Source organism: Mycobacterium sp. shizuoka-1, assembly GCF_002723835.1.
Taxonomy (GTDB): Bacteria; Actinomycetota; Actinomycetes; order Mycobacteriales; family Mycobacteriaceae; genus Mycobacterium.
The window spans coordinates 1-56,682 of the sequence record NZ_BEWG01000109.1; the positions used below are offsets into that span (position 1 = coordinate 1).

55 protein-coding genes (1 of these 55 only partly in view) are annotated in these 56,682 nt (G+C 66.4%); 17 read left to right on the top strand and 38 right to left on the bottom strand.

Going from position 1 to position 56,682, the window contains the following annotated elements; all coding sequences use genetic code 11:
* Positions 1–704 (bottom strand): ABC transporter permease (locus tag MSZK_RS27105; protein ID WP_233211536.1); only part of this gene is annotated, 704 nt, incomplete at its 3' end.
* A gap of 53 nt (positions 705–757) precedes the next feature.
* Positions 758–1,780, bottom strand: coding sequence for an MlaE family ABC transporter permease (locus tag MSZK_RS27110; protein ID WP_371411395.1), 1,023 nt, complete (start codon positions 1,778–1,780; stop codon positions 758–760).
* 420 nt (positions 1,781–2,200) lie between these two features.
* Here MSZK_RS27110 and MSZK_RS27115 point away from each other — a divergent pair, with 420 nt between their 5' ends.
* The 4 genes from MSZK_RS27115 to MSZK_RS27130 all read left to right on the top strand — a co-directional run bounded on the left by MSZK_RS27115 (position 2,201) and on the right by MSZK_RS27130 (position 5,989).
* A complete protein-coding gene (locus tag MSZK_RS27115) occupies positions 2,201–2,872 on the top strand; it encodes a TetR/AcrR family transcriptional regulator (RefSeq protein WP_099251626.1) in 672 nt (223 codons plus the stop codon).
* Between the two features lie 3 nt (positions 2,873–2,875).
* A complete protein-coding gene (locus tag MSZK_RS27120; RefSeq protein WP_099251627.1) occupies positions 2,876–3,547 on the top strand; it encodes a TetR/AcrR family transcriptional regulator in 672 nt (223 codons plus the stop codon).
* 137 nt (positions 3,548–3,684) lie between these two features.
* Positions 3,685–4,836 carry an acetyl-CoA C-acetyltransferase gene (locus MSZK_RS27125; protein WP_099251628.1) on the top strand — a complete coding sequence of 384 codons (1,152 nt, stop codon included), beginning with the start codon at positions 3,685–3,687 and terminating at the stop codon, positions 4,834–4,836.
* A gap of 1 nt (position 4,837) precedes the next feature.
* A complete protein-coding gene (locus MSZK_RS27130; RefSeq protein ID WP_099251629.1) occupies positions 4,838–5,989 on the top strand; it encodes an acyl-CoA dehydrogenase family protein in 1,152 nt (383 codons plus the stop codon).
* A 172-nt stretch (positions 5,990–6,161) separates the two neighbouring features.
* On the opposite strand, the gene MSZK_RS27135 is transcribed toward MSZK_RS27130, so the two are convergent.
* From MSZK_RS27135 to MSZK_RS27255, 25 genes are all read right to left on the bottom strand, one after another.
* Complete coding sequence (locus MSZK_RS27135; protein WP_099251630.1) at positions 6,162–7,769, bottom strand: FAD-dependent oxidoreductase; 1,608 nt, start codon at positions 7,767–7,769, stop codon at positions 6,162–6,164.
* Between the two features lie 39 nt (positions 7,770–7,808).
* The gene (locus MSZK_RS27140; protein ID WP_099251631.1) at positions 7,809–8,000 is read right to left on the bottom strand and encodes a ferredoxin; all 192 of its coding nucleotides are present in this window, start codon (positions 7,998–8,000) and stop codon (positions 7,809–7,811) included.
* Positions 8,000–9,373, bottom strand: coding sequence for an aldehyde dehydrogenase family protein (locus tag MSZK_RS27145; protein ID WP_371411396.1), 1,374 nt, complete (start codon positions 9,371–9,373; stop codon positions 8,000–8,002). The genes MSZK_RS27140 and MSZK_RS27145 overlap by 1 nt, the downstream gene beginning before the upstream one ends.
* Positions 9,374–9,387: 14 nt before the next feature.
* Positions 9,388–10,179: a coniferyl-alcohol dehydrogenase gene (locus MSZK_RS27150; protein ID WP_099251633.1), complete on the bottom strand. Its 792-nt coding sequence runs from the start codon at positions 10,177–10,179 to the stop codon at positions 9,388–9,390.
* A 12-nt stretch (positions 10,180–10,191) separates the two neighbouring features.
* Positions 10,192–11,469: a cytochrome P450 gene (locus MSZK_RS27155; protein ID WP_099251634.1), complete on the bottom strand. Its 1,278-nt coding sequence runs from the start codon at positions 11,467–11,469 to the stop codon at positions 10,192–10,194.
* A complete protein-coding gene (locus MSZK_RS27160; protein WP_099251635.1) occupies positions 11,466–13,010 on the bottom strand; it encodes an acyl-CoA synthetase in 1,545 nt (514 codons plus the stop codon). Before MSZK_RS27160 ends, MSZK_RS27155 begins: the two co-directional genes overlap by 4 nt.
* 4 nt (positions 13,011–13,014) lie before the next feature.
* The gene (locus MSZK_RS27165; RefSeq protein ID WP_099251636.1) at positions 13,015–13,419 is read right to left on the bottom strand and encodes an SCP2 sterol-binding domain-containing protein; all 405 of its coding nucleotides are present in this window, start codon (positions 13,417–13,419) and stop codon (positions 13,015–13,017) included.
* 555 nt (positions 13,420–13,974) lie between these two features.
* A complete protein-coding gene (locus MSZK_RS27170; protein ID WP_099251637.1) occupies positions 13,975–14,427 on the bottom strand; it encodes a MaoC family dehydratase in 453 nt (150 codons plus the stop codon).
* 10 nt (positions 14,428–14,437) lie between these two features.
* Complete coding sequence (locus MSZK_RS27175; RefSeq protein WP_233211537.1) at positions 14,438–15,508, bottom strand: LLM class F420-dependent oxidoreductase; 1,071 nt, start codon at positions 15,506–15,508, stop codon at positions 14,438–14,440.
* 8 nt (positions 15,509–15,516) lie between these two features.
* Positions 15,517–16,230, bottom strand: coding sequence for a hypothetical protein (locus tag MSZK_RS27180; protein WP_099251639.1), 714 nt, complete (start codon positions 16,228–16,230; stop codon positions 15,517–15,519).
* A 2-nt stretch (positions 16,231–16,232) separates the two neighbouring features.
* The gene (locus MSZK_RS27185) at positions 16,233–17,552 is read right to left on the bottom strand and encodes an NAD(P)/FAD-dependent oxidoreductase (RefSeq protein WP_099251640.1); all 1,320 of its coding nucleotides are present in this window, start codon (positions 17,550–17,552) and stop codon (positions 16,233–16,235) included.
* A 22-nt stretch (positions 17,553–17,574) separates the two neighbouring features.
* Positions 17,575–18,735 carry an acyl-CoA dehydrogenase family protein gene (locus tag MSZK_RS27190; protein WP_099251641.1) on the bottom strand — a complete coding sequence of 387 codons (1,161 nt, stop codon included), beginning with the start codon at positions 18,733–18,735 and terminating at the stop codon, positions 17,575–17,577.
* A 4-nt stretch (positions 18,736–18,739) separates the two neighbouring features.
* Positions 18,740–19,948, bottom strand: a complete 1,209-nt coding sequence (locus MSZK_RS27195; protein ID WP_233211538.1) for an enoyl-CoA hydratase-related protein — start codon at positions 19,946–19,948, stop codon at positions 18,740–18,742.
* A gap of 158 nt (positions 19,949–20,106) precedes the next feature.
* Positions 20,107–21,690 (bottom strand): class I adenylate-forming enzyme family protein, encoded by a 1,584-nt coding sequence (locus tag MSZK_RS27200; protein ID WP_099251680.1) that lies wholly within the window; start codon positions 21,688–21,690, stop codon positions 20,107–20,109.
* 14 nt (positions 21,691–21,704) lie between these two features.
* Positions 21,705–23,318 (bottom strand): class I adenylate-forming enzyme family protein, encoded by a 1,614-nt coding sequence (locus tag MSZK_RS27205; RefSeq protein WP_099251643.1) that lies wholly within the window; start codon positions 23,316–23,318, stop codon positions 21,705–21,707.
* Positions 23,315–24,175: an SDR family oxidoreductase gene (locus MSZK_RS27210; protein WP_099251644.1), complete on the bottom strand. Its 861-nt coding sequence runs from the start codon at positions 24,173–24,175 to the stop codon at positions 23,315–23,317. The genes MSZK_RS27205 and MSZK_RS27210 overlap by 4 nt, the downstream gene beginning before the upstream one ends.
* Positions 24,176–24,203: 28 nt before the next feature.
* Positions 24,204–25,406 carry an acetyl-CoA acetyltransferase gene (locus tag MSZK_RS27215; protein WP_099251645.1) on the bottom strand — a complete coding sequence of 401 codons (1,203 nt, stop codon included), beginning with the start codon at positions 25,404–25,406 and terminating at the stop codon, positions 24,204–24,206.
* A complete protein-coding gene (locus MSZK_RS27220) occupies positions 25,396–26,748 on the bottom strand; it encodes a zinc ribbon domain-containing protein (protein WP_099251646.1) in 1,353 nt (450 codons plus the stop codon). Before MSZK_RS27220 ends, MSZK_RS27215 begins: the two co-directional genes overlap by 11 nt.
* The gene (locus MSZK_RS27225) at positions 26,745–27,956 is read right to left on the bottom strand and encodes an acetyl-CoA C-acetyltransferase (RefSeq protein ID WP_099251647.1); all 1,212 of its coding nucleotides are present in this window, start codon (positions 27,954–27,956) and stop codon (positions 26,745–26,747) included. The genes MSZK_RS27220 and MSZK_RS27225 overlap by 4 nt, the downstream gene beginning before the upstream one ends.
* A gap of 23 nt (positions 27,957–27,979) precedes the next feature.
* Positions 27,980–28,207 (bottom strand): hypothetical protein, encoded by a 228-nt coding sequence (locus tag MSZK_RS27230; protein ID WP_099251648.1) that lies wholly within the window; start codon positions 28,205–28,207, stop codon positions 27,980–27,982.
* Positions 28,208–28,214: 7 nt separating this feature from the next.
* The gene (locus MSZK_RS27235; RefSeq protein WP_099251649.1) at positions 28,215–28,748 is read right to left on the bottom strand and encodes an aromatic-ring-hydroxylating dioxygenase subunit beta; all 534 of its coding nucleotides are present in this window, start codon (positions 28,746–28,748) and stop codon (positions 28,215–28,217) included.
* Positions 28,749–28,750: 2 nt separating this feature from the next.
* Positions 28,751–30,019: a Rieske 2Fe-2S domain-containing protein gene (locus MSZK_RS27240; RefSeq protein ID WP_099251650.1), complete on the bottom strand. Its 1,269-nt coding sequence runs from the start codon at positions 30,017–30,019 to the stop codon at positions 28,751–28,753.
* Complete coding sequence (locus MSZK_RS27245) at positions 30,016–30,801, bottom strand: enoyl-CoA hydratase/isomerase family protein (RefSeq protein ID WP_099251651.1); 786 nt, start codon at positions 30,799–30,801, stop codon at positions 30,016–30,018. Before MSZK_RS27245 ends, MSZK_RS27240 begins: the two co-directional genes overlap by 4 nt.
* Positions 30,798–31,592 carry an enoyl-CoA hydratase/isomerase family protein gene (locus tag MSZK_RS27250; RefSeq protein WP_099251652.1) on the bottom strand — a complete coding sequence of 265 codons (795 nt, stop codon included), beginning with the start codon at positions 31,590–31,592 and terminating at the stop codon, positions 30,798–30,800. Before MSZK_RS27250 ends, MSZK_RS27245 begins: the two co-directional genes overlap by 4 nt.
* Positions 31,589–32,356: an enoyl-CoA hydratase/isomerase family protein gene (locus MSZK_RS27255; RefSeq protein WP_099251653.1), complete on the bottom strand. Its 768-nt coding sequence runs from the start codon at positions 32,354–32,356 to the stop codon at positions 31,589–31,591. The genes MSZK_RS27250 and MSZK_RS27255 overlap by 4 nt, the downstream gene beginning before the upstream one ends.
* A 109-nt stretch (positions 32,357–32,465) precedes the next feature.
* On the opposite strand from MSZK_RS27255, the gene MSZK_RS27260 reads away from it, so the two are divergent.
* Positions 32,466–33,263: an SDR family NAD(P)-dependent oxidoreductase gene (locus MSZK_RS27260; RefSeq protein WP_099251654.1), complete on the top strand. Its 798-nt coding sequence runs from the start codon at positions 32,466–32,468 to the stop codon at positions 33,261–33,263.
* A gap of 51 nt (positions 33,264–33,314) precedes the next feature.
* Here MSZK_RS27260 and MSZK_RS27265 read toward each other — a convergent pair whose 3' ends face one another.
* Both MSZK_RS27265 and MSZK_RS27270 read right to left on the bottom strand, forming a co-directional pair.
* A complete protein-coding gene (locus MSZK_RS27265; RefSeq protein ID WP_099251655.1) occupies positions 33,315–34,118 on the bottom strand; it encodes a hypothetical protein in 804 nt (267 codons plus the stop codon).
* Between the two features lie 12 nt (positions 34,119–34,130).
* Positions 34,131–35,132, bottom strand: a complete 1,002-nt coding sequence (locus tag MSZK_RS27270; protein WP_099251656.1) for a spirocyclase AveC family protein — start codon at positions 35,130–35,132, stop codon at positions 34,131–34,133.
* 110 nt (positions 35,133–35,242) lie between these two features.
* Here MSZK_RS27270 and MSZK_RS27275 point away from each other — a divergent pair, with 110 nt between their 5' ends.
* The gene (locus MSZK_RS27275) at positions 35,243–35,842 is read left to right on the top strand and encodes a TetR/AcrR family transcriptional regulator (protein ID WP_099251657.1); all 600 of its coding nucleotides are present in this window, start codon (positions 35,243–35,245) and stop codon (positions 35,840–35,842) included.
* Here MSZK_RS27275 and MSZK_RS27280 read toward each other — a convergent pair.
* Entirely contained in the window at positions 35,830–36,456 is a 627-nt protein-coding gene (locus MSZK_RS27280) for a TetR/AcrR family transcriptional regulator (RefSeq protein WP_099251658.1), read from the bottom strand. The genes MSZK_RS27275 and MSZK_RS27280 overlap by 13 nt on opposite strands.
* A gap of 207 nt (positions 36,457–36,663) precedes the next feature.
* On the opposite strand from MSZK_RS27280, the gene MSZK_RS27285 reads away from it, so the two are divergent.
* The 5 genes from MSZK_RS27285 to MSZK_RS27305 all read left to right on the top strand — a co-directional run bounded on the left by MSZK_RS27285 (position 36,664) and on the right by MSZK_RS27305 (position 41,066).
* The gene (locus MSZK_RS27285) at positions 36,664–37,698 is read left to right on the top strand and encodes a hypothetical protein (RefSeq protein ID WP_099251659.1); all 1,035 of its coding nucleotides are present in this window, start codon (positions 36,664–36,666) and stop codon (positions 37,696–37,698) included.
* 89 nt (positions 37,699–37,787) lie between these two features.
* A complete protein-coding gene (locus tag MSZK_RS27290) occupies positions 37,788–39,500 on the top strand; it encodes an NAD(P)/FAD-dependent oxidoreductase (protein ID WP_099251660.1) in 1,713 nt (570 codons plus the stop codon).
* On the top strand, positions 39,497–40,204 hold the full coding sequence (locus MSZK_RS27295) for a hypothetical protein (RefSeq protein WP_099251661.1): 708 nt from the start codon (positions 39,497–39,499) through the stop codon (positions 40,202–40,204). Before MSZK_RS27290 ends, MSZK_RS27295 begins: the two co-directional genes overlap by 4 nt.
* A complete protein-coding gene (locus MSZK_RS27300; RefSeq protein ID WP_099251662.1) occupies positions 40,201–40,794 on the top strand; it encodes a cytochrome c oxidase subunit 3 in 594 nt (197 codons plus the stop codon). Before MSZK_RS27295 ends, MSZK_RS27300 begins: the two co-directional genes overlap by 4 nt.
* A 2-nt stretch (positions 40,795–40,796) precedes the next feature.
* Positions 40,797–41,066: a cytochrome C oxidase subunit IV family protein gene (locus tag MSZK_RS27305; RefSeq protein ID WP_099251663.1), complete on the top strand. Its 270-nt coding sequence runs from the start codon at positions 40,797–40,799 to the stop codon at positions 41,064–41,066.
* A gap of 93 nt (positions 41,067–41,159) precedes the next feature.
* On the opposite strand, the gene MSZK_RS27310 is transcribed toward MSZK_RS27305, so the two are convergent.
* Genes MSZK_RS27310 through MSZK_RS27325 form a run of 4 tightly spaced genes read right to left on the bottom strand, consistent with a single transcriptional unit; the run spans position 41,160 to position 46,008 of the window.
* Positions 41,160–42,755, bottom strand: a complete 1,596-nt coding sequence (locus MSZK_RS27310) for an NAD(P)/FAD-dependent oxidoreductase (protein WP_099251664.1) — start codon at positions 42,753–42,755, stop codon at positions 41,160–41,162.
* Between the two features lie 13 nt (positions 42,756–42,768).
* On the bottom strand, positions 42,769–43,737 hold the full coding sequence (locus MSZK_RS27315; protein WP_158230649.1) for a spirocyclase AveC family protein: 969 nt from the start codon (positions 43,735–43,737) through the stop codon (positions 42,769–42,771).
* A gap of 14 nt (positions 43,738–43,751) precedes the next feature.
* On the bottom strand, positions 43,752–44,861 hold the full coding sequence (locus MSZK_RS27320) for a phosphotransferase family protein (protein WP_099251666.1): 1,110 nt from the start codon (positions 44,859–44,861) through the stop codon (positions 43,752–43,754).
* A gap of 22 nt (positions 44,862–44,883) precedes the next feature.
* Positions 44,884–46,008, bottom strand: coding sequence for a tyrosine protein kinase (locus MSZK_RS27325; protein WP_371411397.1), 1,125 nt, complete (start codon positions 46,006–46,008; stop codon positions 44,884–44,886).
* 30 nt (positions 46,009–46,038) lie between these two features.
* Between MSZK_RS27325 and MSZK_RS27330 the strand changes: the two genes are divergently transcribed.
* Positions 46,039–46,689, top strand: coding sequence for a TetR/AcrR family transcriptional regulator (locus tag MSZK_RS27330; protein ID WP_099251668.1), 651 nt, complete (start codon positions 46,039–46,041; stop codon positions 46,687–46,689).
* A 3-nt stretch (positions 46,690–46,692) separates the two neighbouring features.
* Here the strand turns inward: MSZK_RS27330 and MSZK_RS27335 are convergent, their stop codons facing one another.
* A complete protein-coding gene (locus tag MSZK_RS27335; RefSeq protein ID WP_099251669.1) occupies positions 46,693–47,562 on the bottom strand; it encodes a hypothetical protein in 870 nt (289 codons plus the stop codon).
* Between the two features lie 304 nt (positions 47,563–47,866).
* Between MSZK_RS27335 and MSZK_RS27340 the strand changes: the two genes are divergently transcribed.
* On the top strand, positions 47,867–49,351 hold the full coding sequence (locus MSZK_RS27340; RefSeq protein ID WP_099251670.1) for an NAD(P)/FAD-dependent oxidoreductase: 1,485 nt from the start codon (positions 47,867–47,869) through the stop codon (positions 49,349–49,351).
* Positions 49,352–49,647: 296 nt separating this feature from the next.
* Here the strand turns inward: MSZK_RS27340 and MSZK_RS27345 are convergent, their stop codons facing one another.
* Positions 49,648–50,640: a zinc-binding alcohol dehydrogenase family protein gene (locus tag MSZK_RS27345; RefSeq protein WP_099251671.1), complete on the bottom strand. Its 993-nt coding sequence runs from the start codon at positions 50,638–50,640 to the stop codon at positions 49,648–49,650.
* Positions 50,641–50,755: 115 nt separating this feature from the next.
* Here MSZK_RS27345 and MSZK_RS27350 point away from each other — a divergent pair, with 115 nt between their 5' ends.
* The 4 genes from MSZK_RS27350 to MSZK_RS27365 are packed head-to-tail and all read left to right on the top strand — an operon-like array spanning position 50,756 to position 55,205.
* Positions 50,756–51,517 carry a FadR/GntR family transcriptional regulator gene (locus tag MSZK_RS27350; RefSeq protein WP_099251681.1) on the top strand — a complete coding sequence of 254 codons (762 nt, stop codon included), beginning with the start codon at positions 50,756–50,758 and terminating at the stop codon, positions 51,515–51,517.
* 30 nt (positions 51,518–51,547) lie between these two features.
* On the top strand, positions 51,548–53,152 hold the full coding sequence (locus MSZK_RS27355) for a class I adenylate-forming enzyme family protein (RefSeq protein WP_099251672.1): 1,605 nt from the start codon (positions 51,548–51,550) through the stop codon (positions 53,150–53,152).
* On the top strand, positions 53,149–53,922 hold the full coding sequence (locus tag MSZK_RS27360; RefSeq protein WP_099251673.1) for a class II aldolase/adducin family protein: 774 nt from the start codon (positions 53,149–53,151) through the stop codon (positions 53,920–53,922). Before MSZK_RS27355 ends, MSZK_RS27360 begins: the two co-directional genes overlap by 4 nt.
* Before the next feature lie 14 nt (positions 53,923–53,936).
* Positions 53,937–55,205 carry an amidohydrolase family protein gene (locus tag MSZK_RS27365; protein WP_099251674.1) on the top strand — a complete coding sequence of 423 codons (1,269 nt, stop codon included), beginning with the start codon at positions 53,937–53,939 and terminating at the stop codon, positions 55,203–55,205.
* Here the strand turns inward: MSZK_RS27365 and MSZK_RS27370 are convergent.
* Both MSZK_RS27370 and MSZK_RS27375 read right to left on the bottom strand, forming a co-directional pair.
* A complete protein-coding gene (locus tag MSZK_RS27370; protein ID WP_099251682.1) occupies positions 55,199–56,080 on the bottom strand; it encodes a D-2-hydroxyacid dehydrogenase family protein in 882 nt (293 codons plus the stop codon). The two genes, MSZK_RS27365 and MSZK_RS27370, sit on opposite strands and share 7 nt — an antisense overlap.
* A 50-nt stretch (positions 56,081–56,130) precedes the next feature.
* On the bottom strand, positions 56,131–56,682 hold the 3' portion of the coding sequence (locus MSZK_RS27375; RefSeq protein WP_099251675.1) for a cysteine hydrolase. Its footprint extends 54 nt past the window's final position; only the last 552 of its 606 coding nucleotides appear in the window; its start codon lies off the right edge, out of view; the stop codon is at positions 56,131–56,133.

Here is a 56,682-nt window from a genome sequence, read left to right on the forward strand (position 1 = left end):
TCGCCAACCCCCACCGGCCCACCCGAGGCGAAATAGCCGTAATAGCAGTGGATCAGGGTCACGGCCGTGCAGTAGACGACCGCCTTCAGCAACGAGTAGGCGATGTCGGACGGTGTCAGGAATTGCACGAAGTAGTGGTTGTAGGTTCCCCCCGGCTGGTCGTAGAGCACTCGGATCACGGTGTCGGAGGTGATGAAGCTGACGACCAGGGTCAGCAGGAATCCAGGGACGACGCAGACCAACCCACCGACCACTCGGGTCCCGACGACGAACGGAATCGACCTCAGACCCATGGCTTCGGCGGCGTCGATCTCGTCGGCGATGCGCATCGATCCGATCTCGGCGGTCATGCGACAGCCGGCTTGGGAGGCGAAGGCGACGCCGGCCACCAGCGGAGCCATCTCGCGCACGTTTCCCCAGCCGCCGATGACACCGGCAAGCGGGCCCAGCCCGATCAGGTTCAGTGTCGCGAATGCCTCGATCGCGACGATGGCGCCCACCGTGATCCCGAGGATGGCGAGCACACTGATCACGCCACCGTCGACGATGATCGAGCCCCGTCCCCAGGCGAGGTTGTTCACCACCTGGAGGGTCTCGCGCCGGTAGCGGCGAACGGTGATGGGCAGCAACCAGATCGTCTGGGCGATGAACACCACCCACTGGCCGGCGGTTCGGAATGCCTCGGCCAGGGCAGTTGCCGGCACTTGCAGTAGTCGAGTGAAAGTCGTTGCCGCCGAAGACGCGACCGAGGACGCCATCACGCGACCGCCATCGGGAAGAACATCGTCTGGATCTGAGTGATCGCCAGGTTGACGACCACGATCAGCAGCACGTTGAGGACCACCGACGCGTTGACCGCATCAGCGACGCCGCGGGGGCCGCCCTTGGCCTCCATACCCCGTTGGGACGAGATCACGGCGACGATGGTGGCGAAGGCGAACCCCTTGCCCAGGGTGAACCAGACGTCGATCATCTTGGCGAACGAACCGAATGACAACCAGAAGCTGCCCGGAGTGACGTCATTGACCAGCGTCGCGATCAGGAACGCCGCGCCCACCCCCATGGCGATGACGATGACGACCAGGATCGGGGTGATCGCCAGCAGCGCCAGGAATCGCGGGACCACCAACCGCCTGACCGGGTCGATGCCGAGGGTCCGCAGCGCGTCGAGTTCTTCACGGATCGCCCTGGCCCCGAAGTCCGAGGCGATCGCCGAGGCGGCCGCCCCGCCCATCAGCAGACCCGCCGTGACCGGCGCGCCCTGGCGCAGCACGGCCACCCCGGTCGCCGAACCGACCAGGGAATTGGCTCCGACCTCGTTGACCAGACCCGAGAGCTGGACCGCCACCATCGCCCCGAACGGGATAGCCATCAGGACCGCAGGCAACGCTGTCACCTTCAGCAGCGACCAGGCCTGGATGATGAGCTCACCGAACGGCAGCCGTAGCGTAAGGGTGTCGGTCACGGAATAGCGGATCACTCTGGCGCCCAGCATCACGCAGCGTCCGGTGGTCGCGGCACTGCGCACCGGGATCGTGGCGATCTTCGCCATGAACTTGCCCCCGGCCGTGCGCGCCGCCGCCCGACCCGAGCGTCGCGGGCGTCCGACCGATGGCGCGACGGCACTGGTCGGCTGCGACGAACGATTCATCACCGCGACTGCACCGGGGTGGGATTTGCCGTTGCCCTCGGCGAGCCCCAGGGTTCCTTCGGATTGTCCGGTCACGGGCACGCCGCCACCGCAGTCGGCCACCGCCGGCACCGCCGCCACCCGTCGCACCCGTTCAGGTTTGCTCCCCGGTCAGGAGGCTCGCTAGCACGCGACCACTCTGATTACTTCTAATTAAAATTAAATTTACTGAACAAAAAAATTTTGGCCTGCCGGAATGAGCAGATTGAATCCCGGTGCCGGTCCCTTCATGGCTGACCACCGCTGGTCTCCCGTCATCGAATTCGTCATTGTGTCTGCTTAACGCGCCAGCACCGCACGCTGTTCTAGCGTCAGCCAACACGCTCCGCAGCGCCCGACCGGGCGTACATCTCGGCGTCAAGGGACCCTATCGTATGGCGTAGGTCATAGTGCGTCAACCTTCCAAAGCGGTTATGCGGGCGGCCTTGCGGCGATCCGGACACCACGGCAACGTTTGCCGGCGCGCTTGTACCGACCCTTGGGAACCATGCCGCGACCTATGATGTTGCGATGGCCAGGCGGACCCTTCCCTCGCGGCATACCGCCGATGGCGCGACCGATGACGTGGCCGCCGAATCCAAGTCGGCGCTCACCCGAGCCCGCATCCTGGATGCTGCCGCACATGTGCTGTCCACCAAGGGATACGCGGGCCTTCGCCTCACCGATGTGGCCGCCAGCGCGGAATTGCAGGCACCGGCGATCTACTACTATTACGCCTCCCGGGACGAACTCATCGAAGAGGTGATGTGGGCCGGCATCGCGAACATGCGCAAGCACGTGATGGCCGCACTGGAGTCCCTGCCCGACGGCACCGCTCCCCTGGATCGTCTGCTCGCCGCGGCCGAGGCGCACCTGCGCCACGAACTCGAGATCTCGGACTACACGACCGCGGCCATCCGCAATGCGGGTCAGGTCCCGACGGCGATCCGCAAGCGGCAGATCCGCGAGGAAGAACGCTACGGCGAGGTATGGCGGGGTCTGCTCAACGATCTTTCCCGGGAGGGCGGGTTGCGGCGCGAATTCGATCCCTACGTGGCGCAGATGTTGGTTCTCGGTGCGCTGAACTGGGCGGTGGAGTGGTGGGATCCGCGCCGCGGCTCGATCGAAGCCGTCGTCGACAACGCTCAATGCCTGATCCGGCATGGTCTTTCCACAGCGGCGGGAACCGACCAATATCATTGAACGATGGCTAGAAAATCCGCGGCAGGTGCCTCCCCCGACTCCGAGTCGAAGTCACAACGCACACGTCAGCGCATTCTCGACGCTGCGGCACACGTGTTGAGCGTGAAAGGGTTCGCCGGGACAAGGCTGTCGGATGTCGCGGAATACGCCCAGTTGCAGGCTCCGGCCATCTATTACTACTTCTCCTCGCGCGAGGACCTCATCGAAGAAGTGATGTTCTGCGGCATCAGCGATATGCGGCAGCATCTGCAAGAGACCCTCGACACGCTACCCGACGGCACACCGCCGTTGGACCGCATCATGGTCGCCGTGGAAGCGCACCTGCGACATGAACTGGAGCTCTCCGACTACGCGACGGCCTCCATCCGCAACTCGGGTCAGATCCCCGATCACCTGCGCAGTCGAGAGCGCAAGGAGAGCGCGGCCTACGGCCGAATCTGGCAGCGACTGTTCGACGACGCGGCCGCGGACGGTGAGATGCGCGCCGACCTCGACCCGAGGGTGGTGCAGGGCCTGGTGCTGGGCGCACTCAATTGGGCTGCGGAATGGTGGGATCCGCGGCGCGGCTCCCTCGACAGCATCGTCGCCAACGCCCAAGGTCTGGTGCGTAGCGGGATCAGCTCGCCCCCCAAGACCAGCGCCGCTCGCAAGCGATCCTCGCGCACGACCGGTTAGCTGTCAGCCCGCGGGAGCCCACGTCGAGCGTGGGCGTAATCGGTGAAGCCACTGATGATCCTCGACGGGATGCCACACGCTCGGCGATCAAGGCCGCCCGGTTCGGATCGTTTTTGATTCTATGTTAAATTAATCTGGTGACCGAGGCATTCATCATCGACGCTGTACGAACTCCGGTGGGCAAGCGCAAGGGCGGCCTCGCCGATGTGCATCCCGCCGACCTGGCCGCCCATGTCATCAAGACAGTGGTGCAGCGCCACGACATCGATCCGGCGGCAATCGACGACGTCATTCTCGGCTGCCTGGACAACATCGGCGCCCAGGCGGGTGACATCGCCCGCACCGCGGCGCTGGCGGCCGGACTGCCCGAATCCGTCCCCGGCGTCACGATCGACCGCCAGTGCGGATCTGCCCAACAGGCAGTGCATTTCGCGGCTCAGGGCGTGATGAGCGGCACCGCGGATCTGATCATCGCGGGCGGCGTGCAGAAGATGAGCCAGTTCCCGATCCTCAGCGCTTTCGGTGCCGGCGAACCGTTCGGGTCGGTCGACCCGTGGACAGGCTGCCAGGGTTGGCTGGATCGCTACGGCGCCCAGGAGATCTCACAGTTCCGCGGCGCCGAGCTCATCGCGGAGCACTGGAAACTGTCGCGCGAGGACAACGAGCGTTTCGCGTTCGCCAGCCATCAGCGTGCCCTCGCCGCCATCGCCGAGGGCCGGTTCGAACGGGAAATCACCCCGATCGCCGGCATCAGCATCGACGAGGGTCCCCGAGCCGACACGTCATTGGAGAAGATGGCCGGCCTGCCCACTCTGGTCGAAGGAGGGGTGCTGACCGCGGCGGTGGCCAGCCAGATCTCCGACGGCGCGGCCGCGCTGATGATCGCCTCCGCGGCCGCCGTCGACCGCTTCGATCTCACACCGCGGGCCCGGATCCACCACATGTCGGTGCGCGGTGCCGATCCGGTGATGATGCTGACCGCCCCCATCCCCGCGACCCAGCATGCGCTCAAGCGCACCGGCCTGTCCATCGCCGACATCGATGCGGTCGAGATCAACGAGGCCTTCGCCCCGGTCGTGCTGGCTTGGCTGGCCGAGATCGAAGCCGACCCCGACACGGTCAACCCCAACGGCGGCGCCATCGCGCTGGGCCACCCCATCGGCTGCACGGGGGCACGCCTGATGACCTCGCTGCTGCACGAGCTGGAGCGCACCGGGGGTCGCTACGGCCTGCAGACGATGTGTGAGGGCGGCGGGCAGGCCAACGTCACCATCATCGAACGGCTCTGAGATGCAACGCACGCTGTACCACGCCGACCACGAGGCCTACCGCGAGACGGTGCGAGAGTTTCTCGCCCGCGAAGTCGTTCCCCATCAGGATGATTGGGATCAGCACCGGTGGATTGACCGCTCCGTCTTCGCCCGTGCGGCCAAGGCGGGAATCTATGCGCTGCAGATCGGCGAGGAGTACGGCGGTGCCGCGGAGCCCGACTACCGCTATCGCATGGTGGTGTGCGAAGAGGTGGCCAGGATCAACGCGCTGTCCTTCGGCGTGACCGTCAGCTTGCAGGACGATCTCGTGCTGCATTACCTGCTCGACCTGACCAACGAGGACCAGAAGCAGCGCTGGCTGCCCGGTTTCGCCGCCGGCGAGATCATCGGCGCGCTGGCGATGACCGAGCCTGGCGCCGGTAGTGACCTGCGCGGGATACGCACGACGGCTCGGCGCGACGGCGATCGATGGATCCTCAACGGCCAGAAGACGTTCATCTCGAGCGGAATCATGGCTGACGTCGTGGTGGTGGCCGCGCGCACCGATTCCACTGGCGGATCAGGCGATTTCAGCCTGTTCGTGGTGGAGCGTGACTCCCCCGGCTTCGAACGCGGGCGCAAGCTCGACAAAATCGGGCTTCCCGGTCAGGACACCGCGGAGTTGTTCTTCCACGATGCGGTGGTTCCAGCCGCCAACCTGCTCGGCGAGCCGGGACGCGGACTGCAGTATCTGATGAGTCACCTGCCGCGCGAGCGCCTCGGGGTGACCGCGGAGGCGATCGCCACCACCCGGGCGATCTTCGAGCTCACCGTCGATTACTGTCAGTCCCGCCAGGCGTTCGGCGGCCCGTTGACCGACAAGCAGCATGTGCGCTTCGAATTGGCCGAGATGGGCACCGAGATCGACATCGCCCAGAGCTACGTCGACTCCTCTGTGCTGGCCTACAACGCGGGCGAACTGACTCCGGTGGACGCCGCGAAGGGCAAGTGGTACGTCAGCGAGCTGCAGAAGCGCGTCATCGACCGCTGCCTGCAACTGCACGGCGGATACGGGTACATGACCGAATACCCGGTTGCGCGCGCCTATCTGGACACCCGGATCAAGACGATCTACGGCGGCACCACCGAGATCATGAAAGAGATCATCGGCCGCGATATCGCCGCTTCCTGAGCGCCGGCGCACCGACGTGCGCCCACTGTCCGCCGTAATGTAGACGATCCCGCCAGGTCAGCTGGGGTATGCGCAGCAGCGTCCGCGGCTGGCCGAACTGCACCCCATGTTTACTTCCGCGGGAATCGCGCGCTCCGGAGCGGACCCGGTCAGCGCACGCGGTGGCCCGGCGTCACCGCGTGATACCGGACGTCGCCGCGGCCACCAATTCGGTTGTGTCAACGAGCTTCACCCGTGGGCGGTCCGTGCCTGCTGCGCGGTCCCGCTCGGCGGCATCGATCGATCGCCAGCCTCGCCAGTCGACGACCGCCACCCCGCGTGAGAGCAGCAGCGCGTCGATGTCGCTGTTGGAGCCGACACGTCGCGTCAGCCGGCCCGCCGCAAAGTCGTCGAACAGCGCGCCGACAGTCTCCTGAGCGCATCCACGATTGGTGCCGATGACACCACGTGGGCCCCGTTTGATCCAGCCGGCGACGTACACACCGCTCAGTAACCCCCCGTCGGACACCACCCGGCCCTCGTCATTGGGCACCACGGAGCGCGCAGAGTCGAAGGGAAGACCCGCAATCGGTACGCCGCGGTAGCCGATCGACCGCAGTACCAGGCTGGTGTCGATCGTCTCGTGCTCCCCTGCCGGCGCCGACGTATCGCGCACTCGCAGACCCTCCACACGGCTCGCACCGACGATCTCGACGGGTGTGATCGAGAACCGGAACACCAGCCGCTTGTGTCCGGCGACGGCCGGTCTGGCCTGGTATCCGGCGGCGATGTCGTACTTGAGCGCACCTTCGAAGTCGTCCTCCGGACGCCGGCCGAGATCGCCGTCGACGACGACGTCGACCCCGTCGAGTTCGCCCACCGCGAGGAACTCGCCGACCGAGAACGCCGCGTCCGCGGCGCCGCGCCGGGCCAGGATCACGACCTCCTCGACGCCCGCGGTCGTCAGCTGCTGCAGCGCATGATCGGCGATATCGGTGCGCGCGAGGACATCCGGTGCCATGAGGAAGACCCGCGCGACATCGAGAGCCACATTGCCGTTGCCGATGATCACCATGCGCGGTGAGCCGAGGTCGAGGGTGTCGCCGGCGCGGTCGGGATGGCCGTTGTACCATGCCACGATGTCGGCGGCGGCGTGATGGCCGGGCAGGTCCTCACCGGGGATGCCCAAATCCGCACTGGCAGTGGCGCCGACGGCATAGATGACCGCATGATGGTGGGCCAGCAGCTCGTCGTGGCTGATATCGGAACCGACCGCGACGTTGAAGTAGCACCCGGCTCCCGGGCCGCACAACGCCGGCTCGAACACGCTGACGACGTCCTTGGTGCGTTGGTGGTCCGGCGCCACGCCGGACCGGATCAATCCGAACGGCGTGGGCAGCCGCTCGAAGACGTTCACCTCGACACCGTCAGTGGCCAGGAGTTCGGCCGCGGCGTAGCCGGCTGCCGGGCCGGATCCGACGATCGCGACACGCAGCGCGCCGGGCTCGACCGCCGGACGCACCGGCGGCGGTGGCACCGCCCGCGTCGCGAGCGGCCGGCGGGCGAAGAAGTCGGCGTTGATCTCCCGGAACCGCTGCTGTGCCTGCGGCAGGTCGTCCTCGTAGTAGATCGCGCCGACCGGGCATACCTGCAGGCACGCCCCACAGTCCACACAGGCTGTCGGGTCGATGTAGAGCATCGGGCTGCCGGCACCGTCGGGGACGGGCCGGATGCAGTCGACCGGACAGGCCGGCACACAGCTGGCGTCGGTGCAGCAGTTCTGGGTGATCACGAAAGCCAAGACAGTCTCCTGGGTGGTAATGCATGAAATCCGGGTCGATCAGTTCTCGATCGACAGTGCCCCGGTCGGACAGCTCGACACCGCGTCCTGCGCCGCTGCCCGCTCGGATTCGGGAGGTTCGGGGTCGATCACCCGCGACTGACCGTCGTCACCGATCTCGAACACCGCCGGGGCGGTCATCTCGCACAGCCCGATTCCCGAGCATTTGGTGCGGTCGACATGCACACGCATCAGAACAACTTCCTCATCAGCTTGAGCGCGCGATCACTGTACGGCGGATAGACGATCGACGGATCGGGCCGGCTCGGCTTGGCCAGCACCGCGCGCCGGTGTGAGAGCGCCTCGAACCCCCATTGGCCGTGGTAGGCGCCCATCCCGCTGGCTCCGACCCCGCCGAAGGGCAGCTGGGGCACCAGGCAGTGCATCATCGCGTGATTGACGACCGCGCCGCCCGAGGGCGTGTGATCGATGATGTCCCGCGCCTGCCGAATGTTCTTGGTGAACACATACAGCGCCAACGGTTTCGGTCGGGAGTTGACGAACTCGACTGCGGCTGCAGTCGATTCAACCCGCATGATCGGCAGGATCGGGCCGAATATCTCGTCGGCCATTACGGCGTCGCCCGGTGAGGGATCGACGATCACCGTCGGCTCGATCCGAAGATCGGCGCGCCGCGAGCCCCCGCCCGCGACGACGGTGCCACTGGTGGACGCGATGAGCGCCGTCAGACGATCGAACTGGCGCTCGTTGACGATGGGCAGGGTCGGAGCGCTGCGGAATTCCGCGATGTTGGCGACCACCTTGGCCGCCAGTTCGTCGGCAACGCCGGCGTCGGCGAGCACGTAGTCGGGAGCAATGCACGTCTGCCCGGAGTTGATCAGCTTGGTGTAGGCCAGCCGGCGGGCCGTGACGTCGATATCCGCGTCGGCGGCGACGATCGCCGGGCTCTTGCCGCCCAACTCCAGGGTGACCGGGGTCAGGGTGTCGGCGGCCGCGGCCATGATTTTGCGGCCGATCTCGGTGCCACCGGTGAACAACGCGTGGTCGAATCCGGACGCCAGCAGATCCTGGGTGGTCTGGGCATCGCCCTCGACCACCCGGATCGCGTCCGGATCCAGGTAGTGCGGCACCAGTCGCGCGACCAGAGCCGATGTCGCCGGCGCGAGTTCCGACGGCTTGATGACGACACCGTTGCCTGCCGCCACGGCCGCCACCACCGGCCCCATCAGCAGGTAGAACGGATAGTTCCATGGTCCGATCACCAGGACGACCCCCAACGGGTCGTACTGGATCCAGGCCCGGCCGGGACGCTGAGCCATCGGGAGTGAAACCCGTCTGCGACCAACCCACTTACGCAGATGCTTGCGCGCGAACGCCGCTTCGGCCTTGGTCGACGCGACGTCTCCCAACCACGCTTCCACCGGGGTACGGCCCAGATCGGCGGCCAGGGCCTCGGCGATGTCGGCCTCGCGTTCGTCACACAGCCTCTCGATGCCCTGCAATTGCGCCAGCCGCCAGTCGAGTGAGCGGGTCCGGCCGGTGGCGACGGCGCGGCGGATCTCGCTGACCACCTCACCGGCAGTACGGGGTGCAACGTCGTGAATCGTCACGGCAACAGTCAGATTTCGGGTGCCGGGACGACGCCGGAGGCAACTGCTCCGCTGATTCCGCCGTCGACTGCGATCGCCTGGCCGTTGACCCAGCGCGCGGCGTCGGAGGCCAGGAACAGCACCAACTCGGCGATGTCCTCGGGCTCGGCGTGGCGGCCCAGCAGTTCCTTGAGGCCGTCGAGGGTGTCCTTGCCCATGGTGTCCTCGAAGTCGACCAGGATCGGCGTCTGCACCGGGCCGGGCAGAACCGCGTTGATCCGGAAGCCCATCTGCGCCATCGCCAAACCCATCGACAACGCGTAGACGGTGGTGACCTCCTTGGAGAAGTTGTAGGCATTGCCCTGCTGCGGATTGGCCTTGTACCAGGCGGCTCCCTCCTCGAAGGTGTCGGTAGCCAGCAGGTCGCGGATCACCCCGAGGCGCTCCGGCCAGCCGAACCCGGCCGTCGACGACACGATCGTCACCGACCCGCCGGGCACCAGCCGGTCGAAGAACGCTTCGGTGAGATGGCGCACCGCAAGGGAATTGACCGCGAATACCAGCTCGCTGGCGGCCGTGCCCGGGATACCCGCGACGTTCAGCAGGCCGTCGTAGTCACCGTTCAGCTGTTCGAGCGCCGCGTCGATGCTGCGTGGATTGGCCAGGTCGACCTCGATGTGTGCCTGCACGGGCGCAGTCGGGGTGTTGCGGTCCAGGCTCGTCACCTCGGCGCCGAGCGCCAGCAGTTGCTCGGCGACGGCGTGGCCGATCCCGGAGGCAGCGCCGGTGACGACGTATCGCCGGCCGGAAAAGGAAGCCATGTGGGTTGTCTCCTAGTCGAGGGTGTAGGGCAGGTGCTTGACCGCGGTGATGAAATTGCCGGTCAGATATTCCGGCTCGCCGACACGCAGATTCGGTGCGCGGAAGATCAATTCGCGGAAGATCGACTCCAACTGCATCTTGCCCATGAAGGCACCCATGCAGAAGTGCGGACCGCCGCCCCCGAACCCAACATGAGGGTTGGGTGTGCGGGTGATGTCGAACTCGTAGGGGTTGGTGAACACCCGCTCGTCGCGGTTGGCCGACGAATACACCATCGTCACCCAGTCGCCCTTGCGGATGTGCTGACCGTGCAGCTCGGTGTCCTGGGTCGCCGTGCGCCGGAACGTCATCACGGGAGTCGTCCACCGGACGAACTCCTCCATGGCCGGCTTGATATGACCGTCGAAATCCCTCTGCAACAACGCCTTCTGCTCGGGGAACCGGTCCAGCGCGATGGTGGTGAAGGTAGTCGTCGTCTTGGTGGTGTCGTTACCGGCCACCGACAACAGGACGAAGTAGGGACCGAGTTCGTCGTCGGTGAGCTTCCTGCCGTCCACCTCGGCCTGGACCAGGGAGGTCATCAGGTCGTTCTCCGGTTTCTCGCGGCGGGCCTGGGCCAGTCCGATGCCGATCTCCAGCAGCCCGACCATGGAATCGGTGAGCACCTCGGCGGGTTCGCGTCCGGCAGCGACATCGGGGTCGGCCCAGGCCACCATGCCTTCGGCCAGCCGGGCCGCTTCGTCACGTTGCTCTTCGGGAAGGCCGAGCATGTCGTAGATCGTCCACATCGGCAGCCGCTTGGAGACCTGCTCGACGAAGTCACCCTCTTTCGTGCTGAGCAGATCGTCGACGATCGAACGGGCCTGATGCTCGATCTGGTCTTTGATCTTGGCAACCTGACGCGGCGTGAACACCGAGCTGACGAGCCTGCGCAAGCTCGAGTGCTTCGCACCGTCCATGCCCAGGAACGACTGAATGGCGTCGAGCATCTCTTCGGGGACGGCTTCGAAGGTGATGCCCTGGCCCGAGCAGAAGAGTTCGGGGTTCTTGCTGACGTAACAGACATCCTCATGGCGGGTGACCACCCAGACACCGTCGATCTCCGGTTCCATCATCGAACCTTGGATCGGCCGGTGCCAGCTGACCGGTCGTTCATCGCGGAGGATCTTGAACGCCTTCTCCCGCTCGTCGAAGCTCTGCGCCCAGAATTCCAACGACGAGATGCTCACCGGGTCATAGGGTGGCCGTTCGGCGGCTGTCGACGACGCGATGTCGGGCTGGACGCTCATGCCGATGCCTCCACATACCGTGCCTTCAGAATTCGTTTCACGAGTTTTCCTGTCTCCGATCGGGGCAATTCGTCGACGAAGTCGACCGAACGTGGTGCCTTGAAGTGGGCAACGCGCTCACGCACATAGCCGATGATCTCGGCGGCGAGTTCGTCAGACGGCGCGACGCCGTCTCTCAGTTGCACCACTGCCTTGACCTGTTCGCCCATCTCGGCGTCCGGCACACCGATGACTGCGGCGTCGAAGACCATGGGGTGCAACGCCAGAACGTTCTCGACCTCTTGCGGATAGATGTTGACGCCGCCCGAGATGATCATGAAGGACTTGCGGTCGGTCAGGAACAGGTAGCCGTCCTCGTCGAGATAGCCCATGTCGCCGACGGTGGCCCAGTTGTCATGGGCAGGATGGCGCGAGCCCGCGGTCTTCTCCGGGTCGTTGTGGTAACTGAACGAGGGTTGGTCGCGCTCGAAGTAGACCAGTCCGACCTGCCCGGTGGGCAGCTCGTGGCCGTCGTCGTCGCAGATGTGGGCCACCCCGAGCACGGCCCGGCCCACCGAACCACGCTTGTTCTCCCATTCGGCGCTGGACATCACGGTCGTACCGTGGCTCTCGGTCGCACCGTAGTACTCGGTGAGAATAGGTCCCCACCAACGGATCATCGCGTCTTTGACCTCGGGCGGGCAGGGCGCACCGGCATGGACGGCCAGCCGCAGCGACGAGACGTCGGCCTGGGCCCGCAGCTGATCGGGCAGCTGCAGGAGCCGGACGAACATCGTCGGCACCATCTGGGTGATGGTGACCCGGTAACGCTCGATGGCGGCCAGGGCCGCGGCGGCGTCGAACTTCTCCATGACGACCACGGTGCCGCCGAGGGCGTGCACGGCAGCCGACCACTTCAGTGGTGCCGCATGGTAGATCGGCGCCGGCGAGAGGTAAACGTCGGCGCTGGTGACGCCGAATACGTGCTGGAGCATCATGGCGATCAGGTCGACACCTGGCTCGTCGACCGAGACCGCAGGCATGGCCAGCTTGATTCCCTTGGGATGGCCGGTGGTGCCCGACGAGTACAGCATCTCCGCCCCGCGCGGCTGAGTGTCCGGCTGCCTCGGGTCACCGGAGTCACGCAAGTCCTGATATGAAGCGAAACCGTCTACAGAGCCACCGAATGCGTAGCGGTGGTGCACCTGCGGCACCTCGGGGGCGACGCCACCGGCCAGCGGCGCCAGCGCCGCCGAGACGAACAGCACCTGGGTGCCGCTGTCGAGGAGGATGTGCGCGATCTCTGCGGCCGCAAGGTGCCGGTTCACCGGCGTGATGTAGAGACCCGAGCGCAATGCCGCCCAATAGATCTCGAACACCTCAGGAGTGTTGTCGCTCAGCACGGCGATCACGTCACCGGGCTGCAGTCCCAATCCGCGCAGCGCCGACGCCAGCTGGGTCGAACGCTGGTCGAGTTCGCCGTAGCTCAGCGTCCGGCCGGTGCCGGCCATGATCACCGCGGGCCGCTGGGGGTCGATGGCCGCATGGGTTCCCGGATACATGGCGCTAGACGATCAAGTCGGTGCGGCCGTCGTCCTGAAGCCGGGCGAGGTACGTCGGGTAGAGCTTCTTGCCCAGCGGTGCGAGCTTGAGCAGGCTCGCCACGTTGCCTTGTACAGTGATCTTCTTCTTCGCCATGGCCAGCGGCAGGTTCACTTTGCCCTGCCAATAGGCGTTGCCGGTGTCGGCAGTCATCGACATCGTGGCAGTCGGTGCGCTCCCCCCGGCCACGCCCTCCCGGGTCGACTTGTTGGCCATGTCGATGACGACGACGGCGTTGGGATCGGTGAAGTCGAATGCCACCACCAAGCCGGTCGCCACGAGCTTCGGACCGATCTCCGGGTCCTCGAAGGCCGCCTCGAAGATGCCACCGATGTACTTCGCCACCTCGGCAGAGTCGGTGAACCCCATCGTTCTCCTTAATTTATTTTCAATTCAAAACTGTAGGTGTGAGACTACCGTGTCGCGACAGTCCGTGATGGCCATCGTCACATCCGGGTCTGCACAAGTCAACCTTCGGGTCGCCCCGAGAAGCCCTTTGCGATATGCCTTCCCGCCCTCTCCCCCGCCCCAGGCAACGGCCGACCCGGATTGCGCGCCGTCGCGCCGAATCCAGGTTCTCTGCACCTGGCGCGGTCCCGCCTTCGCGCTGTGCCTGTTCGGCGGCTGGGCGCCATCGGCATGGCATCGCTCACCGATCGTCGTCCCAGACCGGTCTTCCCGCGTCGGGTCGGGTCGGTTATTACAGTCTCTGGGGCGCCTTGCTGTTGCTGCTGCGTGCCATCGAGCAGGAAGCCGACGAAACCCTGGGCGATCCCACTTCGCCCAGGCTGTAGCCACCGTCACCGATACTCGAACTTCTGCGCGACAGCAGCAGTTTCGGCGCTGGCGTCAGGACCCCGACAAGAACGACGACATCACGAACACGACCCAGACGTTGAGCGGGCCGAGCCGCCATCGGATCGTTCACCCGATATAGCGGACGATCGATTCGATCACCGCCGCCGGCTTGACACCACCTTCGATCTCGACGGTGGTGACCATGGTTGCTTGTACGGCGGTGTCGACGCTGGTGACCTCGGCGATGGTGCAGCGGGCGCGTACCTTCGCACCGACCGGGACCGGATGCACGAAGCGCACTTTGTTGAAGCCGTAGTTGATGGCCATCGTCACGGCCTCCACGGTGTAGAGCTCGTGCATGAATCTAGGCAGCAGCGACAACGTCAACAGACCGTGGGCGATGGTGCTGCCGAAGGGACCGCAGGCGGCGCGCTCGGGGTCGACGTGAATCCATTGATGATCGTCGGTGGCACCGGCGAACATGTCGATACGGTCCTGAGTGATCTCCACCCACTCGGTGGGCCCAAGCTCCTGTCCGGCGGCGGCCGCAAGTGCGTCTAGGCCGGTAAACACGTACATCTGTCTCCTCTCACGCGACAGCGTTGCCGCTGGCGACATCGGCCACAATGCCTTTGACGGTGGCCATCTGGGCTACCCGATCCTCGTGAGTCGCGGCCAGCGGTTCGGCCAGCACGCAGGTGACACCGGCCCCCGCCAGCGCTGTGACACGTTCGCCGATGTGCTCAGCAGGTCCGATCAGCGAGATACCGCGAACAAGGTCGTCCGGCACCGACGCGGCGGCAGCCGCTCGATCGCCGGACAGGTACAGGTCCTGAATGACTCTGGCCTCCTGCGCAAAGCCGTAACGCGCGGCCAGCATGTTGTAGAAGTTGTGCCCGCGTGCCCCCATCCCGCCGATATAGAGTGCGGCGTGTTCGCGCACCGAGCGCCGGGCCTGCTCCGCCTCCGCTTCGGTCTCCGTGATCAGCAGCGGCATTTGCACGACTATGCCCAACGGGCCGAGTGCCGGATCTCGGCGAGCGGTGCCGGCCTTCACCGCTTCTCCGAAGGCCTCATCGAGCCGTTCAGGGTAGAACAGGAATGGCTGCCACTCCTCGAACAGTTCCGCCGCCAGTTGCACGTTGTTGGGCCCGATCGCCGCCAGCCCCATGGGGATACGGTCACGCACCGGATACCCGATAATCCTGAGCGCCTTGCCCAGGCCCGATCCACCATCGTCGGGCGCCAGCGGCAGGGTGTAGTACTTGCCGCGATAGTCGGTGGGCTCTCGCCGCCAGATCTTTCGGCAGATCTCGACGTGCTCCCGGGCGCGGGCGACGGGAGCGTCGTATTTGACACCGTGGAATCCTTCAACAACTTGTGGCCCCGACGCACCGATGCCCAGGACACACCGTCCGCCGCTGACGAGGTCGACTCCCGCCGCCGTCATGGCCAAGTTGGTGGGGGTACGTGAGAACATCGGCAATATGCCGAAAGCCAACTCCGCGCTGGTTGTGCGGGCGGCGACGTAGCCCATCAGGCTTACGGCGTCGAAACTGTACGCTTCGGCGATCATCACCCGGTCGACGCCGGCCGCTTCGAAATCGGCGAGTCGATCGACGGTTTCGAGGAAATCCGCTCCGAAGTACTTCAGCGGCATGCCTAGTTTCATCGAAATTCCTCGGCGGTTGACGACGATGGTTGTCCGACGGGGCGATCCAGATCGGCGTTGCGCAGCACCATGCCCATGACGACAAGGAATGCCGCGTAGGCGAACAGGGCCAGCCAGAAGACGAAGACACCCCGCCACGAGAAGGCGCCGTCGTGGAAGAAGAATGCCAACACGTCGGGGATGAATGCGGCCGCCACCCAGAAGTTGAAATAGCCGACCCACCTCGGCAGCAGGGCCTTCTTGTCCCCCAGTATCGCCGCGCCGATCGCGATGTTCTGGATCATGAACGGCGCGATCGGCGTCAGGAACAGCAGCCAGGCGATGTCGTTGAGGGTGAGCGTCAGTTCCGGCGTCCGGTCGGGCCGGAAGGCGATCACCGCCATCAGCAGCATCGGCATCAGCAGCAGGACTCCGGTCGCCGCACCGGTGACCGTCTGGATGATGGTCAGCAGCGGCGAGCGGCCCTCGATACGCAGCAGGGTCAGTGAGATCAACGCGATCAGCGGGAACACCAGGCAGACACCGAGTTGCGCGATCACCAAGCCGATCAGCACCCGGGTGTCGTGGCCGTAGAAGGCCACTACCTCCTCGGTCGTGCTGGACGAACCGAGTGGCAGCGGCAGGACACCGGCGATGAGCCAGCCGGTCAGCGCGACCACGACCGTCGCAGGCCCTGACCATGCGCACAGCCGCTTCAGTGTTTCCGACATGATCAGCGCCGAACGGCCGGGCGGTAACTGGCGACGATCTTGTCGGCCACCAGCTTCGCGGTCTCCGCACAGGCCGTCGTGCCGCCGTTGGCGTACTCCTTGACGGCGTCGCCGACGTTCCACAAGCCCTCGACCGGGGTCTCGTGGGGCAGGTCGAATCCGGCGACCGCACGCTGCGGCGGCCAGTCGTCCCGGGTGACGGCGATATTGAGAATCCTTGCCCGGCTGTCGAAGTCGTCGATGGTGTCACGAAGGTCCGCGAACAGGAAATCCGTCTCGGCGGCTTCGTCGAAGTCTCCGATCGACGGTCGGGGCACCGAGGTGCCGACGTAGAGATGCCAGCCCGGCGGCGCCATCTCAGGGCACAAGTCGGTGAAGTTGGCGATGTAGGCCAGCCGGCGGGTTTTCGCGAAGCTCAGCATGCCGGGTGCCGCGATCAGCGGCTCGGCGCTGGCGAAGTTGACCGAGATCATCGCCGTCGGCCGGTCACCGCGCGCCACCAGATCGCGGTAGTCGGGGGGCACCGCATCCTCGCCGAGCAGCCTCAGGGTCGCCGCGGGTCCGACATCGCTGATCACGATCGGTGCGTTCACCGTGACCGCGGCGCCGTCGCGAACCGCCTCGACGCCGGTCACCCTGCCGCCTGCGGACGCGATGCCGGTCACCGGTGTCGACAGCCACACCTGGCCGCCATCGCGTTCGACGGCGGCGGCCAGGCCCTTCCAGATGCCGATGGTGCCTTCGGGATGGAAGCCGAACCGCTTGAAGGCGCTCTTGCGGGTGAAGTAGGTCAGGAACACCCGCGCGGGCAGGTCTTCGGAGCTGACCGCGAAGATCGACGCACACATGTTGCGGAAGATCCCGTGCACACCTTCGTTCTTGGTGTATTTCGACACCCACTGTGCGGTGGAGATCTCGTCCTCGGGCAGTCCGGCGTCACTGCGGGCGGCGCCGATCCCCTTCACCAGCTTGGCACCCTGCCGGGTCAGCTTGCCCAGCAACAGGCCCCATCCACCGCCGGTGACGTCGACGTCCTTGCCACCGATGCGGTAGAGCAGCGGCGGCTTGGGCTCCCGGATGTCGAACGGTGCGCCGACCTCCGCGCAGGTCTGCTCGGTGATACCGCCGACCTCGATCACGATCGCACCGTTGTTCACCTTGAACCCGTCGATATCGTCGGTGGACGCTCGTCCCCCGACCTTGTCGAGTCGCTCCACGACCATCGTGCGAAAGCCGCTGTGCGCCAGCCGCGCCGCCGTGAACAGCCCGCCGGCTCCGGCGCCGATCACGATGACGTCGAAATCGAGGTCGGTTGTTGTCATGGACATTTCTCCCATCGGACAATCAGTACGAGCGCGGCAGGCCCAGTGAGGTCTGCGCGATGAAGTTGAGGACCATTTCCCGGCTGACCGGAGCGGTTCGCATCAGCCGGGTGACGAACCACAGCTCCGACAGCCCGTACTCGTGGGCCAGCCCGTTGCCGCCGTGGGTCTGGATGGCTTGGTCCAGGGCGGCGAGCGCGGCTTCGGATGCCGCGAATTTGGCCATGTTGGCCGCCTCGCCGGCCGGTGCGCCGGCGTCGAACAGCTCAGCGCTGCGCATCGTGGCCAGCCGGCCCACTTCGACATTGATATGGCATTCGGCCAGCGGGTGGGCGATGCCCTGGTGGGCTCCGATCGGCGTCGACCATACGGTGCGTTCTCTGGCGTAGTCCGCAGCCTTGCCGACCGCGTAGCGGCCCAGCCCACCGCAGAGTGCCCCCACCAGGATCCGTTCCGGGTTCAGGCCGTCGAACACCTGCCGCAGGCCGTTGCCCACACTGCCGATGAGGGCGTCCTCGCCCACCTCGACCTCGTCGAGGAACACGGTGAACTGCTGATCGGGCGAGACAATGGACGTGTCGATCTGCTGGAAACTCAGCCCGGGCGAATCGGTCGGGACGACGAACAACGACAATCGGGACTGCTCGGGAGTCGATTCGTCGGCATCACGGGTCACCAGCAGGATCGCGTCGGCCTGGTCGACGGCCGAGATGTAGTACTTCGCACCGGAGATCGACCACCCCGAATTGGTCCGCCGTGCTGTTGTTTTGACGTTGTGGCTGTTGGATCCGGCGTCAGGCTCAGTGAGCCCGAACGCCATCTTCTGTGATCCGTCGGCGATCCCGGGTAGCCAGCGTCGCTTCATTTCCTCCGACCCGTGATGGGCCAGGATGCTTCCGCAGATCGCCGGGGAGATCACCCAGATCAGCAGGGGCATACCGTGTGCGGCGAGTTCCTCGACCACCAGGACGGCCTCGGCCATCCCGCCGCCCCCGCCGCCGTACTCCTCGGGCAGGTGCACACCCAGCAGGCCCGCCGCACCGAGGTCCTTCCACAGCTCCTCGATGTCGCCACCGGTGCGGGCGCGCTCCAGGAAGTACTGTGCGCCATAGCGATCGGCAATGGCCGCGACGGTGTCGCGAATGGCGCGGTGTTCGGCGGAATCGTGGACGAGTCCGGGCATCGGTTTACCTTCCGGTGAATTCGGGGCTGGTCTTGGCGGCAAAGGCTGCGATGGCTGCCGCCGCGTCGGCGGTGTCACCGGTGACCCGCAGCCCCTGGGTCTCGGCGACGAGCTGGGTCGGCAGATCGCGATGCCACGACTCACGCAGCAGCCGTCGCATGGTGGCGTACGCCATCGTCGGACCGTTGGCGAGTTCCACGGCGACGGCGGTGGCTCGTCGACGCAGCTGATCGCCCGGGGCGATCTCGTTGATCAGTCCCCACTCCAGGGCTTCCCGGGCGCTGATCGGGGTGTTGCGCAGATAGGCCGCGGCCGCCCGGCGGGCACCGATGATGCGAGGCAGATGCCACGTACCACCACCGTCCCCGGACACCGCCAAGCCGGCGAACGCGGTGACGAAACGCGTTCCCTCGGCGGCGATGACGAGATCGGCGGCATACACGTAGCCCAGTCCGCCGCCGGCCACCGCACCGTGCGCGGCGGTGACGATCGGTACGTCGATACCGCTCAGGATTGCGAACGCCTCATGAAACGGTGTCGTCATCTCGACGAAGAGATCACCGAATCGCTCCCGGCCACCGTCGAGAAAGAACCCGATGTCACCGCCGACCGACAGCGAGGGCCCGTCCCCGCAGATGAGCACACACCGCACGGAGGTGTCCGCGGCGATGCGCCGGGCGACCACGAGGGTCTCGTTCGCCACCCTCACGTCGATGGCATTGCGCTCGGCGGGCCGTTGCAGACACAGTGTGGCCACCCCGGCATCGACGCGGTAGTCGATCGTCTCGAGCCGGGCCGGTTCGTCAAGCGCCGCATGCCAGGCAGCGGTGTCGGTGAGCTGGTGCAGAGTCGTGATCCGCCCGTCGGGGCCGAACTCGACCAGATGGATGAACTCGGCGTCCAGCAGCTGTCCGCTGCGGCGCGCTGCGCCGCGGTAGCGGCCGATCACCATCAGCCGTCCGTCGTCGAAGAGCTGGAAGTCGCCGGCCACCGCGCGCGCGGTGAAGTGCTGACCGATTCGCCACCACAGGTTGGTACGCATGGCCTCAGGTCCGACGTGGCGACCTCCCATGCCCAATGGCAGGCCCTCAGCCGCGTGACCGACGAAATCGGGGTGCAGCAGCGCGTCGACGGCCTCGCGGTCACCGGCGGCCAGCGCGTCATAGAGCTGCTGCACGGCCACAACCCGTGCTTCGCCAGAGAGGTCAGACACCGCCAACGCATCCTGTCTAATCTGGAGTCAAAACTGATATCAGCAGTTCAACCAACCTGCCAGAACGGACAGTAGCATACTTTTTAGTTTCGATTAAATACTGATGGTGGGATGTGAAAGCCACGCAGCAAAGGCAGACTGGACGGCATCCAGCGCGGTCAGTCGCGTTGGAGCCGCTCGACCAGACGGAACTTCTGCACCTTGCCGGTGGCCGTCGTGGGCAACTCGTCGGCGGTACACAACACGATCCGCTTGGGGACCTTGAATCGGGCCAACCGGGCGCGGCACCGGGCCAGCACCTCGTCCTCGGTCAGCGCCGACCCGGGGACCGGCACCACCACCGCGCAGCCGATCTCGCCCCACCGGTCATCCGTCAGACCGATGGCATAAACCTGACTGATGTCGTCGTAGCCGGCGAGCAGATCCTCGATCTCCTTGGGCATCACCAACTCGCCGCCACTCTTGTACAGCTCCTTGCTGCGTCCGGTGATGCGCAGGTAGCCGTCGGCGCCGACCACGCCGATGTCACCGGAGTACAACCAGCCGTCGCGAATCGCCTCGGCGGTCTCGGCGGGCCGATTCCAGTACCCGATCATCGTGGTAGGCCCGCGAGAGACCAACTCGCCATCTTCGGTCCGATAGACCACCAGCGCGTCGGTGTCCTCGACTCCGGCGGCGCCGGCGAGCTTGGGACGCCCGACCGTCTGCGCACACCTGGTCAACGGGTCCTCGGGCAGCGTCAGCGTCATCGCGCCACCACACTCGGTCATGCCATAGCCGGTCACGATCTCCCTGGCTCCCAGCGCGTCCCGGATCTGCTGCCACAGCCGGATCGGCGCGGGCGCCGATCCGCACAGCACCGCTCGAAGCGAATCCAGATCGTAGTCGCCGCGCGCCGGGCTCTCGACCATCGCGAGCGCCATCGTGGGCACACACAGCATGTCGGTGGCGCCGTGCCGGGCGATGCCCGCGAAATACCCCTTCGCGCTGAATGTCGGTTGCAGGATCGCCGCACCGCCGACGAACATGACCGAGAGCAAGCCTTCGATGTAGGCGAACATGTGATAGCACGGCAGCGAAAACAGCACCCGCCGGCCGTCTTCGTAGGCACGCGTCAGCGCGGAGGCGTAGGCGGTCCGCAGCACAGCATCATGGGATGTCAACACGCCCTTGGGAAATCCGGTACTGCCCGAGGTGTAGAGCAGGTCGGCCGGTGCGTCGGCCGACACCGGCGCTGTCGCGTCGGCCGTCCCCACCAGATCGTCGAGGCACAACACACCCGGCCGGGTGCGCGCCGTCAGCACGACGGTGAACGCAGGGCCCTCCCAGCCGCGGGCGATGTCGTCCAGCATCGCCCCATAGTCGAGTTCGCCGAAACGGCTTGTCGCCACAACCACACGGCAGCCGGAATCGGCGAGCACGTAGCGCAGTTCGTCGTGCCGGTACAGATAGTTGACCGGGACGGCGATGGCGCCGAGCCGGGCGATGGCGAACTTGACCGTGACGAACTCCGCGCAGTTCGGCATCACCACGCCGACACGGTCGCCCGGCTGGACACCCAGTGCGGCCAACCCACCTGCGAGCCGGGCGGATTCGTCAGCTACCTGCTGATAGGTCAGGGTGACATCGTCGGTGATCACGAAGGACCGATCGGCGAATCGTGCCGCGCAGTCCGCGAGCGTATCGGCCAGGGTCCGCGGCTGCCATACCGGGACCAGCGCTCGAAGTGCGTCCCGGCGCATCCCGATGTCGGTGTTCACAGTTCGGTGAGCCCGCCCTGCAGAATCTCGTCGCGCAGCGCGAAGCGCCGAACTTTGCCGGTCGGGGTGGTGGGAAATCGGTCGGCGACATACCAGCGACTCGGGATCTGATAGCGGGCCAGCCTGCGGTGGGCGTGGTCCACCAGGCCCTGTTTGAGAGCATCATCTCGATGAGTGGTCTTCACGACTGCGGCGACGATCTCACCGAGACGGTCGTCGGGCAGGCCCACGACGACCGCCTCGAGTACCGACTCATGCTGGGACAGAACGCGTTCGACATGCGCCGGCGAGATGTTCTCACCGCCGCGGATGATCAGCTCCTTGAGCCGGCCGGTGATCGTCAGATAGCCACGATCGTCCATCATGCCCAGATCGCCGGTCCGCACGAATCCGTCCGGGTCGAGAGCGGCCGCGGTGGCGGCAGGATCGTGGAGGTACTGCACGAACTGCTGGTAGCCGCGCGCACACAGCTCCCCCACCTGCCCACACGCGACCACTCGTCCGGTCACCGGGTCGGTCACCTTGCAGTCCACCTGTGGCAGCGGGCGGCCGACGGTGCGGCGCCGATCCTCGGTAGCGTCCCCGGGGCGCGTCAGACTCAACACCGGCGCGAGTTCGGTTTGACCGTAGAGGTTGTAGACGCCGGCGCCGAACAATCCGCTGGCGTCATCGATGAGGCGGGGATCCACCGGCGCGGCACCACCCATGATCACCGTCAGCCGCGGCGCGGGCAGACTGCTCGATCGCTGGTGCTCCACCAGTGCCGACAACACCGCGGGCACGTAGAACAGCACCTGAACCGCCTCCTCGCGCATCGCGGCGAGCACCGGGCCGGGGGCGAACCGCTCGGTCAACACGACCGTCCCCGAGACCCACAGCGGTCCCAGGGTGGCGATCACGCAGCCGGCGGTGTGGAACATCGGCAGCGGGTTGAGGCATACCGCCCGATCCGGAACCCCCGCGGCCTCGACCGTGAGCTTGGCGACATTGACCAGTGCGCGATGGCGCAGCACCACCGCTTTGGGCCGGCCGGTGGTCCCCGACGTGTACTGCAGCATCGCGACGCTGTCGGCGTCGGACTCCGCTCCGTCAAGCACTGCCGGATCCAGCGCGTCGGCACACCACGTCGCACGAGCCGACAAGGAGATACACCGCAGCCCGGGTATCCGGGCGGCCGCCCGGGCGGCCACGTCGGCCATCGGCTGGTCACGATTGACGTCGGCATGCAGCAGTACCGTGGCGCCGGAATGCGCCAGGGCGTAGGACAAATCGTCCTCCGGCAGTGCCGGGTTGAGCGCCACCAACACCATGCCGGCCAGCGCGGCACCGTACTGGATCACCGGCCACTCGAGAACATTGGGCGCCCACAACGCGATGTGGCTGCCCCGGTCGGCCAGCCCGGCCAGCGCAGTGGCGACCCGGCCCGCCTCCGTCAGCAATTCCGCGTAGGTCAGTCTCGCCGCGGTCGCGCTGCCGTGGCGGGTCCCGATGAGGGCGAGGCGCTGGGGGTGACTGCGAGCCCGTTCGGCCACCAATTCGGCCACGGTGAAGCCGACCAGTTCGGTGGAGCGGTCGGCCGCCCAGTAGGCGCGCGCAGGCCCGACGGTCATACCGGGTTGGTGCCGAGCTTCGCCTGGCTCATATCGCTGATCTCCGACCAGCGCTCGCTGATCTCGGCCAGGCTAGGCGCCTCGGAAAAGGTGACGCCGTCATTCTGGAACTGGGCGACCCGCTGCACCAGACCGCCACCGACGACGAACACCGAACCGGTGTCGCTGTTGTGCTCGGAGAGCAGGTAGCCGACAGCCGGTGCGACAAGCTCCGGGTCGAGCTTGTCGAGAACCTCCTGGGGCGCGATGTCCGCCGTCATCCGAGTGGCGGCCAACGGCGCGATCGCGTTGGCGGTGATGTCGTATTTGGCGCCCTCGATCGCGAGGGTGTTGACCAGGCCGACCAGCCCGGCTTTGGCGGCACCGTAGTTCGCCTGCCCGAAGTTGCCGTACAGCCCGCTGGTGGAGGTGGCCACCACGATGCGGCCGTAACCCTGTTCCCGCAGGTGTGGCCACGCGGCCCGGATGACGTGATAACCACCGGTCAGGTGCACCTGCAGGACGGCGTCCCAATTCTCATCGGTCATCTTGTGGAAAGCGCCGTCACGCAGGATTCCTGCGTTGCTGACGATGCCGTGAACGGCGCCGAACTGATCCAGCGCCGTGGCGACGATCTCGGCGGCTCCCTCGGCCGACGCCACCGACGAGTAGTTGGCGACGGCCCTGCCGCCGTCGGCCCGGATCTCCGCCACCACCGCGTCAGCCATACTGGTACCCGACCCCGATCCGTCTCGGGCACCACCGAGATCGTTGACGACGACCAAGGCTCCGTTGGCGGCCACGAACCGCGCATAGGCGCGGCCCAACCCTCCCCCGGCGCCGGTGACGATGACGACACGGTCCTGTAATCCTGGCACTAGCCGATCTCCTTGAAGTTGTCGATGATCAAGAGCCGCAACGTGGCTCGCGGGACACCACGGATATGAACGAGACACAACCGCCCGGGCGGCCACCGAGATTGTGGGTGAGCGCGGTGTGCGGATCGGACAGTTGCCGCGCGCCGGCCTGGCCGCGGAACTGCAGCCACGCCTCGTAGAGCATCCGCAGCCCGCTGGCCCCGACCGGGTGACCGAAACTCTTCAGGCCACCGTCAGGGTTAACCGGCAATCGTCCCCCGGCGTCGAACTCACCGCCGAGCACGTCCTTCCAGGCCTGGCCAGGTTCGGCGAAGCCGAGGTCCTCCATCAAGACGATCTCGGTAGGGGTGAAACAGTCGTGCACCTCGGCCAGGGACAGCGCGGCGGCGGGGTTGTCGATACCAGCCTGGGCGTAGGCGTCCTTGGCGGACTTCACCACCTCGGGAAAGGTGGTGAAATCGTAACCGGAATCGGTGGTACCCCGGGTGGAGCCGGCCACCAACGACAGCGCGTGCACATACATAGGGGCGTCGGTGAATTCGTGGGCCCGCTGTGCCGGGACGATCAACGCACACGCCGCACCGTCGGACACACCCGAGCAGTCGTAGACGCCGAGGCGGCCGGCGACCTTGGGCGCGGAGTCGATAGCCTCCTTGGCGACGGACTTGCGGAACTGCGCCTTCGGATTGCGTGAGCCGTTGTCGTGGTTCTTCCAGGCGACATGGGTCATCGCCGCACGCATCTCATCTGGGTGCACACCGAATCGCGAGCAGTAGGCCGGATCGAGAAGCGAGAACGCCGCAGGCGCCGTCATCGACAGCTCGGCCGCTGTCCCATCGCCCGGCGGATCCTGCCGCAGCAATCCGGAATAGCCGGAGTCTTTGAGCTTTTCGACGCCGACCGCCATGGCGATGTCGTAGGCGCCGGAGGCGACGGCATAGCAGGCGTTGCGGAATGCCTCCGAACCCGAGGCACACATGTTCTCGACCCTGGTGACCGGCTTGTCGTCACTGCCCAGCGCGCGACTCAGGGTCAGGCCGGACATCCCGGAGCTCAGTGTGCCGAGCCAGTAGGCGTCGATATCGGCAGCGGCGACCCCGCCGGATCCGGCAAGGCACTCCTGGTAGGCCTCGATGATCAGATCCTCGGTCGACGTGTCGAATCGTTCGCCGAACTGGCTGCAGCCCATGGCGACGACGGCAACCCGCCCGGCGATTCCGTTACTGCCCATCGCGTAGCACCGCCTTCCAGAAGTAGTTGTGCACGCCGTCGGCGGTGAACAGCCGCCGGAATGCGAAGCCGACCCGGTCACCCACCTGCGGCTGCCGTGGTCCGGCGTCGGCCACCTCGACCGTGAACCGGCCGCCGCCGTCGACGTCGACCACGGCCTGGACCATCGGTGGCGAGGGCGAGTACGCCAGCCGATCGACGGTGTAGGTGACCACGGTGGCGCCGAGCTCGGCGATGCGGATCAACCGCATCGGGGCTGCCGACCCGCAGGCCCGGCACACCCGCAGCGGCGGAAGGTGGATGAAACCGCATTCTTCGCAGCATGTTCCGGTGAGGCCGAACTTCCACTCCTGCGTCCGTGCCGACGGCGGCCCGGCCGGCTTGTCCGGTTCGGGGCGCCTGGGGGGCTCGAGCGTGACCAACCCCCGCCAGGACAGGTATGTCAGGTGGTCGACGGTGCTGCCGCCGGTTCGTTGGGTCGCCACTGCGTGCGGTTGGCGGGCGCCCGGCAGTGCGGTGGTGGCCTGTAGCACCATCGCGTCGCAGCCGTCGGTCGCCGACAGGACCAGAATCGTGTCGCCGGGCTCCGCGACATCGAGCGCATCACACAGCGCAATCGCCGCGTCGGCGGCCCCGCTGTGCCCGATCGGCGACGACCTGATCGACTTACGGCCTTTGACCAGAGCCCTTGCGCCCTTGATGATCCCGGCGTTGGGACTCACCAGCACGACATGGTCGGCTTCGATCACGCCCGCGGCGTCCAGGACCTGCTCGGTCGCCGCGCGCACGAGTGCGCAGTAGCGCCCGAAGCCGAAACGTTCCTCCCATTGGCGGCCGGTGATGTCGGTGGGAACTCGCCACCGGTCCAGAAACTCGTCGGTGAGCGCGGTAGTTGCGAGGATGTCGGCGATCGGAGTGCCCTCGCCGAACAACAGTGCGGCCGCACCGTCGCCGCCCGACTTCTCGTCGGCCGAGCCGGGGCGCCCGACACGGACGTCGGCGAACACCGCAAGCCCCCCGCCCGTCGCCGCGGCGCGAAGAGCCGCGAATCCACTGCGGCCGGTCCCGCACATGTCCGCGGCGAACACGTCGGGGACCAGCCCGAGTGCGGCGTGGATCGCGGTGGCGTTGGTCTTGTCGGCGTACGCCGGGCTGGAGGTGGCGAAGTAGAGCGCCGCAGGTGGGGTCCGATCCCGCAGCGCCTCCGCCGCGGCGGCCACACCCATGGTGGTCGAGTCCTCGTCGTACCCGGCGACGACTCGATCACGCGTGGGTGTTCCGATGTCGGTGCCAGCCAGCCGGAATCGAGGCACGTAGCTGGCGTAGGCGAGCAATCCCATCATCCGGACGCTCCACGGAACACCGCGGCCAGCCCTTGGCCGCCCCCGATACACATGGTCTCCAGCCCGAGTGCGCCACCGCGCCGACGCAGCTCGTGCAACATCGTGGTCAGAATCCGCACTCCTGTCGCGGCGATCGGATGGCCCAGCGAGATCCCCGAGCCGTTGACGTTGAGCCGATCCTCCACATCCTCGAGCGTGCACCCCCAGCCGCTGAGCACCGCCAACACCTGCACCGCGAACGCCTCGTTGATCTCGATCAGGTCCATGTCGTCGAATCCCAGACCTGTTCTGGCGAAGAGCTTCTCGACGGCGCCGACCGGGCCGATGCCCATCCGGGAGGGTTCACATCCCACCGCCGCCCACCCTTCGAGGTAGCCGATGGGTTCCAGACCGAGTGGCTCGAGCCGGTCCTCGGCGACCACCAGACATGCCGCGGCGGCGTCGTTCTGCTGACTGGAGTTGCCCGCCGTCACCGTGCCGTCCGGCAACATGGTGCGCAGCCGGGCCAGCGTCTCGGGCGTGGTGTCGGGACGCACGCCCTCGTCGCGGTCGACGGTGACGGGTTCGCCGCGCCGCTGCGGTACCGGCACACCCACGAGTTCGTCGGCGAACGCGCCGGACTGCTGGGCGGCTGCCGCACGTCGGTGACTGCGGGCGGCGAACGCGTCGGCCGCCGCACGGCCGATGCCGAAGTCGCGGGCCAGGTTCTCGGCGGTCTCGATCATTCCGCTGATCGGCCCGAACCGCCATGCCGGTTGCGACATTTCCCGGCCACGGTCCAGCCGGTCATAGAGCGTCTGGTTTCCCGACCGCGCGCCCCATCGCGCGGTGGTGGTGTAGTGCTCGATGTTGCTCATCGACTCCACCCCACCGGCCAGCACGACATCGGCCGCCCCGGTCTGCACCGTCATCGCCGCCGTGATCACGGCCTGTAGTCCACCGCCGCAACGCCGGTCGATCTGCAGGCCGGGCACGCTGATCGGTAGGTCCGCATGCAGCGCCACCCACCGGCCGATGCACGGCGCTTCGGAGTTGGCGTAGGACTGCGCGAAGACCACGTCCTCGATGCATGCGGGATCGACACCGCTGCGTTCGATGACAGCACGGGTGACCCGCGCAGCGAGATCCTCGGCACGCAGCGGCAGTAAGGCGCCACCAAAGGTTCCCACCGGGGTACGCAACGGCGCGACGATCGCGGCGCGCCTCATACCGTTGCCTCGGCGAGTGTCGCTCATGCCTCTCCCCGCCAGCGGTTTGCCGACGGGTCGAGCAGCGCCGTGAGACGCTCGTCGGGCAGCCACACGATGGTCTCCAGTTCCAAGGCGTCGAGGTAGCGGACCCGCTTGGTGCGCAGATCTTCGAGCCGAAGTCGGGGTCCGTTGGCTTCGAGGTCGACGGTCACCGACACCTCGGCGAATTCGCTGGCGACCACACCCAGGGGTGTTCGTTCGGAATCCATCGGCGCCTCAGATCAGAAAGCCGAGGGTGGGCAGCGGCCGGTCATTGTCCACCAGGACGACCTTCTTGTAGACCAGTCGCAGGCCGCCGTCGGTTCGGCGCAGCCGGTAGGTGGTCCGGCCACCCCACAGATGGGTCCCCCGCGCGCGCGATTCGAACAGCAGAAAGTTGGCCCCCACCTCGAGGTCGACACTGCCGGCGGGATTTGCTCTGCCGCCGAGGAATTCGATGTTGCTCAGCAGGCGGCGCATGTTCGACGGCGGTGCCTGCGCGAATCGTTTGCCGGTACGGATCTGTTTGAGCCGGGTCCCGATGCGGCTTCTGTTGTCACAGATGATCGCCATGCGCTGACCGGGTGTGGCCTCGGCGCCGGCAACCGGCACCCAGTAGAGCGCATCCTCGGTCCACAACGACTCCCAGGCGTCGTAGTCGTTCTCGTCGGCAAGGCGGGCCTCCAGGAAGAGAAACTGCTCGACCTCGACCCTGTCGAACTCGATCGGCACCGGCAGCAGTTCGGCCGGCGCGGTCACACTGGTGGTCATGCTCAGTCCTGTTCCATCAGCTGCTTGTAATGCGACCAGAACGCCCGCATCCCGGTTTCGTCGGTGTTGGTGCCGATCGTGAATCCCTGCTCGTCGACCCGCTCCCGGTTGAGCCCGCGGCGCACGTCGAGCCACTCCGGGGTGAGCGCCTCCAACCCCTGCTGATTGCGCTCGTACATCTCGGTGTCGTCGGCGAGCAGCATGCCCGCCGGCCCCACCGATGCCAGGCACTGTGACACCAACCGCTTGTTGAGCTCCGGCGCCCCCACCAATTGCACGGCGGTGGAGTACTGCACACACTCGGCGACGGATACCGGCTGCAGGTTGAACACCTGGATCTCCGCGATGAACAGGTTCGGGAAGATCATCACGTGCGGGGCGCCCTCGATGAGGATCTTCTCGGCCGCTTCGCCGTGGCGCGCGCGCATCGCGGCCACGTATTCGGGAACTCTGGATTCGGTGGTGCCGAACCAGCGCATCGGGGTGGCGAACTTGCGGAACTCCGGGCGAAGATCGTTCTCGCTGTGACCGTTGCCCAGGTCGCGCGTCACCGCGGTCGACGAGTCACTGTACAGCGGGCCGATGGTGGATTGGGTGACGCCGAGGATCGCCCCGTGGACGAACTGCGGATGGTAGCCGTCGGTCTCGTTCTCCACCACCAGCTTCCAGTTGGCCCGGGTCTGGTGTTGCAGCCATCCGGCGTTCAACTCGACGGTGCCGTCCGGAGACAGTTGGCACAGGCGGTCGATCTCCCCGGCCGCCGCACCGAGGTGCTCGCGCAGGCTGGGCCCGTCGGGGGCGAAACTACCGAACACGAAACCGCGGTAGGAGTCCATCCGCGGAACTCGGCCCATCGGCATGTCGAGCTGGCGTTGGCCGTAGCCCTTGAAGAACGGAAACCCGATCAGTTCACCAGTGTTGCGAAACGTCCAGCCGTGAAACGGGCACCGAAAGGTGCTGGAGTTGCCCTTCGCATTCTCGCAGACCTGGTTTCCCCGATGACTGCACCGGTTGAGCAGCAGATGGATCTGCCCGTCGCGATCGCGGGTCATGATCACGTCCTGCAGTCCCAGCTTCTTGCGGACGTAGTCGTTCGGCCTCGCGACCTCGCTCTCGTGGCCGACGAACACCCAACTGCGGTACCAGATCTTGCGTAGTTCTTCGGCGAAGATGGCGGGGTCGGTATACATCGACCCGTGCACCCTGTCGGGCCGGATCAGACGGTCGTAGCGGCCCGCGGTACCCGCGGCCGGATCGATGACCGAGGTCATTGCGGTGCTCCTTGTGTGGTTCCGAATACCGGGCTTCGCTTGGCGGCGAACGCGTCTATCGCTTCGGCAAAGTCGTCGCTGTCGAACAGGCGCGCCTGTTCGGCGGCCTCCCGGTCCAAGACGTCCAGCGGGTGCATGCTCGGGGCCATCGCCAGCATCGTCTTGATGACACCGAGGGCGCGGGCGGGCCGCTGCGCGAGGCTCGCGGCGTCGTCCTGCGCAGCGGCCAGCGCGGACCCCGGATCGACAACCGCGTCGACCAGCCCCTGAGCCAGAGCATCAGGTGCGCTCACCGGCGTCGGCATCATGAGCAACTGGCGGGTCCGCGCCATCCCGATCCGGGCGGGCAGCGACACATACGTGCCCATGTCACCGGCCAGTCCGACATTGGTGAAGGTAGCCCCGAACCGGGCGTCGGCGGCGGCGATCACCCGGTCGCAGGCGGCGGCAAGCGCGGCACCTGCCCCGAATGCTGCGCCCTCGACCGCCGCCAGCACCGGTTTGGGGGTCGTCCAGATCGCGCGAATCACCCGTTGCGCCAGGTTGATCCGCTGCAGTGCGGCATCTTCGGACATCCGCGTCATCGTTGTGATGTCGCCGCCAGAGCAGAACGACCCGCCGGCGCCGGTCAGCACGACCACCCGCACCCCGGGAGTGGCGTCGGCGGCCTCGATGGCCTCGGCCAACGCGATCCGCAGCGGCATGTCGATCGCGTTGCGGACCTCGGGCCGGTTGAGCGTGATGGTACGGACGGAACCGGCGTCGGCGACGAGGACGGTCATGAGAACCTCGGCGGTCGACGTTCGATCACCGCACGCAACCCCTCCAACGCATCTGCGGTGCCCGACAGCTCCGATACGGTGCGGGCCTCCTCGGCCAGCCGCTGCTCCACCGACTGGCCGACTCCGCTCCAGACCAGGCGTTTGGTGGCTGACAGCGCCGCGGTGGGCAGCTGCGCCAGTTGGGCGGCGACCTCGTCGGCGCGTGCGGTCAGCGCGTCGTCGTCCACCACCTCGGTGATGAGACCGATCTGGGCGGCCTCGTCCGCGGTCAGCGTGGGATTGGTCAGCAGGATCCGCAGGGCCTGACGCAGTCCGACCAGTTGCGCCAGCGTCACCGACGAACCACCGTCGGGAGCCATGCCGACCCGCACCGCGCCGGAGAAGAATCGCGCCGACCGGCCGGCCACCACGATGTCGGATGCGCAGACGAGTCCCAATCCCCCGCCGCCGGCGGCAAAGCCCTGTACGGCGGTGACCACCGGTACCCGCAACTGGATGAGCGCCGCGGTGGCCAGTTGCAGCCAGGCGGTGGCTTCCCGAAGGTAGTCCGGTAATGCCGCGCCTTTGGATTCGAACGTCTTGACGTCACCCCCGGCACAGAAGTTTCGGCCCTCGCCGGTGAGCATCACCACACGCACCGCGGGATCGGCGTGGCAGGCCAGGATCGCCTCGTGCAGCGCCTTGAGGATCTCGACATTGAGGCCGTTCGACGCGTCGGGCCGGTTCAGTCGCAGACGGGCGACTCCGTTGGCGACCTGCACGACCACCGGTGCGTCGATCGATGTCGTCATCGGTGGACCTCCCTGTTCTGGAATGCGGTGACACTGCTGGAGCCGGCGTCCCCGACGATGTGGCGGACCACCGCGGTCATCTCGGCGTCGAGTCCCGCGTGCAGCCCGTCGTCGACGCTGAGCGCCACGAGCCGTTTGATGGTGATCACTGCGTCGCGGCGGCGCCCGGCCAGCCGGCCGGCGAAATGGGCTATTCCCGAATCGAATTCGTAGGCGGAGAAGGACCGGTAGGCCAGCCCCAGCCGGACCGCGTCGAGTCCGGACAGCCGGTCGCCGGACAGCAGGACGCCAAGCGCCTGCTGCCGACCGATGAGGTGCGGGAGGCGGGCCGTGCCACCGCCGCCGGGAACCATCCCGTAGTTGACATGGTTGTCGGCGATCTTGGCTGTCTCGCTGACCAGGACGATGTCGGCGGCCTGCATCAGCTCGAATCCGCCCGCCGCCGCAGACCCCTCGACAGCGGCGATCACCGGGATCTCCACGCCTGCGATGGCATCGCAGGCGTCGCGAAAGGCTGCGAACAACTCGGTCAACGCGGCAGGTCCTTGGGCACGCAGCCGCTCGACCTCGTCGAAGTCACCGCCCGCACAGAAGTTTCCGCCGCCGCCGCGGATCACGATCGCGTTCACATCCGGATCACTGCCGAGAGATCCGAGGGCATCACGCAGTGCACGTGCCAAGTCAACGGTGATCGCGTTCATTCGATCCGGACGGTTGAGCGTGATCCACCCGACGTGACCGTCGAGCGACGTCGTGACGCTCATCTGGGTCTCCTCAGAAGCCGGATATGGACAAATCTAATCACAATTTCTAATCTAGGTTAAACCAACTTCTGGGGTGGCAACAAGTGCGCCCCGACCGGGAAGGGTCATCGTGGATCTGGGATTGACCGACGCTCGCGTCGTGATCACCGGCGGCGCATCGAACATCGGACGCGGCATCGTGCATCAATTCGCCGCGGAGGGCGCCCGGATTGTCTTGAACGACATCGACGAACCGCAGGCCGAGAAGGTCAAGGCCGAGGCGTTGGCCGCCGGGGCCGCCCAGGTCGAACTCGCGATCGCCGACCTGACCACACCGGGCGGCGCCGAGGCCGCGGTGGGCACCGCGGTCGAACGCTGGGGCGGTGTCGACGTGCTGGTCAACAACGCCGGTTGGAGTGTCCCGGGATTCCTCGCGTCCGACACCGACCGCGACAAATGGCAGCGGACCATCGAGATCAACCTCTTTTCGGCGATCGCCGCGACCCAGGCTGCGATCGGACCGATGAAGGAGGGCGGCGGCGGATCGCTCGTGTTCATTGCCAGCGACGCGGCGTTCGGCCAGATCCGCCAAGGCGTCTACGGCGCGTCGAAGGCAGCGATGGTGGCATTGGCACGCACCGCGGCCCGCGAACACGGCAGGCACGGCATTCGCTCCAACATCGTGTGCCCCGGCCTGGTGATACCGGAGAGCCCCGACGCCGTCGGGGCCTCGAGCCTGTGGTCGGTCGGCCAGGACGAGGTGTTCAACCCCAAGCAGATCGAGTTCATGCTCAAGGACACCCCGACCCGTGCGCTCACCACCGCCGACGACATCGGGCGGGCGGTGCTGTTCTTCGCCTCGCCGGTGGCCGCCGGCCAGGTGACCGGGCAGCTGATCTCGGTCAGCGGTGGCTACACGATGCCCTAGCGTGGGCATGACCGACGAGGCGTGGTCGCGAGCCCGTAGCTGTCGACACCCTCACTGGCACTTCTGCTCGATGACAACGGCTTCGGCGACGTCGCGTTTCGGCGCGACCAGCAGCCGGCCCAGTAGGCCCACTGTGCCTGCGATGGCGCCGACCACGGTCAATGCCGCCAGGTGGACGATCAGCATCGGCGGGTGCTCGACCGAGTGGCGCACCGACAGGTACAGAATTCCCGATCCGAACAATCCGGCCGCAAAGGCCATCGGCACGACCGGGATCAGCGAGAGCTGCGCCCATCCGCTCAGCTGCGGTGCGACGCGGTAGACCACAATGCCGCTCACCAGAGCCGACATCGCGTTGGTGAAGCCGAGGAAGATCGGATAGCCCAGCACCACGAACGGCTGGCTGTCCTGGTACTCGTAGACGTTGAGCACGCTGATATAGGTCATCTCTGCCGCGATGGCCATAACCACGATGAACGCGTACATCGTCCACACAGTGCGCATGGTCGGACGTCGGGCGAGGGTGCGGGCGATGAACACCGTGGCGCCGCCATAGAACGTCAAGTAGGCCGCGGGCACCCAAATGGGCTGGTGGCTACCGAACGTGGTGTAGAGGTGCCACTGCCCTTGTTCACGAAACCACAATCCATACAGGTGATCGAACAGCGGCTCCATCAGGCACGTGAGCGTGCCGCTGGCCAGGACCGCCAGCGGCCATCCGATCGACTCTCGGCGGCACAGGCGCACCACCCAGACCAGTACCGCCACTGCCAAGCCGAAGGTGAGCGTGGTGGCGACCCATTGGCCGACCGGCCAGACCGGCGTGTCGATTCCGATCGTCGTCACGGGTGCCATCACATCCTCCGATCAGCCGGGCAGCAGATAGCTGGGCAGGTGGGCATACGACGTTCCGATCAGTCCGAGCCAGTTGAACGGCAGGTGGTACACGAACACCAAAGTGAGCATGCAGAATCCAAGCACCGCGAAATTCCGGACGTGCGGACGCAGTGAGGGGCGCCACCGCTCGGCTCCGAGCTCGATCGGCGACTCCCCCGCCGGCCGCTCCTGCGCCTCCATCCGCGCCCAGGTGAAGACGCATCCCACACAGGCGACCAGCACGGACTCATAGATCGGGAACTGGTATACCTCCCCCGGCCACAAGGTCAAGGGCTCATAGGTTTTGGCGAAGGCGTAGGCGTGCGTCGTTCTGATCACCACGTTCTCCACCACAAAATCGAAAATGAATTCGAAAATAAAGACAAAAACGAACAGCCGGAACTTCGACATGGCCGGCCACCGTCGCCGCACGCGCTGCGCCTCGTGGCAGGCCACGATGGCCACGCCCGCACAGAAGTAGATGTACATGGGCGGGCCCCAGATCAACGACTCCGCGTAACGACTCGGTGCGTCCGGATTATGAAACGGCAGGAATCGGACCCAGACCCCGCGATTGACGTTGGCGCTGTTCCAGGCGAACAGGTACTGCTGCACGTTGAGGAAGGCATCGGCGACGAAGCAGATGATGCCCCCGATGACGAACTTGCCGTCGAGGCCGAGCGAGCCGGTCTCCCGCAGCGGCTTGACCACGCAGTACCAGACGAACGCCGCCATCACCGCCAGGCTGATCGCCTCGAAAATTCGCAGTGCGACCAGCCGCCAGTCCTCCATGACGTCGGGCCCGATGCGGGGCGCCGGTGTGAATTCCTCACCCGAGCTCACCCAACGCACAACGACTTCGACGCAGATGACAAACCACGCGGCGCCGATGAGGGCCAGGAACGTCGCGGGCCCCTGCCGTCCGAGCGGTGGCGGATCCGACCGATCCGGCTTCTCAATGACAGCGTCACCGGGGCTCGAGGCCAAGGACATCGCGAGAACCTCCAGTAGACAAACCAGGCAATTTGTAATCGACTAGGCGATAATGACGCCATGCAGGCCATCGTGTCAACGGGCACGTCCAACCCGAATAGCGCGCCGACATGACTCAGACCCCACGGGAAGCAGCCCGGGGCCGGGTAGTCAGGTCGGCGCGGGAGTTGTTCCGCTCCAGAGGAATACGAGCAGTCACGATGACGGATGTCGCCCGCGGCGCCGGCTACAGCCGACAGATGGTGTACAAGGTGTTCTTCGATCGTCGCGAGTTGGTATTGGCCGCAGCGATCGAGCGGATTGTCGAAATCGCCGATGCGGCCACCCCCGGCGCCAGCGTTCCGGACGGGAGTTTCACCGAATCGTTCGTCGAACTCTCCGTCCAGATCATCGAGACGCTGCGCAACGACCCCGAGTTGTCGGCACTACTCGGCGACGGCAGTCCGATCACCGCACACGAGGCGCTGTGGGAGCCGGAACTGGTAGAGCGTGCCGTGCGGTTCTGGCAGCCTTGGCTCGATCATGGCCGCTCGCGGCACCTGCTTCGCGACGACTTGTCGAATCGAGATCTATCCGACTGGCTGCACACCGTGTACGCGTCGATCATCCTGCGCCGCAACATCCCACCGGACGACGAGCGGGCGATGATCGAACGTTTTGTGATGACGTCGCTGGCGATGGCCGGCGCCGTCCACCCTCACCTGCCGTAGAGGGTGCCGTTCCACATCGCCACAAGCGGGTCGACCATGGCCTCCTCGTCGGTGAGTTCGGGATCCACCCCCATGCCGGCGATGTGGAGCACCCGCTCGGTGCTCCAGAAGAGGGTGGCCGCCAACGTACGGCTGGGCAGATCCGAGGTGATCAGTCCCGCCGCACGTTCCCGATCGATTTCCGCCGCTCCGGCGGCGACGAAGCGCTCCACGACCGCCAGCCACAGCGAGCGAAGCGCGGGTTCGCTGTGCCAGTGCTGATTTGCCGCCTGTAGCACGGCACGGTGCTGGTGCCAGGCACGCGTCACCGCACGGATGCTGCGCTCCAACGCGATTGACGGCGAATCGTCGGGCGAGCGTTCGAGAAACGGCTGCACCGTGCCGAAAATGTCCTCCATCGCCGCTTCGAGCAGACCGGACAGGACCGAGAACTTCGAGGCGAAGTAGAAGTAGAACGTCGCGCGCGAGATGTTCGCCTCGGTGAGGATCTGCGCCACGCTGATGTCGCTGAACGCGTGCCGCTCCATCAGCCGCCCCGTCGCCGCGTAGATGGCATCGACTGGCGGCACCCCGTTGAGATCAACCGAGCGTGGTCGACGCGTCGCCTCAGTCATCGCTGTCACCTTACCGTCGTCAACACCCGCGCCGGGCAGCGCGTCCCTCCAATTTAATCCGATTTCAAATTGGGTATACACAATGTCTAGACACGATGTTAGTGTGAGCTGGTCCACAGTGCCGGGCGGCACCGCGACCGCGGGTTACCGAAGAAACCGCACGTCAGCGGGCACGCGGAAGCCAGATCCTAAGGAGACGCCGAACCCATGAGTCCGATATTGAGCGCGAGCTGGTCGCCCCTGGTCCAAGGCCAGGGCTGGCCGCCGAACATCCAGCCGGCCCCCGGTGACTTCAGCGTCAGCCTGGGTGCTGAGATCGCCTTCTTCCTCATCGCCGGAGCGTTGGTCATGGTCCTCGCGTTGCCGTGGGCGATTCGGGCCGCGGTGAAGAGTCGCAACTTCATCCCGCTGATCGTGATGGCCAGCGGTCTGATCTGCAGCCTGCTCGAACCGATGCTCGACCTGCTCGGGCACCTGCACTGGGCCAACAACCTGATGCCGGCGTTCACCAATTTCGGCATCACCGTGCCCCTGCTGATCCCCCCGTGCTACGTGGCGTTTCTGGGGCTGGAGGCGTACTTCTGCTACTTCGTGATCCGCAACGGCGCCCACGCCAGTCATTTCGTGATGCTGCTGGGCATGGGAATCGTCACCGATGCCGTCATGGAGACCGCAGGCATCAACCTCGGCACCTACCTCTACTACGGCGTGCAGCCGTTCAGCTTCCTGAACTTCCCGTACTGGTGGGGCTTCATCAACGGCGGCTCCTTCGTCACGATCGGCGCGATTCTCGCCTACGCCGTTCCGAGACTCAAAGGTGCACAACAGCTTCTGCTCCTGCTGGTGGCTCCGTTCGGCATGATGGTCGCCTACTTCGGCGTGGGCTTTCCGCATATCCTGATCCACAACTCCACCTTGCCCACCCCGGTGCGCTGGCTGGGCGCCGCGGTCATGATGGCCATGATGGTCGGCTGGATGTTCATCCTGCACCGGCTCGTCGGCGTGCCGAATGACCGACCCGCGCCCAAGTGGACCTTCTGGCGGGTCTTCGCCTACGGCAAGTTCATCCCGACCCGTCAGGGCCGTCAGGCACTGTGGCGCAAGATGTGCGAGGAGGGTGGCGTCAAACCCGGCGACGGGATCGCCGTCGACCCGGAGGATCCGGCTCAGGCCATCCCGGTCGGCCCGACGATCCTCCTCGACGGCGCACAGCACACCCGCCAGCCCGCGGGCACCCTCTAACCCGCGAAACGGTGGGCCGGTTCCGAGAGAAATTCGGTTCCGGCCCATCGCTTTCGGTCCGCCATCCCGATCTCCGATGAGGTTTTGCCATGTCACATCCTGCCCAGACCCCGCGTGAAGCCGACGTCGTCGTCGTCGGATCCGGGCACAACGGTCTCGTCGCCGCAGCCTATTTGGCCAAAGCGGGGCTTAATGTCCTGGTCGTCGAGGCCGCCGCCACCGCAGGCGGTATGACGTCGACGAACTCGTTTGCCCCGGAAGCTCCCGAGTACACCATCAACGAAGCCTCGATACAGGCATCGCTGTTCCGCACCACGACGATCAACAGCGACCTGGAGTTGTCGACGCGCTACGGACTGCGTCAGACAGTCATCGACCCCGCGCACTTCCAGCTCGCCGCCGACGGCAGCTCGCTGGGACTGTGGCGCGATCCCCGCAAGACGGCCGCCGAACTCGAATACTTCTCCCGCAAGGACGCACGTGCCCTGATCGAGCTGTACGAGGTGATCGACGCGGCCGTCGAGATCGGCCTGCCGATGATGCAGACCAACGTCGTGGCGCCCGATATCACCGCGATTCTCAAGGCGGCCAAGGGTGTCGCCAAGAATCGTCGACAGCTCAGCGCGATCGGGCGATGGATGGCCAGCTCGCAGACCGAGGCCGTCGAGGAAAGCTTCGAACACGACATGATCCGGGCACCGTTGCTGACCTCGCTCCCGTTCATGCCCTTCGACGCCGACCTGTCCGGATGGTCGCTGATTTACCTCGGGGTGCTGTCCAAGTACGGCGTCGCGATGTTCCATGGTGGCACCGGTTCGCTGCCCAAGGCGCTCATCGGGGTGATCAAGGACAACGGCGGCGACATCATCACCAGCTCGCCCGTCGAACAACTGATCGTCGAACACAACCGCTGCGTCGGCGTCCGGGTCCGCGGCGGCGCGGAAATCCGTGCCCGACGAGGTGTTCTGACCGCCTGCAGCCCCAAGACAACGCTGACCCGGCTGCTCCCCCGCGGAATTCTCGAACACAAGAAACAAGTGGCGGCCGATCACATCCCGACCCGCAAGCGCGGCATCGCCGATGCGAAGGTGAACGTGGCGTTGTCCGGGCGGGTGGACATGTCCAAGCACGAGAAGTGGCGCGGCGACGGTATCGACCTACGACTGGCGTGCAACTGCTACCACACCTACGAGCAGGCCAAGGCGGCCGCGAAAGCCTGTGTGCGTGGCCAGGTACCGGATGCCATCCCCGGACTGGCTCAGGTGACCAACGCGTTCGATCCGTCGATGTCGCCCCCGGGCAAGGACCTGTGGTGGTTTTGGACGGGCTTGACGCCGTCGTTTCCCGAAGAGGGCTGGGATGTGGCGCGCAAGAAGATCACCGACAGCATCATCAAAGACGCCGACGAGTACTACAAGGGCGTCGACGACCTGCAGGTCGCGGTCCGGCCGCTGGTTCTGCCCGACATCGAGGAACGATTCTGGGCCATCGACGGTTCGGTCTACCACGTGGACCCGACCATCAGCCGGTTCGGGCCCAACAAGCCGGTCAGCGGATTCGCCGGCTACCGCACCCCGGTGGAGGGCTTGTTCCTGACCGGATCGGGCACACACCCGGTCGCCGGCATCAGCGGTATGCCAGGTCAGAATGCCGCACGCACGATGCTCAAACAGTTCCGGCTGGAGGATCAGGGCGGACGCCTCGGCGCTCTCAAGGACCGCCTGCGCCGGGAACGCCGCCGCGCCACGCTCATCGAGAACGTCTACGAGAGCGGCCCGAACGATCCCTTCCCCGGCCAATGACCCGTGACATCCAGCGCACCATGGCGGTCTGCGGTGCGGTGTTCGTGCTGCTGCTGTTCCCGGCCATCATCATGATCGGGCTGCTGCCGCCGATGTCACCCATGCGGACCGCTGACGAGGTAGCCCAGTTCTGGTCCACCGACACCGGCCTCAAACGGATGGGTCTGGTGATCATGCTGGCCGCGGCGGGCCTGCAGGCGCCGTTCGGCGCACTGATGGCGGTCCGCATTCGGCAGATGGAGGGCACCCGATACTCGGCGCTGGCCTACACCCAGCTGGTCGGGACCGGCCTGGCCGTGGTGGCGATTCTGTTGCCCACCTTCGCCTTCGCGGCCGCGTCCTACCGACCGGAACGCGATCCGCAAATCACCCAGGCGCTCAATGATCTGGGGTGGCTGCCGTTCGTGATGAACTGGCCGGCCGCCACCATCCAATGCGTGGCCGTCGGCTTCGCGATCTTCGGCGCCAAGACGATCGTGTGGCCGCGGTGGTTGGGGTACTTCAACGTGTGGTGCGCCTTTATCTTCGCCGCCGGCGGGCTGGTGGTGCTCTTCAAGGACGGGGTCTTCGCCTGGAACGGGTTGCTGGCGTTCTGGTTGGTCGCGGTGTTCTTCGGAGTCTGGTTCCTGGTGATGTCGTGGCAGTTGTGGATCAGCACCTCTGGCGACGAAAGCCACGCGGCACAGCGGGTATCGGCATCATGACCACGCTGGACGACGTCGAGCCCGGCCACACGCGCGAGCATCGGATTCCCGGCGAGGAGGGCATCTGGGTCTTCGTGCTCGGCGACATGACGGTGTTCGCGTTGTTCTTCGCCACGTTTATGTATTCGCGCGGCAAGAACCCCGAATCGTTCGCGGCCGCGCACGCCGATCTGCACGTCGCCCTGGGGACGACGAATACCGTTCTGCTGCTGACGAGTTCACTCCTTGTTGCGCTCGGCGTGCACCGGGTGCTGGCCGGTGCGCACCACCAAGCAACCCGGCTGTTCGCGATCGCGATGACTTGCGGGGCCGGATTCGTGGCCGTCAAAGCCGTCGAGTGGGGCGCATTGTTCCGCGCCGGCAAGAGCGTGGCCAGTGGCGAATACTTCTCGTACTACTTCGTGTTCACCGGCATCCACCTGATGCACGTGCTGATCGGTGTGGCGATCTTGGTCCGGATGATCGTCCTCACCCGCCGGCAGGCTCTCACCGGGCCGCAGCGGCGGCTGTGTGAAACCGGCGGAATCTTCTGGCACATGGTCGATCTGCTCTGGGTCGTCTTGTTCGCGCTGTTCTACCTGGTGAGGTGACGATGTCGACTACGCGTCGGTTGACCCTGGTGTGGGCGGTTCTACTGGCTCTGACGTTCGGGTCGTTTCTGGTGGGAGTCGAGCAGGGCGCCGACTCCGCGGGAGCCGCGGCCTTCGTGATCATCGGGATCGCCCTGCTCAAGGTGCGCCTGATCGGTGTGCACTTCATGGACCTGCGGGTTGCCCCGACCGCACTGCGCATGCTGTTCGAAGGCTATGTGCTCGCGGTCTTCGTGGCGCTGGCCGTCCTCGACCTGGTCATCACACCATGATTGCGCTTGTCCCGTCCCGCACCGAGCGTGGGCCCTGTCGTCGATGCGAGGCACCGGAATACCCGACAACCCCCACGCTCGGCGACGGCCGCCTCAGCCCTTCGCGTCGCGAAGGGCTTTCTGCGCGGCCAGTTTTCCCGGCAGGGCGCACACGCCCCCGACGGGGTGAGTGCCCGCACCGCTCAGGTACAGACCTTTGACCGGCGTGCGATAGGCACCGAAGCCGGCAGCCGGCTTGAGCGGACCGAACCGGGTGATCAACGGATCGACGTGGTAGACGTTTCCGGCCGGTGCGTTGAAACGTTGCTCGATATCCGGGCCGCCCAGCACCGCCCGGTCGATCTCGAGACTGTCGAGTCCCTCGTAGTACAGCGCGCTGTCGCGCAGCACCGAGTCGCCGACCTTGTCCCGGACGTCCTCCCACGGCTCCCGTGGCGTCACGGGAATGACGCCTGACCACAGCCACAGGTTGCTCTTGCCCGCAGGTGCCTGAGTGGGGTCAACCGCGGACGGAATGATCGCGCAGCTCACCGGAACCGGGTCCGGCCATTCGCCGCGAACCAGCGAGTTCCACCCCCGGTCCTGTTCTTCGAGGGTGTGCCACGCCACCAGATACTTGCGCAGATCGAGATCGTTGCCTCGCCACTTCTCGTGCCGGCGCATCGAGACTTCGCCGTCGATCGCGACATTGATCTTCAGCGAGGTCGCGTGCGTTTTGCGGATCGGGATGTCCTTGGCGCGGGCGGCCAGCTTGGTGTCCAGCACGCCGTCGGGCAAGAGCTCGTTGAGCGTTATCACCGGATTACAGGTGGCGATCACGGCGCTGCGCGCCTTGACGACCTGCCCGGTAGTGAGCTCGACGCCGGTGACCCGGTCGCCGGCCATCACAAACTCGCGCACCCGGCTGTCGGTGTGCACGGTTCCGCCGAGCGCGAGCAGACAGCGATGCAATGCCGCGGGCAACGCACCGGTACCCCCGACCGGCATTCCATTCGCCACCTTCTGCACCACGCCGAGATAGATCATTGCCCACGCGGTCATGTCCAGGCGCATCTGGGAGAAGGCGGCCATCGCGGCGAGCGCACCCTTGGGCAATTCCGATTCGAAGGTCTCTTCCAGGAATTCGGTGTGCGACGCGGTGGCCATGTGGCGCAGCGACCATAGCCGCTTGGGGTGGCGGACCGCCTTGGCGAACGCCCTGCCCATCTCGGCATTCCATGGCTGTAGGGGATGCGACTTCATGTAGGCGACAACCAGGTCCATCGCCGGGTCCAGGGCATTGGCCAGATCCAGCCACGCACGCGCATCCTTCGGCGAGAAGCGGCGCAGTTCGTCGGCGGTGCGGCTGGCGTCCTTCCAGATCGCCAGAGAGCTGCCGTCGGGGGCGAGCTGAACGTGCGCGGGGTCGACCGAGATCTGCCGCAGCCCATACTTGTGCAGCTCGAGATCTTCGGCGACACCGGACAACTGGAAGATTCCGGTGAGCTGAATGGCGCCCTCGTTGAAGAGGTGTCCGGGTGCGCTGGGCAGGGTGGCGTTCGTCGATGTCATGCCCCCGACGGTCGGTGATGCTTCGAGAACGGCGACGCTATGACCCGCCCGCGCCAGATAGCAGGCGGCCGTCAGACCATTGTGGCCCGCCCCGATGATGACGTAGTCGACCTCAGCGGGAAGAGATTTGGTTGGCACGGGTGATGTCTCCTTATTGACCGGGCAGCATGTACGACGGCGGGGTGATGATCGAGTCCGGGTTGACCGACATCCAGCTCCAGGGGATGAAGTAGGCCAGCGCCGCCCAGACCGCGCAGAACCCGATGACGGCCAGCAGTTTGACCGGCGATCGGAATTGGCGTGACCAGCGGTCGATTCCACGGTGCAGAAACGGAGTTCCGTCGGCACTGTCGTGGGCGGACATCCGCAGGTAGGTGAACCCGGCGGCATAGATCGCGACGAACAGGCTCTCGTACACCGGGAATTGATACGGCGTGCCAGCGAAGAGAGTGAACGCCTCCCAGGTTCGCGGGAACGCGTAGACCCGGGTGCGGATGAACACCTGCTCGATGACGATGTCCACCCCGAAGATTGCGACGAATGCCATGCTGAACGACCGGATGTTGGCGATACCCGGATAGCGCCGCCGCAGCGCGAGGATGATGCGACACTCGATGGCGGCCAAACCGATGCCCAGGTACAGATACTGGGGCACGAACCAGGCCAGTCCCTCGGCGTATCGCGTTGGCCCCTGATGCAGTGGGAAGAACGCCAGCCATGATCCGGCGTTGAGTGCGTGGGCATTCCACGCGAACGTGTAGTGAAAGTAGTTGATCAGCGGATCGATCCCCGATGCGAGCAGCGAGCCGATCACGATCATGCCGTCAAGCGTGAGTCGCCGCTGCACGATCAACGGCTTGACGAGGAACACCCAGATGGTGCCGGCGGCGATGACCAGGCTGACCACTTCGATGACGCGCAGCACGGCGAGCGCGGTGCCATCGAACGTATCCGGCCCCTGGACGGGCGCCGCGCCGAACTGAGTGTCCGATGTAACCCACCGGGTCCACGCTTGCCCGACGAAGAGGATCCACCCCACGCCCAGCAGCGCCCACAGCGATACTGCGCCGCGGCGCGCGTCGGCGTCGGCCGGCAAACTGGCGGGTTTGTCGGTCAGCACGGCACGATCCATGGTCAGCGGTTTCCGATGAATGTGGCGGTCTCACCGGTCGGCGCCGGAAGCCCCAGCAGCTTGGCGAGCAACTGGCTGGCGGGATTGTTCACCGCCATCGGCGAGTCGGCCGGCATCAGCCCCATCGCGATCATCATGTGTGCAGCCCGCACCATGATGATGGCCAACTTGGTCGCCGCGAGGATCTCGTAGTAGTCGATGTCCACCGGGACGTGCCCCGTGATCGACGTGTAGTAGGCCAGGGTCGCGTCGCGATCGGGAATCCCCTTCGGCAGCGGCAGGCCGATACCTTCGGTGTGGTGACGCATCAGGAAAAGCCACCAGCCCAGATCGAGCTCACGGCTGCCGAGTGTCACCATCTCCCAGTCCAGCACCGCAGCCGCTGCCAGGTCGTCCCCGAAGATGATGTTGCCGACGCGAGCATCGCCCCAGTTCAACACTTTTGACGATTCGCGGGCGGGGACGTTCTCGGCGAGCCATTGCAGCGCGAGCTCGATGGTGGGATTCGATTCGCCTTCGGCGGCCCAGCCGAACGATTCGCGCCAGTTCGCGATCTGCGCGTGCACCCCGCTGCCGTGGGCCTCGGTGTCCAGGAAGTCCAGGCCGAGGGCCCGCCAGTCGGCGTCATGAATCTGAGCGAGCGCGGTGAGACTGTTGTGCCACATCGTGGTTCGCTGTTCTGCAGTCAGATCGAGAACCCAGCCCCCGGCGGTGAACGGCGGGTCGTCGGAAGGGACCCGACCGTCGACTCGCTGCATCACCAGGAAGGGTGAGCCGAACACCGCCGGATCCTGCTCGTAGGCGTACACCGCGGGCAACGGCACGCCCTGGGCGGCGAGCGCGGTGATGACCTTGGCTTCCTTGCCGAGGTCGTAACTGGCGAACACCCCAGGCCCCGCGGGTTGCACGCGGGCCACCATCGCGCGGGTGTTCGCCTGCCCGTCCTGGTTCCACGCGGCGGTGAACAGCACTGTTTCGTTGGACAGTCCCGCCGATGCCGGAACGTCCAGATCGGTCACCCGGACGTGTTCGGCCCCATCGATTTTCGACTCCAGCCAGGTGGCCAGGCGCCGCGAGGCGTCCTCGGTGTCGATTTCGTTCTTCAACGCCATTGTCGTGTCCCTCTCGTGGATATCAGGTGGTCGGTGCCGCGAGCAGGCGGTGGTTCCGCATCGCGCGCTGATAGGTGTCGAACCAGATCTCTTGATAGGTGCAGTGGGTCACCCGACCCTGGTCGTCCTGCCAGCGGTAGACGCTGTCGTGGAACGACGCGTTGGGCCACGCGGGCAGCACCGCCGAGGCGATTGCTTCGCCGTGAAATCGGTAGGTGTCACCGTGATCGTCGACGGCGGTGATCTCTTGGCGGGTGGCCAGGTGGATGGTGGGGTGATACTCCAGTACGTCGCGCCGGACGGAGGTGATCGCCCGGGTTTCCGGGCCGCGCTGCACCCAGGCGAAGTGGTGCGATGGCCGGTCCCCCACCTCGTACAGACCGGCCCAGCGTGGATCGGTGTCCAGCGGTTCGAAACTGATCTGGTTGAAGATCAGGTCTTCACCGAAGTACATCGGCGACCACCCCACCGGCGGACTCGGAACGGCACCGCGCCGCTCCACCCGGACCTGGCGCCACGACCGGTCCCTAGGCGCGAAGCAGTCGACCTCGTAGGTGACCCCGTCCAGGGTCATCGCCCCGGTGACACGCATGAACTGCTCGCTGCCGCCGGGGTGGCGGTTCTGATCGTGGTGGGCGTCCTCGCCGGGCATCACGTGCCCTCGAGCCAGCAGCGGCGTCACCGCGTCGGCGATGAGATCCAACGACATTCGGCCGTCGACAGCCTGATAACGCAATCGGGCCGTGCGCCCGGGTTCGAGGAACTCGATCGACAGGCCGTTGTCGGTGGTGATGGTGTTCCCGTCGATTCTTGGCCACGGCATCGTGATCTCGTAGTCGTGGAAGACCATGTCGGTGAATTCGATGTTGTCGTTGCCCTGGAACACGCACACTCCGCCCTGGGACAACGGAAACGCCGGCTGGTAGCGGATATAGAGGAACGCGCCGATCGCGGCCTCCGGCACCGAGAACCCGAAGTAATGCGTGTGGATCAGGTGGGGATCCCAGCTCTCGCCCGGTCCGGGCTGTGGGATCAATAGATCGGTGTCCCCGGAATGAACTGCCACACCGCCGGGTCCCGCATTCGAACTCACCACGCACCATCCCTCTTCGTGAACCTGCTCGACTTCGCTAACATAACGTCCGATGAACGGACTATCAAGTATGAAAATTCATTCATGTTGAAGAATCAGGGTGTGCCGCCACACGACAAACCCGCGACGCGGACCGAACGTCAGCGCGAACGAACCCGCCGGCAGTTGCTGGACGCCGGCCGCACCTTGATCGCCTCGAAAGGCGTTCCCGGACTACGGATCCAGGAGATCACCGAGCAGGCCGACATCGCGCTCGGCTCGTTCTACAACTACTTCCCCTCCAAGGAAGCGTTCCTGGAGGCGGTGATCACCGAGAGCCTTTCCGATCTGGCGTCGGCCACCATCAGCGATGTCGACGACACGACCGATCCGGCCGAAGTCGTCGCTTTGGCCGCGCTGCGGGTGATCCGCCTGGCGTACGCCGAGCCCGATTTCGCCCGACTGATCGTCAACATCGGCCACTCCGAGGCATTGTTCGGCGCCGCCATGCACCCCCATGCCCGGGTGGCTGTCGAACGCGGGATTGCCAGCGGCCGTTTCGTGATCGCCGATCTCGAGGTCTTGCTGACAACGGTGATCGGCGCGGCCTTCGCGCTCATCCGGGAGATCCTCGACGGCCGTCACAATGATCATGCCGAGCGCGCGTTCGCTCGCCACGTCCTGGCCATGCTGGGGCTCAGCCCAGCCGAGGCCAAGACCGTCGTCGCCAAAGTCGCCAAGTCCGAACGGTCCTGATTCTCAGACCGATGCCGACACCTTGGCGCCGGCCGTGTCGTCGGCCCCGAACACCGCTGCCTTGAGGATCCCGACCTTCGACTTGATGAAGACCTCCTCATCGGGGCGCGCGACGACGAATGACAGCACCCAGACGAAGGTGAGGGCCAGGCCCAGGGTCACCAGCCACGCGAGGTGCGACACCCACAGCGCGGCGTCGAGGTTCAGCGCCGTCCACACCGGCCAGGCGGCAGCACCGTTGGCGATACCGTCCGACATCGGGATGAAGGCGACGACCAGGGCAAGCCGCCATCCCGGCAGGTGCTGACGCATCCGGTAGATCAACGCCCCGGCGGTCATCGGCATCAACGGGTTCACGCACACCCACCACAACGGCAGGCCCCAGAAGTTCAGTGGCTGCGGTCCGTAGTACTCGTAAGCCCCCATGAGGACGCCCGGGCTCTCCAGAAAGATGTTGATGCACACGTCGATGACGTAGAGCTGGAACATCTGCTTGCGGGTCACCCCGGTGGAATAGATGCGGTAGGCCAGGTAGGCCAGACCGCCCACGTACCAGATGTAGACGAAGTTGATGAACAGCGGGAAGTCACGGCCCATCGAGGAGAACGTCGTCGTCACCGCGCCCTGCCGGATGTAGCACAGCCCCAAGGTGTCCACGATCGGCTCGAACAGGCAGGCAATACCGCCGCCGATCAGGCAGAAGAACAGCAACGGCCCCTTGCCGACGATCAGGTGCTTGATCGCGAAGAACACCATGACGACCACCGGGATGCCCAGGAAGATCGTGAAGATCACCTCGGGCATGAACGGCATCGGGGTGGTCGGGTGCGCGGGTATCGGCGGGGCGGCAGGCACGAACGCGAGCGCAGACATTCTCTCTCCTTGAGCACTGAGGCAACGGCATCCGGAGCGTAACCTCGCGTGAATCACTATTCAAGTATGAAAATCTATTCACTATAGTTCGCGACCGGGGTACCGCGCCGTTCCGCTGGAGGATTCACCTGCGCGACAAGACATCCCAGACCGGAAGCCCGCTGTCCTCAGCACGCGGACAACCGAGCGAGGCCGGACACCCTACGCCGAGCGGATAGCGTGACCGGATGCCGGCCAAGTCGACTGGCGCCCAACAAATCCCAGAAGCCGACCACCGTGGCGCCACCGTGGCAGAGTCTCGGGCATGACAGCGAGGGTCGCGGTGATCGGGGCCGGGCCCGGCGGCCTGGTCGCCTCCCGCTGGCTGCTGGCACACGGATTCGAGCCGTCGATCTTCGAGCAGGGTCCGGCGCTGGGTGGTCAATGGACCGGGCTGCCCGGCCGAAGCGGCGTCTGGCCGGGAATGCACACCAACACCAGCCGCATCCTGACCGCCTTCAGCGACCTTCCGCACGACGGCAACGTGGTCTTCACCTCTGGTTCCGACGTCCTGGAATACCTGCGCCACTACGCCCGCACGTTCGGCCTCGACACCCGGATCCGATACGACACCCGCGTCGAGTCCGTCGGCCGTGCCGGCGACGGCTGGCTGGTCGGCCATGGCGGCAACCGGGAACGGTTCGACAACGTGGTGGTGGCCACCGGCCGCTTCCACACGCCGGCGATCCCCCGCGTCGCCGGCCTGGACAGTTTCGCCGGCACCGCGGGGGCGATCGCCTCCTACGACTACCGCGGGCCGTTGCCGTATCTCGGTAAGCGGGTGCTGGTCGCCGGCTGCGCGGTGAGCGCGCTGGAGATCGCCGCCGAACTGGCCGGGCGCGGGGCCGAGCACGTCGTGGTGACCCAGCGCCGTCAGCGCTACGTGCTGCCCAAGTTCGTCGCGGGCGTGCCGTCGGATCACCGGATGTTCACGAGGTACGGCGCCCTCGCCAACGAGCTGTTGCCCCCGAGTGAGGTCGAGCGTCAGCTCAAAGAGATCGTGCTGGAATCGGCCGGGAATCCGGACCAGTACGGTGCCCCGCGACCCGACGAATCACTGTTTGCCGCGGGGGTCACGCTCAACCAGAACTATCTCCCCGCCGTCGCGGAAGGATCGATCAGCGTTCGCCCCTGGCTGCGGTCGGTCGACGGGACCGCCGCGACGTTCGACGACGGCAGCGTCGAGCACGTCGACGGGATCGTGTTCGGCACCGGCTTCACGCTGAGCCTGCCGTTCCTCGACGACGACGTCCGCGCGATCCTGAACCTCGATGCCGGAGACCTGGCCGCCGACCGCCACACCTTTCACCCCGATCTGCCGGGGCTGGCGTTCGTCGGCATGTGGGATCAGTCCGGCGGCTACTTCGTCCCGCTGGAGCTGCAGGCCAGGTGGATCGCTTACCGCTGGAGCGGCCTGGTGCCACCGCCCGCCGAGGCCGACCAGCGCGCCGCGGTCGCGGCCTGCCGTTCCCGTGGTCCGGGCAAGACCCGGATGAATCTGGCGGCCGTGACGTTCGCCCGGGCGGCGGGCGTGGAACCCGCGCTGGACCGCTGGCCCGACCTTCACCGCGCGCTGTTGTTCGGTCCGCTGGCGCCGAGTTGTTTTCGGCTCGAGGGACCCGACGCACTGCCCGGCGCGACAGCCCGGTTCGCCGCGGAGTCGGCCGCGTTCGGGGCGATCAGGAGCGGCGAGCTGACCGCCCGGGAGCTCAGCTACTGGTCGAGCGTCGAAGAAAAGATGGCCCGATGACCACGAGATGGTTCCGAGGAAGTAACAGCTCAGCAGCCTGATCGCGCCGATCCGCCGTCCGGTGGCGGGGCGGGGCAGCGGCGGGCCCGGCCGAAGATAATGGCGTTCTGGCAAATTTTCTTAGCGACGTATTACCGCTAGGACCCCGCGACCTTATTTTTGCGCCCTAACTTGAATCACATGTTGCTCGACGTTCGCTGGCTTCGGTACCTGCTGAAGCGCCCCGCGCACAAGTAAGCCCGCCACCCGCGGCGATGGCCGACCTGCCGATAGGCACGGTCGGCCCGCCTCGGACGTCACCGGCGGACGACGATTTTGCCGACCATGCGGCCGGATTCCACCGCCTTATGGGCCTCCCGCAGGCCCGCAGCGCTGAAGTCATCGATGATCTGCGTGACCGTGCTGCGGATGACGCCGTCGTCCACCAGCTGCGCGGTCTTCGCCAGCAGCTCCTGCTGACCCGGCAACCCGAACAGCGGCTTGGTGAACATGAACTCCCAATGCCAGGCGATGCTCTTGTTCTTCAGCGGCATAAGGTCCAGGCCGGCGGGGTCGTCGATCGCCGTCACGTGGCCGAACGGCTTGACGATCTCGGCGAAGTCGTCGACATTGCCCGTCGAGTGCGCCGAGAACAGCCAGTCCACGCCATCCGGTGCGGTTGCCGCGACGGCGCTGCGCAGATCGTGATGATCAACCACCACGTCGGCGCCCATCTCCCGCGCCCAGTCGCTGGATTCTCGGCGGCTGGCGGTCGCGATCACCCGCGCCCCGGTCAACGCCTTGGCGAGTTGGATCATCACTGACCCGACGCCGCCGGCGCCGCCCATGATCAGCAGGTCTCCCCGAGACTCGCGGCTCAATGCGAATCGGTCGAACAGCGACTCCCATGCGGTGATCGTGGTCAACGGCAGGGCCGCCGCGTCGGCGAAGGACAACGAGCGGGGCTTGCGCGCCACGATCCGTTCGTCGACGGCGTGCAGCGCTGCATTGGTACCGGGACGGGAGATGTCTCCGGCGTACCAGACTTCGTCACCGACGCCCAGGGTGCTGACATCGGGGCCGACGGCGGTGACGACTCCCGCGGCGTCGAACCCCAGGATCACCGGTGTGGCGCTGGGTTCGAGCGTCCCGCGGCGCTTGATGTCCACCGGAATGACCGACACCGCCGCCACCTCCACGAGGACGTCTCGCGGCCGCAGCTGCGGTACGTCGACGCGGATGTCTTGCAGCGCCTGCGGATCGGTGATCGGCAACCCTGCGAACGAACCGACCGCTGCCATCGTCGCCATCGATACCTCCTGAACTCGAGATCGCGCCTCGGGCAACCCTGCCCGCCGGCATCGGTATTCCTGGTATTGCCGGCGTCGTACGATGCACACACTTGCCAGCGACAGAGACCGGTCCGTGTCAGAGCCCACCGTTGCATTCCGCCGTCTCGCCGAGCAGGTCGCCGACCAGCTCCGGCGGCGGATCCTGTTGGGCGAGCTCGCCGACGGCAGCATCCTGTCCAAAGAGGACGAGCTGCTGCGCGAATTCCCGGTGAGCAAGCCGTCGTTGCGCGAGGCCATGCGGATCCTGGAGGCCGAGGGGCTCCTGCGGGTGCGGCGCGGCAAGCTCGGCGGTGCCGTGGTGCGCCGACCCAACGCCGCCAACGTGGCCTACACGATCGGGCTGGTGCTGGGCTCCCAGGACGTGACCCTGGCTGACGTCGGCGGCGCCCTGCGGCAGATGGAGCCGGCCTGCGCGGCGCTCTGCGCCGAGCGCGCCGACCGCGCGAGCACCGTCGTCCCGGCGCTACGGCGACTGCATGCGGAGGCCGTCGACGCCGCCGACGACTTTCCGCGGGCCATCTCGGCCAGCCGGCGCTACCACGAGGCGCTCGTCGCGCACTGCGGCAATCAGACGATGATCATGCTCGCCGGCGCACTCGAGACGCTCTGGTCCGCGCACGAGCAGAGCTGGTCGACCAGGGTGGGCGACAGCGTCGTGCCCGTCGACGAGCGGCTGGCCGTCTTGGAGGAGCACCGCCGGGTGATCGACGCGATCGAAGCCGGCGACTCCCGCCTGGCCCACGACCTGGCCGCCGCCCACCTGATCAACGCCCAGCACTACCCCGGGTCGGCGGGCACCGTCGACCCCACGATGGTGCGGCACTGGGACCATTGACCAGGCTCCTCATTTTCATATGATTTGGTGATGGCTGTCGACGCCGCCGCCACGACCAGCGCCGAAGCGGCGCACTACCTGGCCGCCGGTTGGTGGTCGGACACCACGCTGTCCGAATGTGTCCGCCGCAACGCCACCGCCATGCCGGCCAAGGCGGCCTACCTCGACTTCACGCCCGGCCCGGCCGACTGCCGGCTCACCTGGTCGGAATTCGACAACGCCGCCACCAACCTGGCAGCCGAACTGCATCGCCTGGGTGTGGCACCCGGCGACCGGGTCGCCATCTGGCATGGCGACAGCGTCCCCATCCACGTCCTGCTGGTGGCCATCGAACGCTGCGGCGCGGTCAGCGTCGGACTCGGGGCACGAGCCGGGGTGCGGGAGGCCGCGCAGATCATCCGGACCACCCAGCCTTCGCTTCTGGTCAGCGACAGCGCCCACGCCACGGATGCCGCCGAGGTCGTCGCCGCGGCTCCGGAAAGCGCATTACGTGCCGTGGTCCTCGGACCCGGCGGCCTGGCCATCGACACCACCCCCCGGTCGGCCGACGGGCTCTCGCCGGTGGGACCCGACGACGCGTTCCTGATCAACTCGACCTCCGGCACCACCGGGCTGCCCAAGTGCGTGGTGCACACCCAGAACCGGTGGCACTACTTTCACCAGAAGGCGGTGGCGAACGGCGAACTGAGCGCCGACGACGTCTTCCTGCCGGTCATCCCGACGCCGTTCGGCTTCGGGATCTGGACCTCCCACACCACCCCCATCTATCTCGGCGCCACCACGGTGCGCATCGAACGCTTCGACCCAGCCGCGACGTGCGCGGCCATCGAACGGCACCGAGCGACCGTATTGTGCTGCGTGAGTACCCAATTGATGATGATCCTGGCCAGCGAGGCGTCCCATCGGCATGACCTGTCCAGCCTGCGGATCGTGTTCACCGGCGGTGAGCCGCTGCCGTATACCCAGGCGGCGCAGTTCGAAGATCTGACCGGGGTGACGATCCTGCAGTTCTACGGTTCCAACGAGACCGGCATGCTCAGCGCCACCACCGTCAAGGACTCGCTGCACCACCGGCTGCGGACCGCCGGGCGCATCGTTCCCGAGATGCAGGTGCGGCTGTTCGACGGCGACGACGACGTCACCGAAACCGGCCGCGGACAACCCGTCTGCCGGGGGCCGGCGCTGAGCCTGGGATACCTGGGCGGCACCGACCACGACAAGCTGTACACGCGGGACGGGTGGATGCGGATGGGCGACATCTGCGAGCTGGACGACGACGGCTACCTGGTGCTGGCCGGGCGGACGTCGGACTTCATCCTGCGCGGCGGCAAGAACATCAGCGCGGTCGCGGTCGAGGAGGTGGTGGCCACCCACCCCGCGGTCGCGGTGGCCGCCGCCGTCGCCATGCCCGACCCCCTGTTCGGGGAACGTGTCTGCGTGTTCGCCGAACTCAAGGACCCCGGCGACAGCCTGGAGCTGTCCGCCCTCGTCGATCACTTGCTGGCCCTGGGGGTATCCAAGGAATTGTTGCCCGAACGCCTCGAGGTGCTCGACGAACTCCCCCGGTCGTCTGGCGGAAAGCTCGCCAAAGGCCAACTCCGCGAGAACATCCGATCGATACTGGAGCGATCATGAGCACATCGGAAGTACGCCGGGGCGGCCTCGGCGTGTGGGCGCCGTCGACGATGCCACCGATCGGCGTGGACCTGAGCGATGAGCAGAAGATGGCGGTGGCATTCCGCCATCTCGCCGGCATCGGCTTCGCCGAGAACATGGCCGGCCACATCACCTGGCAGCCCGAGGGGCGACGCGACATGTACGTCAATCCGTGGGGGCTGTGGTGGCAGGAGCTCACCGCGTCCGACATCTGCGTGGTCGACGAGGACGCGCACGTGGTACGGGGTCGCTGGGATGTCACCCCGGCCATCCACCTGCACACCGAAATCCACCGCCAGCGCCCGGATGCCCGGGTGGTGATCCACAACCACCCGTATTACGTCAGCCTGATCGCCGCACTGGGCGTGCTACCCGACCTGGTGCATCAGACCGGGGCCTTGTTTCTCGACGACATGCACCTGGTCGAGAAGTACGACGGCGAGATCGACGCCCCATGGCGCGCAGCCGAACTCGCCGGTCAGATCGGGTCGGCCAACCTGGTGATCCTGGCCAATCACGGGGTGATCGCCACCGGTCACGACCTCGCGGCGGCGGTGTACCGGGCGGTGTCGATCGAGCGGGTGTGCCGGCTGGCCTACGACGTGATGGTCACCGGCCGCACGCCGTCGGCGATGAACCGCGCCGACATGGTCGGCATGCAGGCCTCACTGATCGAACGCGCGGCCGATGTGTACTGGGCCGGCGCGGCGCGGATGACCATCAAGGCCGATCCCGGCGTCCTGGATTGAAAGGAACTCCCGCCATGGCTTCCATCGACGAGTTGTCGGCGAACCTCAACTTCACCACCGCTAAGACCGGTGCCGACCGGACGGTGACCTTCCTGCCCGAACCCGAACGTGCCGAACGCTATTACACCGTCATCTCCGTCGACGACCACATCGTGGAGCCGCCGGACACGTTCGAGGGCCGGGTGCCACGCAAGTTCGCCGACCGCGCCCCTCGGGTGGTCGACACCGAGGACGGTGGGCAGACCTGGATGTACGACGGCCGGTCGTTGCCCAACGTCGGGTTCAACGCCGTCGTCGGCCGGCCAGTGTCGGAGTACGGGTTCGAGCCGGCTCGGTTCGACGAAATGCGCCGCGGCGCCTGGGATATCCATGCCCGGGTGGCGGACATGGACCTCAACGGGGTGTACGCGTCACTGAACTTCCCGTCGTTCCTCCCCGGGTTCGCCGGGCAGCGCCTGCAGCAGGTGACCACCGACCACGATCTGGCGATGGCGTCGGTGCGGGCCTGGAACGACTGGCATCTCGAGGCATGGGCGGGCGCCTACCCTGGCCGCATCATCCCCTGCCAGCTGCCGTGGCTGCTCGACCCCGAGGTCGGCGCGAAGATGATCTACGAGAACGCCGAACGCGGCTTCCACGCGGTGACATTCAGCGAGAACCCGGCATTGCTCGGGCTGCCGACCATCCATTCGGGCTATTGGGAGCCGATGATGGCCGCGTGCGCAGACACCGGAACGGTGGTCAACCTGCACATCGGGTCGTCCGGCACCTCCCCGTCCACCACCGACGACGCCCCGCCGGACGTGGCGGGCGTGTTGTTCTTCGCCTACGCCATCTCCGCCGCCGTCGACTGGCTGTACTCGGGTGTGTGCAGCCGGCACCCGGAGCTGAAAATCTGTCTCTCCGAGGGGGGAATCGGCTGGGTGGCAGGACTTCTCGATCGCCTCGACCACATGCTGAGCTACCACGAGATGTACGGGACGTGGAAGGGCCTCGGCGAGACGCTGACCCCTGCCGAGGTCTTCACCCGTAACTTCTGGTTCTGCGCTGTCGAGGACCAATCGTCATTTGTCCAGTACGAGCGCATCGGCGCCGACAACATCCTGCTCGAGGCCGACTATCCGCACTGCGACTCCACCTGGCCGCACACCCAACGCACCATCCGCGAGCAGATCAGCGGGCTACCTGAGGACATCATCCGGAAAGTGACGTGGGAGAACGCCTCTCGGCTCTATCAGCATCCCGTCCCCGAGGCCGTACAGCGGGATCCGAACGCCTACTGACCGTCGAGCCACTGCGCGATCGCAGCGACGGCCTCGCGGAAGAAGATCCGGTAGGGGCGATCGGCCACGTAGCCGATGTGTGGTGTGGCGATGACGTTGTCCAGCGTGCGCAGCGGATGGTCGGCCGCAAGCGGCTCGGTGTCGAACACGTCGAGGGCGGCACGGATCCGCCGGGCCCGCAGCGCCTCGATCAGGGCCGCCTCGTCGACAAGAGGGCCGCGAGACGTGTTGACCAACAACGCCGTCGGCTTCATCAGCGCGAGCTCGGCCGCCCCGATCACACCGGCGGAACGGTCACTGAGCTTCAGATGTACGGTCACCACGTCCGACCGGGAAAACAGCTCGTCTTTCCCGACGTAGCTCGCCCCGGCCTCGGCGGCCACCTCCGCGGTCAAGTTCTGGCTCCACGCCAGGACCTCCATGCCGAAGGCCGCGCCGATGCGAGCCACGCGCGCGCCGATCCGGCCCAGCCCGACGACACCGAGTGCCCGCCCAGACAGTTCGCGACCCACCGATGTCTGCCAGCCACCGGTGCGTACCGACACCGCCTCACCGACCAGGTTGCGGGCGCCGGCCAGGATCAGCGCCCAGGTCAGCTCGACCGTCGAGGCGACGGTCCCGCCGGTGGTGCCGACGTGGATGCCGTGCTCCTGCACGGCCGCCATGTCGATGGAGGCGTTGAACGGGCCGGTGGAGGCGATCATCCTCAGCCGAGGCAGACGTTCGATGATGCTGCGCGGCAGCGGGGTTCGCTCCCGCATCACGAAGATCACGTCGAACGGGGCCAGCCGCGCAACCAGTTCGTCCGGGTCGGACACATGGTCGGTGAACACCGTGATGTCGGCGCGGGCGGCGACCGGCGACCAGTCGGCCATCTCCCGCGCGACGTTCTGGTAGTCGTCGAGGACCGCGATCTGCACTCGCGTCACGCGAGCTGCTCGATGAACTCGTCGGCGGTCATCGGCCGGGAGAACATCGGGTAGTCGTACTTCAGCGCGTTCTCGTGCTCCTCGACCGAGGTCGCGGCGACACAATCGCTCAACGTGATGACCTGATAGCCGTTCTCGTACCCGCTGCGCATCGTCGACTCTACACAGCAGTTTGTCAGGAAGCCGCCCAGGGCGATGGTGGTGATCCCCTTGCTGCGCAGGATGAAGTCCAGATTGGTGCTGGCGAAGGTGTCCAGCCCACGCTTGCCCTCGACGACGATGTCGCCGTCGACCGGCGTCAGGTCGTCGACGATCGCCGCGCCCCAGGAGCCTTTGACGAAGGCGTTGCCGTCGACGACTCCCTTGAGAATCCCGTAGGGATGACGGGTGATCTCGCCGTAGCCTTCGGCAAACGTGATCGGGGCGTGCATGACCGCAGCGCCCGCGGCTCGAGCAGCCGCCACCACGTCGCGGGTGTGGGCAAGCATGTCGGTCGTGGCCATCACCTCGGCCACCGCCGCGTGCAACGCTCCGCCCTCGGTGGTGAA

What these genes read in the sequence shown, in the direction of transcription:
- MSZK_RS27115 (WP_099251626.1), top strand. Translation starts at nt 2,201, where the DNA reads ATGGCCAGGCGGACCCTTCCCTCGCGGCATACCGCCGATGGCGCGACC.
- MSZK_RS27120 (WP_099251627.1), top strand. Translation starts at nt 2,876, where the DNA reads ATGGCTAGAAAATCCGCGGCAGGTGCCTCCCCCGACTCCGAGTCGAAG.
- MSZK_RS27130 (WP_099251629.1), top strand. Translation starts at nt 4,838, where the DNA reads ATGCAACGCACGCTGTACCACGCCGACCACGAGGCCTACCGCGAGACG.
- MSZK_RS27140 (WP_099251631.1), bottom strand. Translation starts at nt 8,000, where the DNA reads ATGCGTGTGCATGTCGACCGCACCAAATGCTCGGGAATCGGGCTGTGC.
- MSZK_RS27150 (WP_099251633.1), bottom strand. Translation starts at nt 10,179, where the DNA reads ATGGCTTCCTTTTCCGGCCGGCGATACGTCGTCACCGGCGCTGCCTCC.
- MSZK_RS27155 (WP_099251634.1), bottom strand. Translation starts at nt 11,469, where the DNA reads ATGAGCGTCCAGCCCGACATCGCGTCGTCGACAGCCGCCGAACGGCCA.
- MSZK_RS27160 (WP_099251635.1), bottom strand. Translation starts at nt 13,010, where the DNA reads ATGTATCCGGGAACCCATGCGGCCATCGACCCCCAGCGGCCCGCGGTG.
- MSZK_RS27165 (WP_099251636.1), bottom strand. Translation starts at nt 13,419, where the DNA reads ATGGGGTTCACCGACTCTGCCGAGGTGGCGAAGTACATCGGTGGCATC.
- MSZK_RS27170 (WP_099251637.1), bottom strand. Translation starts at nt 14,427, where the DNA reads ATGTACGTGTTTACCGGCCTAGACGCACTTGCGGCCGCCGCCGGACAG.
- MSZK_RS27175 (WP_233211537.1), bottom strand. Translation starts at nt 15,508, where the DNA reads ATGCCGCTGAAGTACTTCGGAGCGGATTTCCTCGAAACCGTCGATCGA.
- MSZK_RS27180 (WP_099251639.1), bottom strand. Translation starts at nt 16,230, where the DNA reads ATGTCGGAAACACTGAAGCGGCTGTGCGCATGGTCAGGGCCTGCGACG.
- MSZK_RS27185 (WP_099251640.1), bottom strand. Translation starts at nt 17,552, where the DNA reads ATGACAACAACCGACCTCGATTTCGACGTCATCGTGATCGGCGCCGGA.
- MSZK_RS27190 (WP_099251641.1), bottom strand. Translation starts at nt 18,735, where the DNA reads ATGCCCGGACTCGTCCACGATTCCGCCGAACACCGCGCCATTCGCGAC.
- MSZK_RS27200 (WP_099251680.1), bottom strand. Translation starts at nt 21,690, where the DNA reads ATGCGCCGGGACGCACTTCGAGCGCTGGTCCCGGTATGGCAGCCGCGG.
- MSZK_RS27205 (WP_099251643.1), bottom strand. Translation starts at nt 23,318, where the DNA reads ATGACCGTCGGGCCTGCGCGCGCCTACTGGGCGGCCGACCGCTCCACC.
- MSZK_RS27215 (WP_099251645.1), bottom strand. Translation starts at nt 25,406, where the DNA reads ATGGGCAGTAACGGAATCGCCGGGCGGGTTGCCGTCGTCGCCATGGGC.
- MSZK_RS27220 (WP_099251646.1), bottom strand. Translation starts at nt 26,748, where the DNA reads ATGATGGGATTGCTCGCCTACGCCAGCTACGTGCCTCGATTCCGGCTG.
- MSZK_RS27225 (WP_099251647.1), bottom strand. Translation starts at nt 27,956, where the DNA reads ATGAGGCGCGCCGCGATCGTCGCGCCGTTGCGTACCCCGGTGGGAACC.
- MSZK_RS27230 (WP_099251648.1), bottom strand. Translation starts at nt 28,207, where the DNA reads ATGGATTCCGAACGAACACCCCTGGGTGTGGTCGCCAGCGAATTCGCC.
- MSZK_RS27235 (WP_099251649.1), bottom strand. Translation starts at nt 28,748, where the DNA reads ATGACCACCAGTGTGACCGCGCCGGCCGAACTGCTGCCGGTGCCGATC.
- MSZK_RS27240 (WP_099251650.1), bottom strand. Translation starts at nt 30,019, where the DNA reads ATGACCTCGGTCATCGATCCGGCCGCGGGTACCGCGGGCCGCTACGAC.
- MSZK_RS27245 (WP_099251651.1), bottom strand. Translation starts at nt 30,801, where the DNA reads ATGACCGTCCTCGTCGCCGACGCCGGTTCCGTCCGTACCATCACGCTC.
- MSZK_RS27250 (WP_099251652.1), bottom strand. Translation starts at nt 31,592, where the DNA reads ATGACGACATCGATCGACGCACCGGTGGTCGTGCAGGTCGCCAACGGA.
- MSZK_RS27255 (WP_099251653.1), bottom strand. Translation starts at nt 32,356, where the DNA reads ATGAGCGTCACGACGTCGCTCGACGGTCACGTCGGGTGGATCACGCTC.
- MSZK_RS27265 (WP_099251655.1), bottom strand. Translation starts at nt 34,118, where the DNA reads ATGGCACCCGTGACGACGATCGGAATCGACACGCCGGTCTGGCCGGTC.
- MSZK_RS27270 (WP_099251656.1), bottom strand. Translation starts at nt 35,132, where the DNA reads ATGTCCTTGGCCTCGAGCCCCGGTGACGCTGTCATTGAGAAGCCGGAT.
- MSZK_RS27275 (WP_099251657.1), top strand. Translation starts at nt 35,243, where the DNA reads ATGACTCAGACCCCACGGGAAGCAGCCCGGGGCCGGGTAGTCAGGTCG.
- MSZK_RS27280 (WP_099251658.1), bottom strand. Translation starts at nt 36,456, where the DNA reads ATGACTGAGGCGACGCGTCGACCACGCTCGGTTGATCTCAACGGGGTG.
- MSZK_RS27285 (WP_099251659.1), top strand. Translation starts at nt 36,664, where the DNA reads ATGAGTCCGATATTGAGCGCGAGCTGGTCGCCCCTGGTCCAAGGCCAG.
- MSZK_RS27290 (WP_099251660.1), top strand. Translation starts at nt 37,788, where the DNA reads ATGTCACATCCTGCCCAGACCCCGCGTGAAGCCGACGTCGTCGTCGTC.
- MSZK_RS27295 (WP_099251661.1), top strand. Translation starts at nt 39,497, where the DNA reads ATGACCCGTGACATCCAGCGCACCATGGCGGTCTGCGGTGCGGTGTTC.
- MSZK_RS27300 (WP_099251662.1), top strand. Translation starts at nt 40,201, where the DNA reads ATGACCACGCTGGACGACGTCGAGCCCGGCCACACGCGCGAGCATCGG.
- MSZK_RS27305 (WP_099251663.1), top strand. Translation starts at nt 40,797, where the DNA reads ATGTCGACTACGCGTCGGTTGACCCTGGTGTGGGCGGTTCTACTGGCT.
- MSZK_RS27320 (WP_099251666.1), bottom strand. Translation starts at nt 44,861, where the DNA reads ATGGCGTTGAAGAACGAAATCGACACCGAGGACGCCTCGCGGCGCCTG.
- MSZK_RS27330 (WP_099251668.1), top strand. Translation starts at nt 46,039, where the DNA reads ATGTTGAAGAATCAGGGTGTGCCGCCACACGACAAACCCGCGACGCGG.
- MSZK_RS27335 (WP_099251669.1), bottom strand. Translation starts at nt 47,562, where the DNA reads ATGTCTGCGCTCGCGTTCGTGCCTGCCGCCCCGCCGATACCCGCGCAC.
- MSZK_RS27340 (WP_099251670.1), top strand. Translation starts at nt 47,867, where the DNA reads ATGACAGCGAGGGTCGCGGTGATCGGGGCCGGGCCCGGCGGCCTGGTC.
- MSZK_RS27345 (WP_099251671.1), bottom strand. Translation starts at nt 50,640, where the DNA reads ATGGCGACGATGGCAGCGGTCGGTTCGTTCGCAGGGTTGCCGATCACC.
- MSZK_RS27355 (WP_099251672.1), top strand. Translation starts at nt 51,548, where the DNA reads ATGGCTGTCGACGCCGCCGCCACGACCAGCGCCGAAGCGGCGCACTAC.
- MSZK_RS27360 (WP_099251673.1), top strand. Translation starts at nt 53,149, where the DNA reads ATGAGCACATCGGAAGTACGCCGGGGCGGCCTCGGCGTGTGGGCGCCG.
- MSZK_RS27365 (WP_099251674.1), top strand. Translation starts at nt 53,937, where the DNA reads ATGGCTTCCATCGACGAGTTGTCGGCGAACCTCAACTTCACCACCGCT.
- MSZK_RS27370 (WP_099251682.1), bottom strand. Translation starts at nt 56,080, where the DNA reads ATGGCCGACTGGTCGCCGGTCGCCGCCCGCGCCGACATCACGGTGTTC.